The organism is Curtobacterium sp. NPDC087082, assembly GCF_044745045.1.
Taxonomy (GTDB): Bacteria; Actinomycetota; Actinomycetes; order Actinomycetales; family Microbacteriaceae; genus Curtobacterium.
In genome coordinates, this window is sequence record NZ_JBIUZN010000006.1 from 1 (window position 1) to 57,671 (window position 57,671).

At 71.2% G+C, this 57,671-nt stretch carries 50 protein-coding genes (1 of these 50 running past the window's edge); 10 read left to right on the forward strand and 40 right to left on the reverse strand.

Annotation, left to right across the window (positions count from 1 at the left end; all coding sequences use genetic code 11):
- Positions 1–157: 157 nt before the first annotated feature.
- The 6 genes from ACIPEP_RS15850 to ACIPEP_RS15875 all read right to left on the reverse strand — a co-directional run bounded on the left by ACIPEP_RS15850 (position 158) and on the right by ACIPEP_RS15875 (position 6,930).
- Positions 158–1,537: a glucose-6-phosphate dehydrogenase gene (locus ACIPEP_RS15850; RefSeq protein ID WP_070418667.1), complete on the reverse strand. Its 1,380-nt coding sequence runs from the start codon at positions 1,535–1,537 to the stop codon at positions 158–160.
- A gap of 199 nt (positions 1,538–1,736) precedes the next feature.
- Complete coding sequence (locus ACIPEP_RS15855; protein ID WP_070418666.1) at positions 1,737–2,153, reverse strand: cytochrome c oxidase subunit 4; 417 nt, start codon at positions 2,151–2,153, stop codon at positions 1,737–1,739.
- Between the two features lie 4 nt (positions 2,154–2,157).
- On the reverse strand, positions 2,158–3,897 hold the full coding sequence (ctaD, locus tag ACIPEP_RS15860) for a cytochrome c oxidase subunit I (RefSeq protein WP_070418665.1): 1,740 nt from the start codon (positions 3,895–3,897) through the stop codon (positions 2,158–2,160).
- Positions 3,898–3,909: 12 nt separating this feature from the next.
- Positions 3,910–4,812: a cytochrome c oxidase subunit II gene (coxB, locus tag ACIPEP_RS15865; protein ID WP_070418664.1), complete on the reverse strand. Its 903-nt coding sequence runs from the start codon at positions 4,810–4,812 to the stop codon at positions 3,910–3,912.
- A gap of 257 nt (positions 4,813–5,069) precedes the next feature.
- On the reverse strand, positions 5,070–5,444 hold the full coding sequence (locus ACIPEP_RS15870; protein ID WP_092387612.1) for an iron-sulfur cluster assembly accessory protein: 375 nt from the start codon (positions 5,442–5,444) through the stop codon (positions 5,070–5,072).
- 58 nt (positions 5,445–5,502) lie between these two features.
- The gene (locus ACIPEP_RS15875) at positions 5,503–6,930 is read right to left on the reverse strand and encodes a dipeptidase (protein ID WP_402717801.1); all 1,428 of its coding nucleotides are present in this window, start codon (positions 6,928–6,930) and stop codon (positions 5,503–5,505) included.
- A 53-nt stretch (positions 6,931–6,983) separates the two neighbouring features.
- Between ACIPEP_RS15875 and ACIPEP_RS15880 the strand changes: the two genes are divergently transcribed.
- A complete protein-coding gene (locus ACIPEP_RS15880) occupies positions 6,984–7,559 on the forward strand; it encodes a DUF3043 domain-containing protein (RefSeq protein ID WP_070418662.1) in 576 nt (191 codons plus the stop codon).
- Between the two features lie 665 nt (positions 7,560–8,224).
- Here the strand turns inward: ACIPEP_RS15880 and ACIPEP_RS15885 are convergent.
- From ACIPEP_RS15885 to ACIPEP_RS16010, 26 genes are all read right to left on the reverse strand, one after another.
- Positions 8,225–9,301: a quinone-dependent dihydroorotate dehydrogenase gene (locus ACIPEP_RS15885; protein WP_402717802.1), complete on the reverse strand. Its 1,077-nt coding sequence runs from the start codon at positions 9,299–9,301 to the stop codon at positions 8,225–8,227.
- Positions 9,298–9,795, reverse strand: coding sequence for a transcriptional regulator NrdR (gene nrdR, locus ACIPEP_RS15890; protein WP_070418661.1), 498 nt, complete (start codon positions 9,793–9,795; stop codon positions 9,298–9,300). The genes ACIPEP_RS15885 and nrdR overlap by 4 nt, the downstream gene beginning before the upstream one ends.
- A 12-nt stretch (positions 9,796–9,807) precedes the next feature.
- Positions 9,808–11,115 (reverse strand): histidinol dehydrogenase, encoded by a 1,308-nt coding sequence (gene hisD / locus ACIPEP_RS15895; RefSeq protein WP_402717803.1) that lies wholly within the window; start codon positions 11,113–11,115, stop codon positions 9,808–9,810.
- A 95-nt stretch (positions 11,116–11,210) separates the two neighbouring features.
- Complete coding sequence (locus ACIPEP_RS15900) at positions 11,211–12,038, reverse strand: hypothetical protein (RefSeq protein WP_402717804.1); 828 nt, start codon at positions 12,036–12,038, stop codon at positions 11,211–11,213.
- Positions 12,035–12,385 (reverse strand): DUF2200 domain-containing protein, encoded by a 351-nt coding sequence (locus ACIPEP_RS15905; protein WP_402717805.1) that lies wholly within the window; start codon positions 12,383–12,385, stop codon positions 12,035–12,037. The genes ACIPEP_RS15900 and ACIPEP_RS15905 overlap by 4 nt, the downstream gene beginning before the upstream one ends.
- A 2-nt stretch (positions 12,386–12,387) precedes the next feature.
- Complete coding sequence (gene dnaE, locus ACIPEP_RS15910; RefSeq protein WP_070419540.1) at positions 12,388–15,870, reverse strand: DNA polymerase III subunit alpha; 3,483 nt, start codon at positions 15,868–15,870, stop codon at positions 12,388–12,390.
- Positions 15,871–16,421: 551 nt separating this feature from the next.
- On the reverse strand, positions 16,422–17,345 hold the full coding sequence (locus ACIPEP_RS15915) for an RluA family pseudouridine synthase (RefSeq protein WP_070418659.1): 924 nt from the start codon (positions 17,343–17,345) through the stop codon (positions 16,422–16,424).
- Entirely contained in the window at positions 17,342–18,004 is a 663-nt protein-coding gene (gene lspA / locus ACIPEP_RS15920; RefSeq protein ID WP_254789629.1) for a signal peptidase II, read from the reverse strand. The genes ACIPEP_RS15915 and lspA overlap by 4 nt, the downstream gene beginning before the upstream one ends.
- Before the next feature lie 2 nt (positions 18,005–18,006).
- Positions 18,007–18,690, reverse strand: coding sequence for a DivIVA domain-containing protein (locus tag ACIPEP_RS15925; protein ID WP_070418658.1), 684 nt, complete (start codon positions 18,688–18,690; stop codon positions 18,007–18,009).
- A 178-nt stretch (positions 18,691–18,868) separates the two neighbouring features.
- Positions 18,869–19,171 carry a YggT family protein gene (locus tag ACIPEP_RS15930; protein WP_083295315.1) on the reverse strand — a complete coding sequence of 101 codons (303 nt, stop codon included), beginning with the start codon at positions 19,169–19,171 and terminating at the stop codon, positions 18,869–18,871.
- A gap of 71 nt (positions 19,172–19,242) precedes the next feature.
- The gene (locus ACIPEP_RS15935; protein WP_070418656.1) at positions 19,243–19,809 is read right to left on the reverse strand and encodes a cell division protein SepF; all 567 of its coding nucleotides are present in this window, start codon (positions 19,807–19,809) and stop codon (positions 19,243–19,245) included.
- 44 nt (positions 19,810–19,853) lie between these two features.
- Positions 19,854–20,576 (reverse strand): YggS family pyridoxal phosphate-dependent enzyme, encoded by a 723-nt coding sequence (locus ACIPEP_RS15940; protein WP_083403219.1) that lies wholly within the window; start codon positions 20,574–20,576, stop codon positions 19,854–19,856.
- Between the two features lie 6 nt (positions 20,577–20,582).
- Complete coding sequence (gene ftsZ / locus ACIPEP_RS15945) at positions 20,583–21,752, reverse strand: cell division protein FtsZ (protein WP_070418655.1); 1,170 nt, start codon at positions 21,750–21,752, stop codon at positions 20,583–20,585.
- A 150-nt stretch (positions 21,753–21,902) separates the two neighbouring features.
- Positions 21,903–23,150: an FtsQ-type POTRA domain-containing protein gene (locus ACIPEP_RS15950; protein WP_402717806.1), complete on the reverse strand. Its 1,248-nt coding sequence runs from the start codon at positions 23,148–23,150 to the stop codon at positions 21,903–21,905.
- Positions 23,147–24,568 (reverse strand): UDP-N-acetylmuramate--L-alanine ligase, encoded by a 1,422-nt coding sequence (gene murC / locus ACIPEP_RS15955; RefSeq protein WP_402717807.1) that lies wholly within the window; start codon positions 24,566–24,568, stop codon positions 23,147–23,149. The genes ACIPEP_RS15950 and murC overlap by 4 nt, the downstream gene beginning before the upstream one ends.
- Entirely contained in the window at positions 24,565–25,686 is a 1,122-nt protein-coding gene (murG, locus tag ACIPEP_RS15960; protein WP_402717808.1) for an undecaprenyldiphospho-muramoylpentapeptide beta-N-acetylglucosaminyltransferase, read from the reverse strand. The genes murC and murG overlap by 4 nt, the downstream gene beginning before the upstream one ends.
- Complete coding sequence (gene ftsW / locus ACIPEP_RS15965; protein WP_070418652.1) at positions 25,683–26,957, reverse strand: putative lipid II flippase FtsW; 1,275 nt, start codon at positions 26,955–26,957, stop codon at positions 25,683–25,685. Before ftsW ends, murG begins: the two co-directional genes overlap by 4 nt.
- Positions 26,926–28,452: a UDP-N-acetylmuramoyl-L-alanine--D-glutamate ligase gene (gene murD / locus ACIPEP_RS15970; RefSeq protein ID WP_402717809.1), complete on the reverse strand. Its 1,527-nt coding sequence runs from the start codon at positions 28,450–28,452 to the stop codon at positions 26,926–26,928. Before murD ends, ftsW begins: the two co-directional genes overlap by 32 nt.
- A 4-nt stretch (positions 28,453–28,456) precedes the next feature.
- Positions 28,457–29,560: a phospho-N-acetylmuramoyl-pentapeptide-transferase gene (mraY, locus tag ACIPEP_RS15975; protein WP_071294947.1), complete on the reverse strand. Its 1,104-nt coding sequence runs from the start codon at positions 29,558–29,560 to the stop codon at positions 28,457–28,459.
- Positions 29,557–31,062, reverse strand: a complete 1,506-nt coding sequence (gene murF / locus ACIPEP_RS15980) for a UDP-N-acetylmuramoyl-tripeptide--D-alanyl-D-alanine ligase (protein WP_092387638.1) — start codon at positions 31,060–31,062, stop codon at positions 29,557–29,559. Before murF ends, mraY begins: the two co-directional genes overlap by 4 nt.
- Positions 31,059–32,696: a Mur ligase family protein gene (locus ACIPEP_RS15985; protein WP_071294968.1), complete on the reverse strand. Its 1,638-nt coding sequence runs from the start codon at positions 32,694–32,696 to the stop codon at positions 31,059–31,061. The genes murF and ACIPEP_RS15985 overlap by 4 nt, the downstream gene beginning before the upstream one ends.
- A 14-nt stretch (positions 32,697–32,710) precedes the next feature.
- The gene (locus ACIPEP_RS15990) at positions 32,711–34,480 is read right to left on the reverse strand and encodes a penicillin-binding protein 2 (RefSeq protein ID WP_083295312.1); all 1,770 of its coding nucleotides are present in this window, start codon (positions 34,478–34,480) and stop codon (positions 32,711–32,713) included.
- Between the two features lie 57 nt (positions 34,481–34,537).
- Positions 34,538–35,191 (reverse strand): hypothetical protein, encoded by a 654-nt coding sequence (locus ACIPEP_RS15995; protein WP_070418648.1) that lies wholly within the window; start codon positions 35,189–35,191, stop codon positions 34,538–34,540.
- Between the two features lies 1 nt (position 35,192).
- On the reverse strand, positions 35,193–36,158 hold the full coding sequence (gene rsmH, locus ACIPEP_RS16000) for a 16S rRNA (cytosine(1402)-N(4))-methyltransferase RsmH (RefSeq protein ID WP_402717810.1): 966 nt from the start codon (positions 36,156–36,158) through the stop codon (positions 35,193–35,195).
- Between the two features lie 106 nt (positions 36,159–36,264).
- The gene (gene mraZ / locus ACIPEP_RS16005; protein WP_022906684.1) at positions 36,265–36,696 is read right to left on the reverse strand and encodes a division/cell wall cluster transcriptional repressor MraZ; all 432 of its coding nucleotides are present in this window, start codon (positions 36,694–36,696) and stop codon (positions 36,265–36,267) included.
- An 846-nt stretch (positions 36,697–37,542) separates the two neighbouring features.
- Positions 37,543–37,938, reverse strand: a complete 396-nt coding sequence (locus tag ACIPEP_RS16010; RefSeq protein ID WP_070418646.1) for a DUF3040 domain-containing protein — start codon at positions 37,936–37,938, stop codon at positions 37,543–37,545.
- 83 nt (positions 37,939–38,021) lie between these two features.
- Here ACIPEP_RS16010 and ACIPEP_RS16015 point away from each other — a divergent pair, with 83 nt between their 5' ends.
- A complete protein-coding gene (locus ACIPEP_RS16015) occupies positions 38,022–39,140 on the forward strand; it encodes a polyprenyl synthetase family protein (protein WP_402717811.1) in 1,119 nt (372 codons plus the stop codon).
- A 72-nt stretch (positions 39,141–39,212) separates the two neighbouring features.
- Here ACIPEP_RS16015 and ACIPEP_RS16020 read toward each other — a convergent pair whose 3' ends face one another.
- Positions 39,213–39,569, reverse strand: a complete 357-nt coding sequence (locus tag ACIPEP_RS16020) for an Rv2175c family DNA-binding protein (protein ID WP_254789630.1) — start codon at positions 39,567–39,569, stop codon at positions 39,213–39,215.
- Positions 39,570–39,741: 172 nt separating this feature from the next.
- Between ACIPEP_RS16020 and ACIPEP_RS16025 the strand changes: the two genes are divergently transcribed.
- Positions 39,742–40,974: a LysM peptidoglycan-binding domain-containing protein gene (locus ACIPEP_RS16025; RefSeq protein ID WP_402717812.1), complete on the forward strand. Its 1,233-nt coding sequence runs from the start codon at positions 39,742–39,744 to the stop codon at positions 40,972–40,974.
- Between the two features lie 169 nt (positions 40,975–41,143).
- A complete protein-coding gene (gene pknB, locus ACIPEP_RS16030) occupies positions 41,144–43,168 on the forward strand; it encodes a Stk1 family PASTA domain-containing Ser/Thr kinase (protein ID WP_402717813.1) in 2,025 nt (674 codons plus the stop codon).
- Between the two features lie 506 nt (positions 43,169–43,674).
- On the opposite strand, the gene ACIPEP_RS16035 is transcribed toward pknB, so the two are convergent.
- The 3 genes from ACIPEP_RS16035 to ACIPEP_RS16045 all read right to left on the reverse strand — a co-directional run bounded on the left by ACIPEP_RS16035 (position 43,675) and on the right by ACIPEP_RS16045 (position 46,842).
- Positions 43,675–45,018: a class II 3-deoxy-7-phosphoheptulonate synthase gene (locus ACIPEP_RS16035; RefSeq protein ID WP_092387865.1), complete on the reverse strand. Its 1,344-nt coding sequence runs from the start codon at positions 45,016–45,018 to the stop codon at positions 43,675–43,677.
- 97 nt (positions 45,019–45,115) lie between these two features.
- On the reverse strand, positions 45,116–45,856 hold the full coding sequence (locus ACIPEP_RS16040) for a 1-acyl-sn-glycerol-3-phosphate acyltransferase (protein ID WP_070418642.1): 741 nt from the start codon (positions 45,854–45,856) through the stop codon (positions 45,116–45,118).
- 32 nt (positions 45,857–45,888) lie between these two features.
- Complete coding sequence (locus tag ACIPEP_RS16045) at positions 45,889–46,842, reverse strand: ROK family glucokinase (RefSeq protein ID WP_070418641.1); 954 nt, start codon at positions 46,840–46,842, stop codon at positions 45,889–45,891.
- Between the two features lie 121 nt (positions 46,843–46,963).
- Between ACIPEP_RS16045 and ACIPEP_RS16050 the strand changes: the two genes are divergently transcribed.
- Positions 46,964–48,808 (forward strand): AMP-dependent synthetase/ligase, encoded by a 1,845-nt coding sequence (locus ACIPEP_RS16050; RefSeq protein ID WP_402717814.1) that lies wholly within the window; start codon positions 46,964–46,966, stop codon positions 48,806–48,808.
- A 280-nt stretch (positions 48,809–49,088) separates the two neighbouring features.
- Here the strand turns inward: ACIPEP_RS16050 and ACIPEP_RS16055 are convergent, their stop codons facing one another.
- Together ACIPEP_RS16055 and ACIPEP_RS16060 are read right to left on the reverse strand one after the other, a co-directional pair.
- Positions 49,089–49,655, reverse strand: coding sequence for a GNAT family N-acetyltransferase (locus ACIPEP_RS16055; RefSeq protein ID WP_071303490.1), 567 nt, complete (start codon positions 49,653–49,655; stop codon positions 49,089–49,091).
- 41 nt (positions 49,656–49,696) lie between these two features.
- Positions 49,697–50,566 (reverse strand): VOC family protein, encoded by an 870-nt coding sequence (locus ACIPEP_RS16060; protein ID WP_402717815.1) that lies wholly within the window; start codon positions 50,564–50,566, stop codon positions 49,697–49,699.
- A 154-nt stretch (positions 50,567–50,720) separates the two neighbouring features.
- Here ACIPEP_RS16060 and ACIPEP_RS16065 point away from each other — a divergent pair, with 154 nt between their 5' ends.
- The 3 genes from ACIPEP_RS16065 (at position 50,721) to ACIPEP_RS16075 (ending at position 52,835) form a co-directional block, all read left to right on the forward strand.
- Positions 50,721–51,284, forward strand: coding sequence for a hypothetical protein (locus ACIPEP_RS16065; protein WP_229085410.1), 564 nt, complete (start codon positions 50,721–50,723; stop codon positions 51,282–51,284).
- Positions 51,281–51,898: a signal peptidase I gene (lepB, locus tag ACIPEP_RS16070; RefSeq protein ID WP_402717816.1), complete on the forward strand. Its 618-nt coding sequence runs from the start codon at positions 51,281–51,283 to the stop codon at positions 51,896–51,898. The genes ACIPEP_RS16065 and lepB overlap by 4 nt, the downstream gene beginning before the upstream one ends.
- Positions 51,899–52,019: 121 nt before the next feature.
- Positions 52,020–52,835, forward strand: coding sequence for an AraC family transcriptional regulator (locus tag ACIPEP_RS16075; protein WP_070417011.1), 816 nt, complete (start codon positions 52,020–52,022; stop codon positions 52,833–52,835).
- 303 nt (positions 52,836–53,138) lie between these two features.
- On the opposite strand, the gene ACIPEP_RS16080 is transcribed toward ACIPEP_RS16075, so the two are convergent.
- The gene (locus tag ACIPEP_RS16080; RefSeq protein ID WP_402717817.1) at positions 53,139–55,028 is read right to left on the reverse strand and encodes a glycoside hydrolase family 15 protein; all 1,890 of its coding nucleotides are present in this window, start codon (positions 55,026–55,028) and stop codon (positions 53,139–53,141) included.
- A 55-nt stretch (positions 55,029–55,083) separates the two neighbouring features.
- Positions 55,084–56,148, reverse strand: a complete 1,065-nt coding sequence (locus ACIPEP_RS16085; RefSeq protein ID WP_071294809.1) for an App1 family protein — start codon at positions 56,146–56,148, stop codon at positions 55,084–55,086.
- Between the two features lie 145 nt (positions 56,149–56,293).
- Between ACIPEP_RS16085 and ACIPEP_RS16090 the strand changes: the two genes are divergently transcribed.
- Together ACIPEP_RS16090 and ACIPEP_RS16095 are read left to right on the forward strand one after the other, a co-directional pair.
- On the forward strand, positions 56,294–56,941 hold the full coding sequence (locus tag ACIPEP_RS16090) for a TetR/AcrR family transcriptional regulator (RefSeq protein ID WP_175496097.1): 648 nt from the start codon (positions 56,294–56,296) through the stop codon (positions 56,939–56,941).
- Between the two features lie 179 nt (positions 56,942–57,120).
- Positions 57,121–57,671 carry the 5' portion of an ABC transporter ATP-binding protein gene (locus ACIPEP_RS16095; protein WP_070418671.1) on the forward strand. Its footprint extends 319 nt past the window's final position, so 551 of the gene's 870 nt are visible here — the first part of the coding sequence; the start codon lies at positions 57,121–57,123; its stop codon lies off the right edge, out of view.

The following is a 57,671-nucleotide window of genomic DNA, read 5'->3' on the forward strand; positions in this document are numbered from 1 at the left end:
GGGCGCCCCCGGGGGGGGCCGGGGGGGGGGGGGGGGGGCGGCCCCCCCCGCGGGGGGGGGGGGGGGGCCCCCCCGCGGGGGGGGGGGGGGGGGCCCGGGGGCCCCCCCGCCTCCCGTCCGTCGTCACCGCCCGATCAGGGCGTCACCGTCGCGTCCGTCAGGACGAGGACTCCCAGTCCGCCGGGCCGCGCGACCCCGCGCGGTACTCCTCGAGCGGGACCTCGTCCGCCTTCCAGGCGTCGACGACCGGCTCGACGATCTCCCAGCAGCGCTCGGCCACGTCACCGCGGATCGAGAGCAGCGGGTCGTCGTGGAAGATCCCGTTGAGGACCTCGCCGTAGGGGGTGAGCTCGCCGTCCGCGAAGGACGACGACAGGGTGACCTGGCCCATCTCGAACGGGTTGCCACCGCCGTTGGCCGACACCGTCAGCTCGATCTCGTCGGGGTTGAGCACGATGCGGAGCGTGTCCGTCTTCGGCCGACCGGACAGGCCGGAGGGCAGGCGCGTCACGGGCTTGAAGGTGATCAGCACCTCCTTGCGGCTGTTGCCGAGTGCCTTGCCGGAACGGAGCGTGAACGGCACGCCCTTCCAGCGGGCGGTGTCCACCTCGACCGAGATCTCGGCGAGCGTCTCGGTGCCGCGCGACTTGTCGACGCCGTCCTCGTCCTGGTACGACGGCAGTTCCTTGCCGTCGATGGTGCCGGCCGTGTAGACCGCACGACGCGACGCGATCTTCGGGTCGCCGCCCTTGAGCTCGGTCGAACGGAGCACCCGGGCCAGGGACGAGCGGAACTCGACGGCGTCGATGTCCGCGGGGGCGTCCATCGTCACGATGCCGAGGATCTGCAGCAGGTGCGACTGGATCATGTCGACCATCGCGCCGGCCTCGTCGTAGTACTGGGCGCGGTTCTCGAGACCGAGGGTCTCGTCGTAGAAGATGTCGACCTTCTCGATGTTGTCGGCGTTCCAGATCGGCTCGAACAGACGGTTCGCGAAGCGCAGACCGATGATGTTGAGGACCGTGGTGCGACCGAGGAAGTGGTCGGTGCGGTGCACGCGCTCCTCGGGGACGAGCTTGAGGACCGTCTCGTTGAGGGCCTTCGCGCTGGCGACGTCCGTGCCGAAGGGCTTCTCGAACGCGAGGGTCGTGCCCTCGGGCAGCTCGACCTGCTGGAGCGCCTCGCAGATGTCGGAGGCGATCTGCGGCGGGAGCGCGAAGTAGAGGATCGGCTCGGCGTCAGCGTCGGCCGCGGCGAAGAGTGCCTTGAGGTGCTCGGGGTCGGTCGGGTCACCCTGGATGAACTGCGTCGACGCGAGGGTGGCGTCGACCTCCGGGCCCTTCACGTCCTGCGACGCGAAGGACTTCGTGACGACGTCCTTCCACTGCTCCTCGCTGCGGGCGCTGCGGCCCGTGCCGATGAGCTGGACGGGCACCGCTCGACCGCTCTGCAGGAACGTGCCGAGGCCCGGCAGCAGCAGGCGGGAGGCGAGGTCGCCCGTCGCGCCGAAGATGATGAGAGTGCGCTTGTCGGTCACCGGAGGTGACTCCTTTCGCTGTGGTGGGGGTGGTCCGCTTGAGGCCAAGCCGTGGGCGGACCGGTTGATTCCCGGACGAGCAGGTTCGTTCGTGTGTCTGCGTTCCGGAGGTCGTGCTGCGGTTCCGGTGTGGTGCTGGACGCACTTCGGGCGGCACCGGTGTGGTGCCGCCCGAAGTCAGGTGCGCTGGAGGTCCAGGTCAGTGACCGAAGTTGCCGCGGTAGTACTCGTAGACCCAGCCGACGAGGGTGATCGCCACGCAGGCGAGCCCGATCGGGACGATCCACAGCCCGGCTGCGACACCGAGGAAGCAGAGCGCCGTGGCACCCGCGAGCAGGATGGGCCACCACGACCACGGGCTGAAGTGCCCGAGCTCGGCGTCGCCGTCCTCGATGTTGGCGTCGGGGCGGTCCTCGGGGAGGACGCCGCCCTGGGAGGACATGACCTTGCCGAGGTAGAACGCGATGAACGCGGACATGATCCCGGTGAGGCCGATGGCCACCGTGCCGACCCACTCCGGATGACCGTAGTAGAGCAGCGACCAGATGGTGTACGCGGCGTCCGCGAGGATGAAGAACCCGAAGAGGATCCAGAACAGGTTGGTGTTGGCGCGCATCGCCTTACTTCACCTCGCCCTTCGCGGCGTCGTAGGTCGGAGCGTCGGGGGCGTCCTTGGCCGGACCCACACCGATCGGCACACCCGCTTCGGGGTGGTTGAGGTCGAACGCCGGCGACTCCGAACGGATGCGCGGGATCGACGTGAAGTTGTGCCGCGGCGGCGGGCAGCTGGTCGCCCACTCGAGCGAGCGGCCGTAGCCCCACGGGTCGTTCACGGCGACCTTCGGCGCGTTCCGGGCAGTCACGTAGACGTTGAAGATGAACGGCAGGAACGAGATCGCGAGGATCATCGAGCCGATCGTCGACAGCTGGTTCATCCAGGTGAACCCGTCGTTCGGCAGGTAGGTCGCGTAGCGACGCGGCATGCCGATGACGCCCAGCCAGTGCTGGATGAGGAACGTCGTGTGGAAGCCGATGAACAGGAGCCAGAAGTGGATCTTGCCGAGACGCTCGTTGAGCATCTTGCCCGTCCACTTCGGCCACCAGAAGTAGAAGCCGGAGAACATCGCGAACACGACGGTTCCGAAGACCACGTAGTGGAAGTGCGCGACGACGAAGTACGAGTCGGACACGTGGAAGTCGAGCGGCGGCGACGCCAGGATCACACCGGTGAGACCACCGAACGTGAAGGTGATGAGGAAGCCGACGGCCCAGAGCAGTGGCGTCTCGAACGTGACCGAACCGCGCCACATCGTGCCGACCCAGTTGAAGATCTTCACGCCGGTCGGGACCGCGATGAGCATCGTCATGAGCGAGAACCACGGGAGCAGGACGCCACCGGTGACGTACATGTGGTGCGCCCACACCGTGACCGAGAGGGCCGCGATGGCGATGGTCGCGTAGACGAGGGTCTTGTACCCGAAGATCGGCTTGCGGCTGAACACCGGGAAGACCTCGGAGACGATGCCGAAGAACGGCAGCGCGATGATGTACACCTCGGGGTGGCCGAAGAACCAGAAGAGGTGCTGCCAGAGCAGGGCTCCGCCGTTCGCCGGGTTGAAGATCTGCGCGTCGAACACGCGGTCGAGACCGAGGCCGAACAGCGCGGCGGCGAGGACCGGGAAGGCCATCAGCACGAGCAGCGCGGTCACGAGGGTGTTCCACGTGAAGATCGACATGCGGAACATGGTCAGACCCGGGGCACGCATCGTGATGATCGTGGTGATGAAGTTCACCGCACCGAGGATCGTCGAGAAGCCGGTCATGCCGAGGCCGAAGACCCAGAGGGTGCCACCGAGCCCTGGTGTGAACGTCGTGTCACTCAGTGGCGCGTAGGCGAACCACCCGAACGACGCGGCGCCCTGCGGGGTGAGGAAGCCGCCGACGGCGATGAGCGAGCCGAACAGGTAGAGCCAGAAGGCGAACCCGTTCAGACGCGGGAAGGCGACGTCCGGCGCACCGATCTGCAGCGGCATGATCGCGTTCGCGAAGCCCGAGAAGAGCGGGGTCGCGAACATCAGCAGCATGATCGTGCCGTGCATCGTGAAGAGCTGGTTGTACTGCTCCTTCGTCGCGACCACGTGCAGGCCGGGCTCGAAGAGCTGGGCACGGATGACGAGCGCCATCACACCCGCGAGCAGGAAGAAGATGAACGAGGCGATCAGGTACATGTACCCGATGGTCTTGTGGTCCGTGGAGGTGATCCACCGGACGATGATGTTGCCCTTCCGGCCGACCTTCGACGCCTGGAAGTCCAGTGTCGTGGTCCCTGCAGCCGGCTGGCCGACGAGTGACGTGGTCATCTGACGGAGCCCCTACTTGTTGTCGCTCGACGCCGTGACGGGCGTCTTGTCGTTGGGTTCGTTCGTGTTGGTGTTGTACTCGTTGCCGAGCAGACCGACCTTGCCCTGCTCCTCGAGCGAGTCGAGGTACTTCTGGTACTCGGCCGGGGTGACGACCTTCACCTGGAAGAGCATGAGCGAGTGGTACTCACCGCACAGCTCCGCGCACTTGCCCTGGTAGGTACCGAGCTTCTGCGGGATGAAGTACTCGTCGTTCGTCTTGCCCGGGAGCATGTCCTTCTTGTAGAGGAAGTCGATGATCCAGAACGAGTGGTCGACGTCGCGGGACGAGAGCTCGATGTGGACCTTCTTGCCCTTGGGCAGGTAGAGGGTCGGGAGCTGCGACTCGTCGATCGCGCCGTTGGCGTTCTCTTCTTCCTGGGCCTGGATGCCCTGGTAGTAGACGCTCTTGGACTTGTCGTCCTCGTTGATGTAGTTGAAGTCCCACGCCCAGCGCTTGCCGTAGACGTGGATCGTCGCGTCGGCGTTCTTGAACGGCTGCTCGATCGCGGCCTGGTCCTTGGCGGTGAAGGCGAAGAAGCCGAGCACGAGTATCAGCGGCACGATCGTGTAGAAGATCTCGAGCGGCATGTTGTAGCGCATCTGCACCGGCAGGCCGGTCTGGCCCTTGCGGCGGCGGTAGACGATCGCTGCCCAGATGATGAGGCCCCACACGATCAGACCGACCGCGAGCAGCACGACCCAGCTGGTGGTCCACAGGCCGACGATACGGCTCGTGTGGTTGGTGACGTCCTTCGTCTCCTCCGTGCCGGGGAGCCATCCGTTCAGCTGCTGCTGCGTGCAACCAGCCAGTGCGATGACCAGACCGACGGCCACCGGGACGGCCGCCCAACGTATACGGCGATTCGAACGCACTGTTACCTCTCGGAAGAACGTGAAACCGGAGCAGGCCGCGACGTGAAGGTCGCGCATGGCTCGCTCCCAGCTTGGTTGGAACACTCCTAGCTTACTCGCAGCTCGGGACCGCTCGCGCACACGCGACACACCTCGGGCCGCGATCCGCACTCCGTCCGGGCGGGTTTTCCCTGGTCGTGCGGGATGCCACGCCCGGGAACGAACGAGCGGGGAGCGACCGTGTCGGTCACTCCCCGCTCGTGTCGGGTCGACGGAGATCAGTGGAAGCTGTCACCGCACGCGCAGCTGCCCTGCGCGTTGGGGTTGTCGATCGTGAAGCCCTGCTTCTGGATGGTGTCCTCGAAGTCGATCGAGGCGCCGTCGAGGTACGGGACGCTCATCTTGTCGACGACGACCTCGACGCCGTCGCCGAACTCGGCCGTGGCGTCGCCGTCGAGCAGGCGCTCGTCGAAGTAGAGCTGGTAGATCAGGCCGGAGCACCCGCCGGGCTGGACGGCGAGACGCAGGCGGAGGTCGTCGCGGCCTTCCTGTTCGAGGAGGCTCGCCACCTTCGCCGCGGCCGCGTCGCTGAGCAGGACGCCGTGCGACGGCGCCTCGGTCGTCGGTGCGTGGTCGGTGATGGTGTCGCTCATCCGCGCGTCTCCCTCCGTGCGGTGTCGTTCACCGCGCTTGGACCGATTGTAAGCACCGTCAGCCGCGAGTCGCGAGACGCGCGAGCAGGATCGTCTCCGATGCGATGGCGCGGTGCAGGACGCCGAGGTGCTGCGACTCGTTCGGGCTGTGCGCGCGGGTGTCCGGGTCCTCGACGCCGGTCACGAGGATCTGCGCCTCCGGGAACTGGGCGGCGAGGTCCGAGACGAACGGGATCGAGCCGCCGATGCCCTGCTCGACGGGCGACTCGCCCCAGCCCTCGGACATCGCGGTCCGCGCTTCCTGGACGGCCCAGCCGGCGGTGTCCACGAGGAACCCGTCGCCGGCGTCCGGCTCGCTGATCTCCATCCGGGCGCCGAACGGCACGTGCGCCCGCAGGTGCCGCTCGACCGCGGCGTACGCGTCCGTCGCGGCCTGCCCCGGCGCGACCCGCACCGAGACCCGCGCGGAGACCGTCGGCAGCAGGGTGTTCGACGCGTTCGCGACGCTCGGGACGTCCATGCCCGTCACGGTGATCGACGGCTGGAACCACATCCGCGACAGCACGTCGCCACGGCCGACGGGACGCACCCCCGGGAGCAGTGCCGCGTCGGCGGCGAGCTGCTCCTCGGTGCGCTCGGGCACGTCGGCCTCGTACGACGAGAGGCCCTCGACCGCGACGGCGCCGTCGTCGTCGTGCAGCGAGGCGAGCAAGCGGACCATCGGGATCATGGCGTCCGGCGCCGCTCCCCCGAACATGCCGCTGTGGCTCGCGTGCTCGAGGGTCGTCAGGGTCAGCTTGAAGGTGACGTTGCCGCGCAGGGAGACGGTGATCGACGGGACCTCGGTCGACCAGTTGTCGCTGTCCGCGACGACGATGACGTCGGCCGCGAGGTGCTCCTGCTGCTCGCGGAGGAACGTCCGGAACGACCGGGAGCCGAACTCCTCCTCGCCCTCGATGAACAGGACGACGCCGAGCTCCAGGTCGTCGCCGAACTGCGCGTGCAGCGCCCGGAGCGACGCGATGTGGGTCATCACGCCGGCCTTGTCGTCCGAGGCACCGCGGCCGTACAAGCGGTCGCCACGCAGGGTCGGCTCGAACGGCGGGGTCTCCCAGAGCGCGTCGTCGCCCTGCGGCTGGACGTCGTGGTGGGCGTAGAGCATCACGGTCGGCTTGCCGTTGCGGGCCGGGCGGACCGCCAGGACCGCGGGCTGACCGAGCTCGAGCGGGTCGGCGTCACTGATCGCCGACCGGATGATCTCGACCTGGTCGTCCGTGAAGACGCCGGTGCTCCGGGCCAGGTCCGCCACGGCACGGGCGCTCGCGAGCACGTTCGACTCGTCGAACGCCGACCACGACACCGACGGGATCCGCACCAGGTCGGACAGGTCGGCGATCGTCGAGGGCAGCGAACCCTGCACGTGTTCGCGGAGGGCGTCGAGGAGTGCGGGGTCGGTGGCGGCGGCGTGCTGGTCGGTGTCGGTCATGTCCCGTAATCTAGAGGACGATCCAGCACGCAGACCGCAGTCAGGAACGCATCGTGGCGAAGGCAGCCCCCAAGACCAACACGACCGTCAACCCGTCCGAGGCCGAGCTCCTCGAACAGGGGAAGGGCCGTCCGACGCCGACCCGTCGCGAGCGCGAGGCGGCGAACCGCCGTCCCATCGTCGGCGGCTCCGCCGAGGACAAGAAGGCGGCTCGTGCACGGCTCACGAACGAGCGTGAGAAGGCCCGCGTCGGCATGGCCAACGGCGAGGAACGCTACCTCCCCGCGAAGGACAAGGGCGAGCAGCGCAAGTTCGTGCGCGACTGGATCGACGCCCGCTGGAACGTCGGCGAGATCATGATGCCGGTGCTCGTGCTGTTCCTCATCGTCGGGTTCGCCGCGTCGCAGACCGTGATCGCGTCGTACTCGCTGCTGCTCGTGTGGGCGTTCGTGGCGCTCTTCGTGCTCGACTGCATCGTGCTGTGGCTGTCGTTCCGCAAGAAGCTGACGGCCAAGTTCGGCTCGATGCAGCGCGGGACGTTCCTCTACATCCTCACGCGGGCGTGGCAGCTGCGCTTCCTGCGCCTGCCGAAGCCGCAGGTCAAGCGCGGGCAGTACCCCACCGTCTGATCGCTCCCCACCGCAGCGCCGTCCGGTCCGCCGGGCGGCGCTGCGTCGTTCCCGGCGCGCGGCCCGGCCCCCGTCCCCCGCCGGCCCCGCCGCCCCCGCCGAGCGGGCAGTATCCGTCACGCTCGCGGGCTCCGCACGGCACATTCCGCCCGCTCGTCGAACGCGAGCGGCGAGTCCCGCCCGCTCGCCGGCCCGCCCGCCGACCACCCACCGGACGGGAGGCGCGGTGCGGGCCCGACCCGCGCCTCCCGTCCGTCAGGTGCGCGACGCGGGCATACGACCCGCCCGGTACGCGTCGGCGAGGTCGCGGGAAGTGCCGCTCCGCGGCGCTCGCGACGGCGCATTGCGCGACCTGGCCACAGCACACGCGGCGTGTCGTGCGACCTCGACGACGGACACCCGGACCCGACGACGGACACCTGGACCCGGCGGCGGACCCGCAGACCCGGACGCGCGACCCCGACCGGTCACGACTCGCCGCGTACGACTCGCCGAGCGGGCAGAACGCACCGCCACGACGCGTCGAGCGTGACGTATTTCGCCCGCTGGACGACGCGCACGCGACGTCAGTGCGCCCGCTCGACGACGCGCACGCGACGTCAGCGCGCCCGCTCGGCGACGCGCACGCGACGCCAGCGCGCACGCCCGGCGACGCGCACGCGACGTCAGCGCGCCGCGCGCCCCAACCGCCGCCGCCGGAGCCGGTTGATCCGCGTCGCCCAGGTCGGCCCCTCGTAGAGGAACGCCGTGTAGCCCTGCACCAGGGTCGCCCCGGCGTCGATGCGGTCCTGCACGTCCTGCTCGGTCGTGACGCCGCCGACCGCGATGACGCAGAAGTCCGACGGCACCGCGGCGCGGACCCGCCGCAGGACCTCGAGCGACCGAGCCGCGACCGGTGCGCCGGACAGTCCCCCGGCACCCATCGCCTCGACGTCCGCCGCCGGCGTGCGGAGTCCCGAGCGGGAGATCGTGGTGTTGTTCGCGATGACACCGGCCAGCCCGAGGGAGACGGCGAGCCCGGCGATCGCGTCGATCTGCTCGTCCGTGAGGTCCGGCGCGATCTTCACCAGCACCGGCACCCTGCCGGCGGCGTCGCGCACGGCGGTGAGCAGCGGTCGGAGCTGGTCGAGCTCCTGCAGACCGCGCAGCCCGGGCGTGTTCGGCGAGCTGACGTTGACCGCGAGGTAGTCCGCGAACGGCGCGAGCCTGCGCGTCGACTCGAGGTAGTCGTCGACGGCGTCCTCGACGGCGACGACCCGGCTCTTGCCGATGTTCACGCCGATGACGGGCCGCCCGGGGTTGCGGCGGGCACGCTCCAACCGACGTGCTGCTGCGGCGGCACCGTGGTTGTTGAAGCCCATGCGGTTGATGAGGGCGCGGTCGGGGATGAGCCGGAAGAGCCGCGGGCGCTCGTTGCCGGGCTGCGGCTTGGCGGTGATGGTGCCGACCTCGACGTGCCCGAACCCGAGGACACCGAGTCCGGCGATCCCCCGGGCGTCCTTGTCGAACCCGGCGGCCAGGCCGAAGCGCGACGGGAAGTGGATCCCCATGGTCGTCACGCCGTCGGCGGCGGAGGGCCGCGAGTAGCGCTCGACGAGCCGTCCGACGACGGGCACGTGCGGCAGCCACTTGATCACCGCGAACGCGATGTGGTGCGCGCGCTCGGGGTCCATGTTGGCGAACACCGAGCGGAACACGACGGAGTACCCGCCGCGGACGATCCGTTCTGCGATGCCGCTCACGCGCCGGCCCCGGCCGGGGACGAGCCGGCGACCGGGTCGGCCGCGCCGTGGTGGTCGCGGCGGAGCTGGCCGATGGCGTCCTCGAAGTCCTCGAGCGAGTCGAAGGCCTGGTAGACGCTCGCGAACCGGAGGTAGGCGACCTCGTCGAGCTCGCGGAGCGGCGCGAGGATCGCGAGCCCGATGTCGTTCGCGTCGATCTGGCTCGACCCCGAGGACCGCACGGTCTCCTCGACGCGCTGCGCGAGGATCGCCAGGTCGCCGTCGGTCACCGGGCGTCCTTGGCAGGCCTTGCGCACGCCGGACACGATCTTGTCGCGGCTGAACGGCTCGGTCACCCCGTTGCGCTTCACCACGTTGAGCGAAGCGGTCTCGGTGGTCGAGAAACGGCGGCCGCAGTTCGGGCACTGACGACGGCGACGGATGGAGGTTCCGTCGTCGCTCGTCCGGGAGTCGACGACGCGGGAGTCCGGGTGGCGGCAGAAGGGGCAGAACATGTCGACCCCAGGCTACCGGTTCGTGCGCTCCGTCACGGCGGCGCCGTGCGCGGGGAGCTGCTCCTCGGTCGCGAGGGCGACGATGTGCGGCGCGACCTCGGCCAGGGCCTCGGGCGAGTAGCGGATGACCTGCTGCGCGCGGAGGAACGTCGACGCGGACAGCCCGGAGCCGAAGCGCGCCTGCCCGCCGGTCGGCAGGACGTGGTTCGACCCGGCCAGGTAGTCGCCGAGGCTGACCGGCGTGCTCGGCCCGACGAACACCGCGCCCGCGGCGTCGATGTCAGCGAGGACCGCGTCGTCGTCGGTGGTCTGGATCTCGAGGTGCTCCGGCCCGTAGGCGTTGCTCACGGTCGCCGCGTCGGCGAGCGAGTCCACGAGCACGATCGCGGACTGCGGTCCGTCCAGGGCGACCTGGAGGCGCGACGCGGTCCCGACACGCGCAGCACGTTCCGGGATGGCCGCCTCCACCGCGTCGGCGAACGCCGCCGACGTCGTCACCAGCACGCTGCCGGCCTGCTCGTCGTGCTCGGCCTGGCTGATGAGGTCGGCGGCCACGTACCCGGGGTCCGCGGTGTCGTCGGCGATCACGAGGATCTCCGTCGCGCCGGCCTCGGCGTCGATGCCGACGACACCGCGCACGAGGCGCTTGGCCGCCGCGACGTAGTTGTTGCCGGGACCCGTGACGAGGTCGACGGGCTCGAGGCCGATCGACGGGACGCCGTACGCCAGCGCACCGACGGCTCCGGCGCCGCCCATGGCGTAGACCTCGTCGATGCCGAGCAGGCCGGCCGCCGCCAGGATCGTCGGGTGCACCGCTCCCCCGTGGTCACGCTGCGGGGGCGACACGAGCGCGATCGACCGCACGCCGGCGACCTGGGCGGGGACGACGTTCATGACGACGCTCGACGGGTACACCGCCTTGCCACCGGGCACGTAGAGGCCCACGCGGCGCATCGGCTGCCACCGCTGGTGCACCTCGGCGCCGTCGGCCAGGGTGGTCACGGACGCGGCGGGCACCTGCGCCGCACTCGCTGCCCGGACCCGGCGGATGGCCTCGTCGAGCGCTTCCCGGAGCTCCGGCGTGAGGCCGGCGACGGCCGCGGCGATCTCGGCAGCGGGGACCCGCACGTGCTCGGGCGCTCCCCCGTCGAACCGTTCGGCCTGATCGTGCAGCGCCGACGCCCCGTGCTCGCGGACGGCGTCGACGAGCTCGCGGGCGGCGTCCACCGCGTGCGAGACGTCACCGGCGGCGCGCGGCATGAGTCGGAGGAGTTCGGCACGGGCGGGGAGGCCGCCACGGAGGTCGATTCGCTGCATCATCAGGTGGTCAAGCCTACCGAGCGCGGGCGGGAGGTCGGTGGCGGACCGGCACCGCGCCTCCTGGCCCGCGCTGACGGGGCCCGGGGCCCGCGTCGTCAGGCGAGCGCGTCGACGACGGGGCGGTGTCGAGCGGCGGCTGCCGCGTCCCAGGCGCCGAGCAGGTGGAGCGTCGCGATGCGGAACGCGAGCGCGCGGACGAGCAGTTGGTCCCACTCCGCGACGTCGGCACCGAGCGCGCCGAGCTGCGCGACCGGGACGCCGTGCCAGCACACCGCGTCGACTGCGGCGACGGCGGCACCGAACCCGGCAGGTCGCCAGGACGGCGGCCAGTCGATGACGGCAGGGACGGCAGGGACGGCGGGGACGGCGGCATCGGCGGCATCGGCGAAGAGGACGTTGCCGAGCAGGTCGCCGTGGACGAGCTGCGACCGTGCTCGGACGGGCCGGAAGGCCGCGGCGAGGCGGTCGAGCGTGGGGTCGTCCGGCAGGCGCGCTGCTCCCCAGGCCATCCGGTCGGCGCGGCTCCACGGGTCCTCGGGGCGCGGCGTGGACGGGGCGAGGAACGCGGGGCGGTCGAGGTGTGCGATCGCTCGGTGGAAGGCGTTCCCGACGCGGATGACGTCGGCGACCCGGGTCTCGTCGGCGCGGCCGGGCAGCCACTCCCAGGCCTCCCATGCGCCGGCGCGCCAGGGTCCGTCGACCGTCCGGACGGGTCGAGGTGTGCGGAACGTCGAGGTGTGCGCCAGCTCGGCGAGGACGCCCGCCCGCCAGTCCGTCACCGTCGCGCCGTCGTGCGGTCGGAGGACGACGTCGCCGGCGCGCCAGGTCAGCCCGCGCCCGCCCGCGAGCCGTTCGAGCCGCTGGTCGCCCACGCCGAAGGCACCCAGGGTGCCGGCGTCCGGACCGCCCGCCACGGTGTTCACGCGGTCCGGAGCACCTTCGACATCGGACGGCCCTTCGCGACCTCGTCGACGAGCTTGTCCAGGTACCGGATCTGCCGCATGAGCGGGTCGTCGAGTTCCTCGATCCGGACGCCGCAGATCACGCCGGTGATGAGCGGTGCCTTCGGATGGAGGTGCGCGGCCGCGAAGAAGTCCTCGAACGTGGTCTCATCGGCGAGGTGCTTCTCGAGCGCGGCGTCGTCGAACCCCGTGAGCCACTCGATCACCGCGTCGAGCTCGGCCTTGGTGTGCCCCTTGCGCTCCACCTTCGCGAGGTAGTGCGGGTACACCGCCGCGAACGGCGTGCCGAAGATGCGGTGCCCGGCCATCGTCAGACCAGGCAGCGCGGCCCGAGCAGGCTCTTCAGCTCGCCGAAGAGGTCGGGCGTCAGGTTCACCGGGAACGGCAGCTCGAACGTGCGGGCGACGTCGTCCTTGATGAGCTTCAACCGGACCTCGGTCTCGCCGCTGTGCCGACCGAGGACGGCGGCGAGTTCGGTCACCGTCGTGGTCGTCGCCTGCCGCTCGGGCAGGCTCAGCGTGAGCGGGCCGGACCCCATGGCGTCACCGACGTTCGGCTGGAACATGCTCACCGCGTGCAGGGCCTTGCCGTCGTCGCGCACGTTGACACGACCGCGCAGGACCACGATCGAGTCGGCGACGAGCGACGGCCCGAACTCCTGGTAGGTCTTGCCCAGGAACATCACGCCGATCTGGCCGCCGAAGTCCTCGATGTCGACGATGCCGTACGGGTTGCCGCTGGACTTCGCCACCCGGTGCTGCACGCTCGTCAGGAGCCCCGCGACGGTGACCGTCTCACCCTCGACCGAGTCGTCGGCCGCGATGAGGTCGGCGATGGTGATCGACTGGTGCTTCGCCAGCTCGATCTCGAGCCCGGCGAGCGGGTGGTCGGAGACGTACAGGCCGAGCATGTCCCGTTCGAACGCGAGCTTGTCGCGCTTGGACCACTCCGGACGGTCGGGCACCTGGGACACGACGGCTGCCGACGGCTGTTCCTCGGCGACCTCGGCGAAGAGCGAGTCGAAGTCGAACCCGACGTTGCCGTGGGCCTCGTCGCGCTTGACCTTCACCGCACCCTCGACGGCGCCCTCGTGGATCTCGACGAGTGCACGGCGGGAATCGCCGAACTCGTCGAACGCACCGGCCTTGATGAGCGACTCGACCGTGCGCTTGTTCGCCGACGAGATCGGGATCTTGCGGAGGAAGTCGTGGAAGGACTCGAACGCGCCCTTCTCGGTGCGGGCCTGGACGATGTCGTCGACGACGTTGAAGCCGACGTTGCGGATCGCGCCCATGCCGAAGCGGATGTCCTCGCCGACGGCGGCGAAGAAGCCGATCGACTCGTTGACGTCCGGCGGCATGACCTTGATGCCCATCCGGCGGCACTCGTTGAGGTACAGCGCGAGCTTGTCGCGGGCGTCGCCGACGCTCGTCAGCAGCGCCGCCATGTACTCGGCCGGGTAGTGCGCCTTGAGGTACGCGGTCCAGAACGACACCACGCCGTACGCCGCCGAGTGCGCCTTGTTGAACGCGTAGTCGGAGAACGGCAGCAGGATGTCCCAGAGGGTCTTGATGGCAGCGGCCGAGTAGCCGTTGTCCTGCATGCCCTTCTCGAAGCCGGCGTACTGCTTGTCCAGCTCGGACTTCTTCTTCTTGCCCATCGCGCGGCGGAGGATGTCCGCTTGGCCGAGCGAGAACCCGGCCACCTTCTGCGCGATGGCCATGACCTGCTCCTGGTAGATGATCAGGCCGTAGGTCGTGCCGATGATGTCCTGCAGGGGCTCCTCGAGCTCCGGGTGGATCGGCGTGATCGGCTGCTCGCCGTTCTTGCGGAGCGCGTAGTTCGTGTGCGAGTTCGCACCCATGGGGCCCGGACGGTACAGGGCGATGAGCGCGGAGATGTCCTCGAAGTTGTCGGGCTTCATCAGGCGCAGCAGCCCGCGCATCGGCCCGCCGTCGAGCTGGAACACGCCGAGGGTGTCACCACGCTGCAGGAGCGCGTACGCCTCGGGGTCCTCGAGCCCCATGTTCTCGAGGTCGAGCTCGATCCCACGGTTCGTCTTGATGTTGTCGAGGGCGTCACTGATGATCGTGAGGTTGCGGAGCCCCAGGAAGTCCATCTTGATCAGGCCGAGCGACTCCGCTGCCGGGTAGTCGAACTGCGTGACGATCTGGCCGTCCTGCTCGCGCTTCATCACGGGGATGATGTCGATCAGCGGATCGCTCGACATGATGACGCCGGCGGCGTGCACGCCCCACTGGCGCTTCAGCCCCTCGAGCCCGAGGGCGGTGTCGAACACCGTCTTCGCCTCGGGGTCGGTCTCGACGACCGTGCGGACGTCGACTGCCTCCTTGTAGCGCGGGTGGTCCTTGTCGAAGATCCCGGTGAGCGGGATGTCCTTGCCCATCACGGGCGGCGGCATCGCCTTGGTGAGCTTCTCGCCCATGCCGAACGGGAAGCCCAGGACACGCGAGGAGTCCTTGAGCGCCTGCTTCGCCTTGATCGTGCCGTACGTGACGATCTGCGCGACACGCGCCGACCCGTACTTCTCGGTGACGTACTTGATCGCCTCACCGCGGCGCCGGTCGTCGAAGTCGACGTCGAAGTCGGGCATCGAGACGCGGTCCGGGTTGAGGAAGCGCTCGAAGATCAGGCCGTGCCGGATCGGGTCGAGGTCGGTGATGCGCATCGCGTACGCCACCATCGAGCCGGCACCGGAACCACGGCCGGGACCGACGCGGATGCCGTTGTTCTTCGACCAGTTGATGAAGTCGGCGACCACGAGGAAGTACCCCGGGAAGCCCATCTGGTTGATGATGCCGACCTCGTAGTCGGCGCGTTCCTGGACCTCGCGCGTGATGCCGTCGGGGTACCGGTACTCGAGGCCCTTCGCCACCTCTTTCTCGAACCACGAGTGCTCGGTCTCCCCCTCGGGCACGGGGAACTTCGGCATGTAGTTGGCCGCGGTGTCGAACTCGACGTTGCACCGCTCGGCGATGAGCAGCGTGTTGTCGCAGGCCTCGGGGTTGTCGCGGAAGAGGTGCCGCATCTGCTGCGGGGTCTTCAGGTAGAACTCGTCGGCGTCGAACTTGAAGCGGTTCGGGTCGTTCAGGGTCGAGCCGGACTGCACGCACAGCAGGGCCGCGTGCGACTTGGCGTCGTGCGAATGCGTGTAGTGCAGGTCGTTCGTGCCGACCAGCGGGATGTCGAGGTCCTTCGCCAGCCGGATCAGGTCGCTCATGATCCGACGTTCGATCTCGAGCCCGTGGTCCATGACCTCGGCGAAGTAGTTCTCCTTGCCGAAGATGTCGCGGTAGTCCGCCGCGGCCTTGACGGCTTCGTCGTACTGGCCGAGCCGCAGCCGGGTCTGGATCTCCCCCGAGGGGCAGCCCGTCGTGGCGATGATGCCCTCGTGGTACTCCTCGAGCAGCTCGATGTCCATGCGGGGCTTGAAGTAGTACCCCTCGATCGACGCCTTGCTCGAGAGCCGGAACAGGTTGTGCATGCCCGTCGTGTTCTCGGCGAACATCGTCATGTGCGTGTACGCGCCGGAGCCGGACACGTCGTCGCCGCCGCCGTCGCCCCAGCGCACACGGGTCTTGTCCGTCCGGTGGGTGCGCGGCGTGATGTACGCCTCGGTCCCGATGATCGGCTTGACACCGCCGGCCTTGGCGGCCTTCCAGAACTCGAACGCGCCGAACATGTTGCCGTGGTCGGTCACGGCAACGGCGGGCATGCCCTGCGCGGCGGTCTCGGCCACGAGGTCGCCGAGCCTGGCGGCGCCGTCGAGCATCGAGTACTCACTGTGCACGTGCAGGTGGACGAAGGAGTCGGAATCCGACACGGAACCTCCGGTTCGCGGGAGCTGCTGCGGTCTGGGAACAGCCTAACCGCGACCGGGGACAAACCCGGGCGCGTCGAACCGGACGGGAGCGCCACGCGCGGGGCGCGCCGCCGAGGGCGCGCGACACGCCGCGCGCGTCCCGCCGAGAGCGCACGAAGTGCCGCTCCGCAGGGCCGAGAGCGACCGATTTCGCGATCTCGGCGGGCTTGGCCGGGCGCGTCGAGGCGGACGGGAGGCGCGGTGCGGGCCCGACCCGCGCCTCCCGTCCGTCAGGGCGTCGCGGCGCCGAGGGCGCGCAACACACCGCGCGCGTGCCGCCGGAAGCGCACGAAGTGTCGCTCCGCAGCGCCGAGTGCGGCACTTCGTGCGACCTCGGCCGGCCGCGCCCGCCGCGCGCGCGGCGCCGAGCGGGCGGGATCGGCCGCCTGGGCGCGCCGAGCGGGACGGAACGTGCCCGCTCGCGGGCCAGGCGCGGGCCCGGCGCGCGCCCGGCGCGCGGCCTACGCGGCGCGGATGCGGTCCAGCGCCCGCTGCAGGTCGTCGGGGTACTCCGCCGAGTACGACACCCACGACCCCGTACGGGGGTGCTCGAACCCGAGCCGGACGGCGTCGAGCCACTGCCGCGTGAGCCCGAGCTCCTCGGCGAGCACCGGGTCGGCCCCGTACATCGTGTCGCCCACGAGCGGGTGCCGGGTCGCCGCCATGTGCACCCGGATCTGGTGCGTCCGACCGGTCTCGAGGTGCACCTCGAGCAGGGTCGCGGAGCGGAACGCCTCGAGGGTCTCGTAGTGCGTCACGCTCGGCTTGCCGTCGGCCGTGACCGCGAACTTCCAGTCGCTCGAGGGGTGCCGGCCGATGGGCGCGTCGATCGTGCCGGAGGTCGGGTCCGGGTGGCCCTGCGCGAGCGCGTGGTAGACCTTCTCGACCGTGCGCTCCTTGAACGCGCGCTTGAGGTGCGTGTACGCCAGCTCGGTCTTGGCCACGACCATCAGCCCCGAGGTGCCGACATCCAGCCGGTGCACGATGCCCGCGCGTTCGGCGGCGCCGGAGGTGGCGATCGTGAAGCCGGCGGCGGCGAGGCCACCGGGGACCGTGGGGCCGTCCCAGCCGGGCGAGGGGTGTGCGGCGACGCCGATCGGCTTGTCCACCACGACGATGTCGTCGTCGTCGTGCACGACCGTCATGCCGGGGACCTCGACCGGGATGATCCGGGGGGCTTCCTTCGGCGTCCACTCGACCTGCAGCCAGGAGTCGGCGTGCAACCGGTCGGACTTGTCCACCGTGACCCCGTCGACGGTCACGCCGCCGGCCGAGACGACCTCGGCAGCGAAGGAACGGCTGAACCCGAGGAGCTTCGCGATGGCGGCGTCGACGCGCTCACCGGCGAGCCCGTCCGGGACCGGCAGGGAACGGCTCTCGGTCACGTCGCGTCGTGCCCGAGGGTGTCCCGCCCGTCACGCGGCGCGCGCGGGTCCTCGACCAGGGGCCGGGAGGCGCGGTGCTCGTCCGCCTCGGAGGCGTCCGACTGCGCACGCGCCGCGTCCACCGCGCGCTGCTGCTTCGCGGAGAGCGCGCGGGTGCCGTCGAGGTTCACCCCGAGGATCACCAGCAGGACGAAGACCACCATGCTGATGCAGATGAACGAGTCGGCGATGTTGTAGATGGCGGGCATCATCCACGGGGTCGAGATGAAGTCCACCACGTGGCCGCGACCGAAGCCGGGCTCGCGGAAGAGCCGGTCGAGCAGGTTGCCGAGCGCCCCGCCGAGCAGCATGCCGAGCACGAGTGCCCACCACATCGAACGGATCCGCCGGGCGAACACGATGATCGCGACCACGACGGCGGTCGAGACGATCGAGAACACCCACGTCATGTTCACCGCGAACGAGAACGCGGCGCCGGGGTTCCGGACGTAGAGCAGCTGCAGGGCGTTCCCGAGGACCGGGACGACGGTGCCGTACGGCAGGTTGGCGACGACGAGCGCCTTCACGCCCTGGTCGAGCGCCACCACGACGACAGCGGCGAAGGCCAGTGCCGCGATCGCGCGGACACTGACCTTCGCTCGTGATGCTGGTCGCGACAACGTCAGTTGCCGAAGCCCTGCGCCGATGCCGGCGCCGGGGTGAGCCCGGACTGCTCGGTGCCCGAGCCGTCCAGCTCGTTGAGCTGACCCTGGATGTAGCTCTTGAGCTGTGCACGGTAGTCACGCTCGAACGTGCGGAGCTCGTCGATCTTGCCCTCGAGCTGGCGCTGCTCCTGCTCGAGCACCGCGACACGCTGACGGTTCGTGTTCTCGGTGTCGGCGATGATCTGGCGCTGCTTGGCCTCGGCCTCGGAGACGAGGCGGGCGGCCTGCGCGGTGCCCTCGGCGATGAGCGCGTCGCGCTTCTCGACGCCTTCGCGGACGTGCTCCTCGTGGAGACGACGTGCGAGCGTCAGGAGGTTCGTGGTGCCCTCGGTGTCCTCGTCGGCCGGGACCGTGGTGGCCGGCGCGGCGGCGGCGACCGGAGCGGGCTCCGGCGCGGCTGCCACGGGGGCGGGCTCCGGCTCGGGCTCGGGGGTCGGAGCGGACTGCTCGGCCTCGGCCGGCTTCGGCGCGGACTCGGCCGTCTGCAGGCGCTGGCGGAGCTCGTCGTTCTCGGCCGTCAGGCGACGGAGCTCGACGACGACCTCGTCGAGGAAGTCGTCGACCTCGTCCTGGTCGTAGCCCTCGCGGAACTTCGTCGGCTGGAACCGCTTGTTGACTACGTCTTCCGGCGTCAAAGCCATTGCCGTCACCTCAATAGAACTGCTGAACGTGTGGAACCGTCTCGGTGCGACCGAATCTACCAGTCGCGCCGAACGGTGCGGATGCCACGCCGGGGCGAGCATCGGATCCCGACCACCGTACACCGATGGTGGCCGTGAACCGTGACCACGCACTGGGCGTGGCGCGTGTCGTGTCCTCTTAGTTGGCGAACACGGGGATGAGCAGGGCGATCACGAACCGGATGATGATCGCCAGGAGGAGCACGATCGTCCAGCCGAAGTCGAGCGCCACGGGGCCCATGCGCATCGGCGGGAGGACCCGGCGGACCGCCCGGATCGGCGGGTCCGTCACGGTGTACACCACGTCGGCGACGACGAGGAGTGCTCCGCGCGGCCGCCAGGACCGGTTGAACTGCTGGACGATGTCGAGGACGAACCGCCCCCACAGCACGAGGATGTACAGCAGGAGGAGGTAGTACAGGATCGTGAGGATCGCGGTCACGATGGGGCTCGCTCAGCTCGGGTGCGGACCGTCATGCGACGAGCCGCACGGGGCGGGTGGGCCTGAGGGACTCAGGACTGGGCGAAGAAGGACGCCTCGATGTCGGACTCTACCTCAGGCGCCTCACCGCTCACCGCGACGTGCGCCGGCGACAGCAGGAACACCTTGTTGGTGACGCGCTCGATCTTGCCGTAGAGGCCGAGCGACAGCCCGGAGGCGAAGTCGATCATGCGGCGGGCGTCGGCCTCGGTCATCTGCGAGAGGTTGATGATGACGGGGATGCCGTCGCGGAAGCTCTCGGCGATGGACTGGGCGTCCTTGTACTCGCGGGGGTGGACGGTGAGGATCTCGTTCATTTCCTGGACCGGTGCTGCCTTCTGTGCGGACGTGTGCGAGCGGCGGAGCGGGGTGACCTGGGCGCCGCGCTGGTGGGTGTGCGCCTTGGGCTCGGCGGCGACGGGCGCCACCGGTGCCGCGGCGGGCGCGGGGGTCTCGTCGGCGACCGGAGCGGGCGCGGGGGCAGGGGCCGGAGCGGACTGCTGCCGCGCGGGCTGCTGCTGCGGCTGCTCGTCCTCGTACTCGAGTTCCTCGTCGGCGAGGCCCAGGTAGACCATCGTCTTCTTCAGCGGGTTGGCCATGGTTCCTCCGGAGGTCGGTGCTCGTGGATGCCCTTGCAACGAGGCTAGGGCGCGACCGGCCGATTTCCCGTGATTGCGGTCCCGATCCGCAGGTGTGTCGCGCCCTCGAGCACGGCGTCGGCGTAGTCACCGCTCATCCCGGCCGAGATGTCCGTCGCGGCGGGGGCGAGGGACACCACGCGCTCGGAGACCCCACGGAGCCGGGCGAAGGCCGCGCGCGGCTCCTCGTCGAGCGGTGCGACGGCCATCACCCCACGGAGCCGGATCGTGCCCGTCGCGAGCACCCGCGACACCATGGCCTCGACGGCGTCGGGTCGGACGCCACCGCGGTCCGGGTCGTCGGTCAGGTTGACCTGCACGAACCCGTCGATCACCGGCGGCTCGGGCTCTGCCTCGGTCGGCGCGAACGCGTCCACCACGGACTCGCGGTCGAGCGACTGCACGACGTGCGCGTAGCGGCGGACCTGCCGGGCCTTCTTCGACTGCAGCTGTCCGACGAAGTGCCAGGTCAGCGGGAGGTCGGCGAGCTCGGCGGCCTTCGCCTGCGCCTCCTGGTGCCGGTTCTCCCCCACGTCGGTGACGCCGAGCGCGGCGAGGTCGCGGACGAGCGACGCCGGGTGGAACTTCGTGACGACGACGAGCGTGAGTTCGTCGGCCGAGCGCCCTGCGGCGCGCGCCGCGTCGGAGATGCCGCTCCTGACGGACGCGAGACGCGCCTCCAGTCCGTCGTCTGCTGACGGGGACGGGAGGCGCGGGTCGTCGGACAACGCTCGTTACTTCAGGAAGTCGGGGACGTCGAGCTCGTCGTCATCGTCGTCGAACGCCGGGTCGGCGGCACGCTGCGCGGGCGCCTCGTGCTCCTGCGACGCCCACGACGGGGCGGACGAGGACGAGTCCTCGATCGCGCCGGTCGCACCGGCGGACGCCACGGGGACGGTCGCGCCGGCCTCGGGGTCGACCCAGCTGGAGCGGCGCTCCTTCTGCTGCGAGGTGGGCTCGCCGCCGTCGAAGCCCGCGGCGATGACGGTCACGCGGACCTCGTCGCCGAGCGTGTCGTCGATGACGGCACCGAAGATGATGTTCGCCTCGGGGTGGACTGCCTCTTGTACGAGACGGGCCGCGTCGTTGATCTCGAAGATGCCGAGGTTCGAACCGCCCTGGATCGAGAGCAGCACGCCGTGCGCACCGTCGATCGAGGCCTCGAGCAGCGGGCTCGCGACGGCCAGTTCGGCGGCCTTGATCGCCCGGTCGGCACCGCGCGAGGAACCGATGCCCATGAGCGCGGAACCCGCACCCTGCATGACGGACTTCACGTCGGCGAAGTCGAGGTTGATCAGGCCGGGCGTGGTGATGAGGTCAGTGATGCCCTGGACGCCGGCGAGGAGCACCTGGTCGGCCGTGGCGAACGCCTCGACCATCGAGATGCCGCGGTCGCTGATCTCGAGCAGGCGGTCGTTCGGCACGACGATGAGCGTGTCGACCTCGTCCTTGAGGCCGGCGACACCGTTCTCGGCCTGCGACTGACGACGCTTGCCCTCGAAGCTGAACGGCTTCGTGACGACGCCGATGGTGAGCGCGCCGATCGACTTCGCGATGCGGGCGACCACGGGCGCACCACCCGTGCCGGTCCCACCACCCTCACCGGCGGTGACGAAGACCATGTCGGCACCGGCGAGGGCCTCTTCGATCTCCTCCGCGTGGTCCTCGGCGGCACGACGGCCGACCTCGGGGTCCGCTCCGGCGCCGAGGCCGCGGGTGATCTCGCGGCCCACGTCGAGCTTGACGTCGGCGTCGCTCAGGAGCAGCGCCTGCGCGTCGGTGTTGATCGCGATGAACTCCACCCCGCGGAGGCCGAGCTCGATCATCCGGTTGACGGCGTTCACGCCGCCGCCGCCGACCCCGACGACCTTGATGACGGCGAGGTAGTTGTGGTTCGTGGTCACGTCAGTCAGGCCTCCGGTCGAACCCTCAACCTCTACTTGAAGTTCAGGGGCATTGCTGGTAGATGTGGTGCTGGCTTCGACGCTACGGGTGCGCTCCGGGCACTGTCGCCCCGCCACGCCGCGTGTCGCGCGATTCCGCGACGACTTCCGCTACTTCTTCGCGCGGATGATGCCGTTGTCCGGAGCGCTGACGTCGTACTCGACGACGACGCCGGGGTTCCGCGCCGCGTGGTCCTTCACGAGGGCCGCGAGCAGGGCCGCCTTCGCGTCCGACTGCTCCGGGTTCCCCCAGACGACGCTCGAGCCGTCCTTGAGGGTGAGCGTGACATCGTCGGCGGTCGAGCCCTTCACGCTCGTCACCTGCTGACGCACGGTCGACGGGAGCGCGAGCACCACCTCGGTCATCGTGCGGAACTCCGACGAGCCGAGCTTGGCGTTGCCGATGTCGGCGACGGGCATGTTCGCGGGCTGCTTCGGTGACGACTGCACGACGATGCCGGCCGGGTCGACCAGGTCGAAGGACTTCCCCGACCGCACCGCGACGACCGGGGTGCGCTCGGTCACGGTGACCACGAGGGTGTGCGGCGGGGCTTCCTCCGTCACGTAGCTCTCGATGAGCGGGAAGCCGGCGATGTCCTTCTTGATGGCGTCGAAGTCGAGCCGGGCGAGCGGGGTGCCGATCTGGTCGGAGAGCGCCTGGCGGAGCTGGGTCTCGTCGACGCGGTTCGTCCCCTTGACCTCGATGGTCTGGAGCGCCATCAACGGCGAGAACACCGCGACGAGGATCGAGATCCCGAAGACGAGGACGATGCTCGCGGCGGTGATCCAGGCGGCGCGGCGGTGCCGGCTGCGACGGGTGAAGCGGCGGACCTCGGCGCGCTCGAGGAGGCGACGACGGCGCTTGGCCACCCGGGCCTCCCGGGCGGTCTCGGCAGCGCGGACGCCGGCGCCGATCGGGCGCTCGTGGCCGTCCTCGTCCGGGCCGTGCAGGTCGGTCAGGTGGGCGAGCCGCTCGGCGTCGCGGCGCTCGGTCTCCTGCCGCTCCCGGGCGAGGCGCTCGGCCTCGGGGTCGTGGTGGTCCTCGTCGGGCGTGTACTCGCGCAGTCGGCCGGCGACGGACGACAGTCCTGCGCCGAGGCGGCGGCCGGCGGCGCCGGCGAGGGCACCGGCGCGGTCGCGCGCCGACCCGTTCGACGGGTCGGCGGCGGTGGGGTCTGCCGTCTCGACGACCGGTTCCTCGGTGGCGGGCTCGAGCCGCGCCTCCTGGACCTCCGGCTCGGGCTCGCGGGACGGACGCCGCGGGATCAGCGGGGCACGACGCTGCCGGGGCGCGCCCGCGCCGTCGGCAGGTGCGTCCGGACGGGCCGGCCGCTCGTCGAACCCCTCGGGACGCTTCACCGGGACAGCGCCCCGTCGTCGTGGAGGGCGCTGAGCACCTGCGGGATGATCCGGTACACATCGCCGCAGCTCAGGGTCATGATGATGTCGCCGTCGCGCGCGACCGCGGCCGCACGCGCCGAGGCCTCGTCCCAGTCGGGCAGGAACTCGACGCGGGACTGGTCGGCGAAGCGCTCCTGCACGAGGGCGCCGGTGACGCCGGGCTCCGGGTCCTCGCGGGCGCCGTAGACGTCGAGGACGACGGTGTGGTCGGCGAGCTCCTCGTAGACCTTGGCGAAGTCACCGGCCATCAGGCGCGTTCGCGAGTACAGGTGCGGCTGGTGGATCGCGATGATCCGGCCGTCGCCCACGACGTTCCGTGCGGCCTTGAGCGCCGCCGCCACCTCGGTCGGGTGGTGCGCGTAGTCGTCGTAGACCGAGACGCCGCGCTCGACGCCGTGCAGCTCGAAGCGTCGCTGAGTTCCGCCGAAGGCCTCGATGCCACGGATCGCGTCCTCGGCGGCGACGCCGAGTCCGGTCAGGACGGCGAAGGCGCCGACGGCGTTGATCGCGTTGTGGCGGCCGGGGACCCGGAGCGTCAGGTGGTGCGCCTCGCCCGCGGCGCGGAAGTCGACCTCGACCCCGGCGGACTCGGTGATCCCCTCGATCCGGACGTCGGCGTCGACGGCCTCGCCGAAGGTGACGATCTCGGGCGCGTCCTCGCGGGCGCGGATCCCGGCCGTGACCGCCTTCGCGCCGGCGTCGTCGCTCGAGATCACGACGCGCTCGCTCGCCTTCGCGGCGAACTCGACGAAGGCCTCGGTGAAGGCCTCCTCGCTGCCGTAGTGGTCGAGGTGGTCGGCGTCGACGTTCGTGATGAGCGCGACCGCGACGTCGTAGAGCAGGAACGAGCCGTCGGACTCGTCGGCCTCGACGACGAACAGGTCGCTCGAGCCGGGCGCCGAGCTCGTGCCGAGGGACTGGATGACCCCACCGTTGACGAAGCTCGGGTCCAGCCCGAGCTCGACGAGCGCGGTGACGATCATGCCGGTCGAGGTGGTCTTGCCGTGCGCGCCGGCGACCGCGACGAGGCGGTGCTCGGCGATGAGGGCGGCGAGGGCCTGAGACCGGTGCAGGACCGGCAGGCCGCGGCGCTGGGCCTCGAGGAGTTCCGGGTTGTCCGGCCAGAGCGCGCTCGTGACGACGATGGTGTCCGCGTCGCCGACGTTCGCGGCGTCGTGGCCGATGTGCACCTCGGCGCCGAGGTCGCGCATGGTGCCCGTGGTGGCGGTCTCGCGGGAGTCGCTGCCGGTCACGCGGTGGCCGGCGGTGAGGAAGAGTCGGGCGATGCCGCTCATGCCGGAGCCGCCGATGCCGACGAAGTGGACCGTGCCGAGGTCGTCGGGGATCGGCTGCGTCAGGTCCGGCTTGATGGTCATCGTTCCTCCGTGGTGCTGTCGTTCGCGTCGCGCGTCGCATCGGTCGCGCGCTTCGCGGCGTCGAGGACGAGGTCCGTCATGCGGTCGGCGCCGTCGCGGTGTCCGACGCTGCCGGCACGGACGGTCATGTCGGCGATGCGGGCCCGGTCCTGCAGGGTGTTCAGCAGCTGGAACGTCACCCAGTCCTCGTCGAATTCCGCGTCGGCCACGAGGACCGCTCCCCCGGCGTCGACGACGTCCTTCGCGTTGTGCCGCTGCTCGCCGTTGCCGACAGGGTACGGCACGAGGACGCTCGGCAGCCCGACGGCGGTCAGCTCGCAGACCATGCCGGCGCCGGCGCGCGAGACCACGAAGTCGCTCGCGGCGTACGCCAGGTCCATCCGGTCGCAGTAGGGCAGCACGTGGTAGCCGTCGAGGTCGCTCGGGCCGATGTCGGACTTCCCGCCGACGACGTGCAGGACCTGCCAGCCGGCACCGACGATCGTCGCGGCGCTCCGGTTGACGGTGCGGTTGATGCTCCGCGCGCCGGAGGATCCGCCCGTGACGAGCAGGACCGGTCGGGCGGGGTCGAGGCCGAACTCGGCGAGCCCCTCGGCGCGGCTCGCGCGACGGTCGAGCGACTCGATCTCGCGCCGGAGCGGCATGCCGACGACCCGGCCGTGACGGAGACGGGTGTTCGAGAAGGTCACGCCCACGTGTTCGGTGAGGAACGCTGCCAGGCGGTTCGCCAGGCCGGGCTTGGCGTTCTGCTCGTGCACGACGATCGGGGTGCCGGTACGGCGTGCGGCGATGTACGCCGGTGCGGCCGCGTAGCCCCCGACACCGAGGACGACGTCGACCTCGCGCTCGCGGATGATCTGCTCGACCCGACGGACGGCGCCGAGGAACCCGCCGGGGAAGCGGAGGGCGGCGGCGTTCGGCTTGCGCGGGAACGGCAGGCGCGGGATCGTCAGCAGCTCGTAGCCGCGCATCGGGACGAGCCGGGACTCGAGGCCCTCGGCGGTGCCGAGGACGAGGACCTCGGCGTCGGGCTCGCGCTCGGTCAGCCGGTCGGCGACCGCGAGCAGCGGGTTCACGTGGCCGGCGGTGCCGCCGCCCGCGAAGAGGTACGTGTTCACCGGAGGGTTCCGTTCGTGGTGGTGCGGCCGACGCTGTTCCTGCCCGGGAGGTCGCTCTTGCCCGGGAGGTCGCGCGCGAAGGACAGGACGACGCCGATGGCGACGAGGGTCATGATCAGCGCGGAGCCACCGGCCGAGATGAGTGGGAGGGGGACGCCGAGGACCGGCAGGAGGCCGAGGACCACGGCGATGTTGACGAGCGCCTGGCCGATGATCCACGCGAGCACGCCACCGGTGACGGTCTTCACGAAGGGGTCGTTCGACTGGCGGATGATCTTGATCATGCCGACCGCGAGGACCACGAACAGGGCGAGCACGACGACGGCCCCGACGAGCCCGAGCTCCTCGCCGATGATCGCGAAGATGTAGTCGTTGTCAGCCTCGGGGAGCCACGACCACTTCGCCTTGGAGTTGCCGAGACCCACCCCGAAGACGCCGCCGGAGGCCAGCGCCCACATGCCGTGGGTCGGCTGCCAGCAGAGGTCCTGGTACTGGCTCGTGTCGGTGCAGCCGGAGAGCCAGGCGCTGATGCGGTGCGACCGGGAACTCGACGCCATCGTGACGAACGGCAGCAGCACGGCGAGGCCGAGCACCCCGACGAGCAGGTGCTTCGCCCGGGCGCCGCCGACGTACAGCGCGCCGAACACCAGGATGAGCATGATCATCGCGGTGCCCTGGTCGCCGCCGACGAGGACGAGGCCGATCGACCCGAGCGACGCGATGCCGATCGGGATGAAGACCTCTTTCCAGTCGTCGAGCTTCTCCCGCTTGACGTACATGATCGCGCCGATGCCCAGCACGAGCGCGAGCTTGAGGATCTCGGACGGCTGCGCGGTGAACGACCCGAGGCGGATCCAGTTCCGGTTGCCCTGGATCGAGTAGCCGAGCGGGGTCAGGACGACGAGCGCCTGCACGACGAGACCGACGCCGACGATCCACATCGCCCACTTCCGCCAGAACCGTGCGGGCAGGCGGGAGGCGATGAGCATGAGCGGGACGCCGAGCACGGCGTAGAGGCCCTGGCGGGAGGCCGCGCCGAAGAAGTCGTGCGTCGCGGCGTACTGCTCCACGCTCGACGAGGACAGCACCATGACGACGCCGAAGACGACGAGGAAGAGCGTGACGCCCAGGATCGTGTAGAAGGTGCTCGACTCGGCGACGAAGACGTTCTTGACGGCGACGACCGCCCCGTTGTGGCGGCGTGCGGGCGCGTGCGGTCGGCCGGGGGCCGCTCCGCCGCTACGGCCGCTCGGGAGATCCGTCGTCGCCATCGGCGTTTCCTCCCAGGTGCTCGTGGACCGCCGCCGCGAATCGACGCCCCCGGTCCGCGTAGGAGCCGAACTGGTCGAACGACGCCGCAGCCGGGGCGAGGAGGACCGTGTCGCCCGGCCTCGCGACCGATGCGGCATGCCGGACCGCCTCGGGCATGACCTGATCAGTGTCCGCTGCCTCGACCTGCAGCACCGGCACCCCGGGCGCGTGTCGCGCGAATGCCTCGAGTACAGGGCCGCGATCGGTCCCGATCACCACGACGCCGCGCACGTCCGGCCCGAAGCGCTCGACGAGTCCGTCGATGTCGACGCCCTTGAACAGGCCACCGACGATCCAGACCACCTTGTCGAACGCCGCGAGCGACGCCGTGGCTGCGTGCGGGTTCGTCGCCTTGGAGTCGTCCACCCAGGTGACGCCCTCGGCGGAGGCCACCAGCTCGGTGCGGTGGTGGTCGGCGCGGAAGCCCTGCACGGCGGTGCGGATCGCGCTCGGCTGCACGGAGGCCGCACGGGCGAGTGCAGCCGCGGCGAGGACGTTCATCGTCATGTGCGGGCTGGCGAGCCCGGCGGCCTCGAGGTCGGCGACGGTCGCGAGCTCGAGCGCGCTGTTCCGTCGGTCGTCGGTGAAGGCCCGGTCGCAGAGGACGTCCTCGACCACCCCGACGTCACCGGGCGCGGGGATCCCCGGGCCGAAGCCCACGGCACGGCACCCCTCGACGACGTCGGCGTCCTCGACCATGTGCCGCGTGACGTCGTCCGTGGTGTTGTACACGCAGGCGAGGACCGTGCGCTCGTAGACCTTGGCCTTCGCGGCCCGGTAGGCCTCGGCGGAGCCGTGCCACTCGAGGTGGTCGTCCGCGATGTTCAGGCAGGCGCTGGCGAGGGGCACCACGGCACCGTCGCCGGTCGTCGGCATGTAGTGCAGCTGGTGGCTGGAGAGTTCGACGACGAGGACGTCGTAGCCGTCCGGGTCGCGCACGACGTCGAGGACGGGCACGCCGATGTTGCCGCACGCCACCGCGCGGAGCCCACCGGCCTCGAACATCGCGGTCGCGAGCTGCGTCGTGGTGGTCTTGCCGTTCGTGCCCGTGATGGTCACCCAGGGCGCCGCGATGGGGCCGCGCACGACCTTGTCACGGACACGCCAGGCGAGCTCGATGTCTCCCCACACGACGCTGTTCGCCACGGCCCACTGCACGGTCGCGTTGTGCGGCGGCAGGCCCGGCGACACGATCACGACGTCCGGCGCCTGGGTCTCGAGGGCGGCGGGCACCGAGTCGAGGGGCACCTGCACGAACTGCGCACCGATCACGTCGAGCAGCTCCACACTGTCCGACGGGGCGTCGGTCGAGTAGACCGTCACCGCGCTGCAGAGCTCGACGAGGGTGTCGGCGACCGAGAACCCGGTGGCGCCGAGACCGAGCACGGCGACGCTCAGCCCCTTCCAGCCCTCGGCGTACCAGCTGTCCAGGGACTCCAGGCGGGACGAGGACACGGCGTCAACCAACTCGTGCGATCCATTCGAGGTAGAAGAGTCCGACACCCGCGGCGACGCAGAGTCCCGCGATGATCCAGAACCGGACGACGACGGTCACCTCGGCCCACCCCTTCAACTCGAAGTGGTGGTGCAGCGGACTCATCCGGAAGATGCGCTTGCCGTGCGTGATCTTGAAGTACGCCCGCTGCAGGATGACCGAACCGGTGACGATGAAGAACAGGCCACCGATGAGGATGAGCAGGAGCTCCGTGCGGCTGAGGATCGCGAGGCCGGCCAGTGCGCCGCCGAGCCCGAGCGACCCGGTGTCGCCGAGGAAGATCTGCGCCGGCGACGTGTTGTACCAGAGGAAGCCGATCAGGCCGCCGCAGACCGCTGCCGCCACGACCGCGAGGTCCAGCGGGTTGGTCACGGTGTAGCAGGCGTGCTCGGTGCTGGCGTCGAGCCGGGCACCGCCGCAGATCTGGTTCGACTGCCAGAAGCCGATGATCACGTACGAGCCGATGGCCAGGATGCTCGAGCCGGTCGCGAGACCGTCGAGCCCGTCCGCCACGTTCACGCCGTTCGACGTCGAGACCGTCAGCAGGACGATCCACGCCAGGAACAGCACGGTGCCGATCACGGTGCCGAGCGCCATGAAGTCGAGCCACGGGATGTCCCGGATGGCCGACACCATCGTCGACGCCGGCGGCTTGCCGTTGCCGGACGGGACGACGAGCGCCACGGTCGCGAAGATGACGCCGACGATGACCTGCCCGAGGACCTTCGCCCAGCCGCCGAGCCCGAGACTGCGCTGACGACGGACCTTGAGGAAGTCGTCGATGAACCCGACGAACCCGAGGCCGACCATGAGGAACAGCACGAGCAGGCCGGACAGCGTGACCGAGTCTCGGCCGACCAGGTGTCCGACGAAGTAGCCGAGCACCGCGCCGATGATGAGGACGATGCCGCCCATCGTCGCCGTGCCGCGCTTCGTGTGGTGCGACTGCGGGCCGTCGTCGCGGATGAACTGTCCCCAGCCGAGGCGGTGGAACAGTTTGATGAACAGCGGCGTGAGCAGCAGTGTGAACACCAGCGACACGGCGCCGGCGATCAGGAGGGCGATCATTCGGTGACACCTCCGAGGCGGTCGCCGAGGAATCGCAGTTCGGCGGACTTCGAGGACTTGACGAGGACGACGTCGCCGGGGCGGAGCATGTCCTGCAGTGAGTGGACGGCGTCGTCGACGTCCTCGATGAACACGGACTCGCCGTCCCACGATCCCTCGAGGGTGGCGGCCTGGTGGATGGGCATCGCGCCGCGGCCGACGACCACGAGCTGTCCGATGCCGAGACGGACGACGAGCCGACCGATGCGGTCGTGCTCCTCCGTCGAGAACTCGCCGAGCTCGGCCATCTCGCCGAGCACGGCGACGGTCCGCTCCCCCGGGCGCACGATCTGCGCCAGGGTCCGCAGCGCCGCTGCGGTCGAGTCGGGCGACGCGTTGTAGGCGTCGTTGATCACGGTGACGCCGTCGGGGCCGCCGGGGAGGAGCTCCATGCGCCAGCGCTCGGCGCGCGTCATCGACGCGAGCGCGGCTGCGCCGGCGGCGAGCGGGACGCCCCACAGGTGGGCGACCGTGAGCGCGGCGGACGCGTTCATGGCGTGGTGCTCACCCAGGATCGCGAGCTGCACGTCGACGTGATCCGTGCCTCCTGGCCGTCCGTCCGCAGACGGGTCGCCTTCCTGGCGGACGGGAGGCGCGGTGAGCGTGAAACGGGTGCCGTTGCGGTCCGTCTCGATGCCGGTGATGCGGTAGTCGGCGTCGTCGGACGTGCCGAAGCCGACGACGTGGGCGGCCGTCAGGTCGCGCATCGACGCGACACGGTCGTCGTCGACGTTGAGGAGCGCGGTCGCGCTCCCGGGCAGGTCGGTGACCATCTCGGACTTGGCGCGCTGGGTCGCCTCGATCCCGCCGAACTCGCCGGCGTGCGCGAGGCCGACCTTGAGGACGACGCCGACGTCCGGCTCGGCGATCGCGACGAGCTTGGCGATGTGGCCGATGCCGCTCGCGCCCATCTCGACGACCAGGTACCGGGTGTCCTCGGTGATGCGGAGCATCGAGATCGGCGCACCGACGTGGTTGTTGAACGACCCCTGGGGCGCGACGGTCTCGCCGTGCTGCTCGAGGATCGTGCGGAGCATGTTCTTCGTGCTCGTCTTGCCGTTCGAGCCGGTGATCCCGACGACCTTGAGCGGCGCCGGGCGTCCGTCGGCGTCGACGCGGTCGGCGGTCGCCATCCGGACGCGCGTGACGACCTCGTGCGCGAGCGCGGCGAGGGCGTCGTAGCCGTCCGCCACGACGATCTGCGGTGCCGTGGTCTCGACGCGCTCGGGCGTGATGACGAGCGCGGCGCCGGCCTCGGTCGCCGCGGGGACGAAGCGTCGCCCGTCGGTGACCTCGCCCGGGAGTGCGAAGAACACGCTGCCCGGCGTCACGAGGCGGGAGTCGGTCTCGACGGTGCCGTCGACGACCAGGTCGCCCTGGTCGGCGACGTCGGTCGCCTGGGCACCCGGGATCAGCTCGCCGTCGACCGCTGTCGCGATCTCGGCGAGGGTCATGGCGATCATCGGAGTTCCTCGGTGGGGCCGGAGTTCGGTTCCCAACCGGCCTCGCGGAGGGCCTGGCGGGCTTCGTCGCGTGCCGAGTACGGCGTGCGGACGCCCTGGATGTCGCGGTAGTCCTGGTGGCCGGGGCCGGCCCAGAGGATCGAGTCCCCCTCGCCGACGAGGCCCACCGCGGTGCGGATCGCGGCCTCGGGCGGGCTGACCTCGTGGAGCTCGTGCTCGGGGAACGCCTCGCGCGCGGCGTCGACGAGGGTCTTCCGGATCGATGCGGCGTCCTCGAAGCGCGGGTGGTGGTCGGTGACGACGAGGATGTCGCTCCCCGCAGCCGCCACGCGCGCCATGTCGCCGCGCTTGGTCTTGTCGCGGTCGCCGTCGGCGCCGAAGAGCATGAGGACCTTGCCGGGGGTGAACTGCCGGACGGCCGCGAGGGTGTTCTCGAAGGCGTCGGCGCTGTGGCCGAAGTCGACGTAGACGCTCGGGCCGCGGTCGCCCGACACGCGCTCGGTCCGGCCGGGCAGGTAGCACTCGATGGCGCTCGTCCGCTCGCCGCGCTGCTCGCGCTCGTCCTCGTCCGGGTAGCGGCGGTGGTTCGTCTCGAGCGCGTGCGCGATGGCACCGAGCTCGAACCCACCCTCGACCAGCATCACGATCGCGAGCGCGGCGTTCGCGGCCATGTGCCAGCCGATCAGGGGCACACGGGTGGTGAGCGCACGGCCCTCGGGACCGGTCAGGCGGAACTCCGTGTAGGCGGCGTGCGCCTCGACGATGTCGACGTGCCACTCGGCCTCGACGTCGGGGTGGACCGTGATGGTCGTGACCGGGATCCGGGAGTCCTGCACCACGCGGTGGCCCCAGTCCGTGTCCAGCGAGACGACACCGCGACGGGCGTGTTCGGGCTGGAACAGCGGGAGCTTCGCCTGGTAGTACTCCTCCATGTCGGCGTAGTCGTCGAGGTGGTCGTGCGACAGGTTCGTGAACGCCGCGACGTCGAAGACGATGCCGTCGACGCGGTGGCGGCTGAGGGCCTGGGCGCTCACCTCGACGGCGACCGCGCGCACCTCGCTCTCGCGCATCCGGGCGAGCAGGGCGTGCATCTCGCTCGCCTCGGGCGTGGTGAGGCGGCTCGTGACACTGAGCGCGCCGATGTGCCGCTCGGCGGTGGAGCTGAGGCCCGTGACGAGGCCGAGCTGCTTGAGGATCCCCTCGAGGATGTAGGACGTGCTCGTCTTGCCGTTCGTGCCGGTGACGGCGAACAGCTGCGGCAGGTCGGTGGCCTCGTCCGGGTGGGTGCGGTACACCCACGCCGACACGTCGCCGAGGGCCGCACGGGGGTCGTCGACGACGAGCACCGGCAGACCGGCCGCCTGGGCGTGCTCCACGCCGGCGTCGTCGGTCAGGACCGCGACCGCGCCGCGCTCGGCGGCCTCGGCGGAGAACTCCGCGCCGTGCCGGTTCGCACCGTGCACGCCGACGAAGAGGTCACCCGGCTGCACCTCGGCGGCGCTCAAGGTGACGCCGGTCGTCTCGACGGCGTCGACCGAGCCGACGACTCGCAGACCGAACGCGTTCGCGAGTTCGGCCACGGCCCTCGGGGTCGGGTGTTCGGGTCGGAGGACCGGGGGGATCCGTGCGGACAAGTGCTCCTTCTTCCTCACCACGTGGTCGGGTAGGTCTTCGCCGGCGTCGTGGAGGGGGCTACTCGGTACTTCTCGAGCACCTGGGACATGAGAGTTCGGAACGCCGGAGCCGCTCCGCTGGACCACTTGTTGGCCTGCGGCTTCGTGAACGTCACCGTGACAACATACTGGGGGTCCTCGGCGGGTGCCATTCCGGCCACCGAGGTGATGCGCTGGCCGCCGTAGCCCTTCGACCCCTCGGCGACCTCGGCGGTACCGGTCTTCGCGGCGATGTTGTAGCCGGAGATCGGCTTCATCCCCACGAGGGTGCCGCCGGTGACCACGCTCTGCAGCATGTCCGTGACCTGCGTCGCGGCGTTCGCGGACACGACGCGCGTCGGCTGCACGTCGGGCGCGTCGATCGTCTTGCCGTCGGCGGTCTCGCAGCCCTTGACGAGGTGCAGCGGGATCCGGACGCCGTCGTTCGCGAGGGTCTGGAAGATGCTCGCGACCTGGATCGCGGTCGTCGAGATGCCCTGGCCGAACATCGAGTTGATGTTCGTCTGCTGGTCCCAGTTCGGGCTCGTGCCGTAGTCCATCGACGGCTGGCCCGGGTAGTCGATCGCCGACTCCGGCTCGAACAGCCCGAACTTCTGCATGTAGTCGTACCGCTGCTGGGCGGTCAGTCGCTCGCCGAGCTCGGTGATGCCGACGTTCGAGGAGTTCTGCAGGATGCCCGTGAGCGTGAGGTTCTCGGTGTCGTGGAACTCGGAGTCGTGGATCGACCCGCCCCACGGGAACGAGCGCGTGTACGGCACGACGGCCTGGTCGGTCGGACTCGACTTGCCCTGGTCGATGAGGGCCGCGGCGATGGCGGCCTTGATCGTTGACCCGGGCTCGTACGTGGCCGTGAGGGCCCGGGAGCCGAACGCACCCTTGTCGGTCGTGCCGTCGACGTTGTTCGGGTCGACCGTCGGGTAGTCCGCGACGGCCAGGAGTTCGCCGGTCTTCACGCTCGTGACGGTCGCCGTCGCCGACTCGGCCTGCAGGGACTTCGCGGCGGACGCGATCGTCTGCTCGGCCATGTACTGCAGGTCGCTGTCGATCGTGGTCTCGACGGTCCCGCCGTCCTTGGCTTCCTTCGTGGTCACGGTGCTGCCCGGGAGCTGGACACCGTCGGACCCGCGCTCGTACGTCTCGGAGCCGTTCGACCCGGCCAGGCACTTGTCGTAGGCGTACTCGAGGCCGGCCTGAGCGCCGTCGGTGCCCATGAAGCCGGTGATGTTGCCGGCCGTCGCACCCGTCGGGTACACCCGTGACGCCTGCTGCTCCTTGTAGATCCAGGGGATGTCGAGCGCGGTCACCGCCTCGTAGTGCTTCACGTCGAGGCCCTTGACGAGGTAGGCGAAGTCGGACCGCGGGTTGGCCGCGATGTTCTTCTGCATGGTGGCGACGTCACCGCCGGACGCCTTCGCCAGTGCCGTCAGTGCCTGGTCAACCGAGACGTCCTTCACCCGCGTGCCGCCGAGCTTGCCCTCGAACTTCTTGACCAGGCGTGGCGCGGTCGTGATGTTGTACCGGGTGACGCTGTCGGCGAGCTCGGTCCCGTTGCGGTCCACGATCGATCCTCGGGTGCCGTAGATCGTGACGGGGATGCTCCGCTTCTCCTTCGACAGCTCGTTGAGCGCGGCGGCCTGGACCACCTGGATGTCGACGAGGCGGATCACGAAGACCGCCACGAGGGCGATCACGGCGATCATCACGACGCTGTAGCGGAGTCGTCGGCTGCGGATCGTCTTCGTCACGCGGTGCGGTCCTTCCCGGGGTGGAGCGGTCGTGCGGCAGGGCCCCCGGCCCGCAGGTCACCGGGTGGACGGGGCCTGGAGCTGGTTCGGGTCGGACTCTACGTCGGCCGTCGAGGAAGCCCCGGCCGACGCGCTGGCGCCTGCGGTCTTCCCAGCGTCCGCCGCGGCGGCGTCGCTGCCCGCCGTGGGCCCGCTCTCCTTGCTGGTGGAGGTGTCGCCCTGCTTCGCGGCGAGCGGCACCTCGTCCAGCAGCGAGTTCGGGACCTGGTTCGAGGTCGCCGCCGTGGCCTGGTCCGCGACCGCCGGGGTCGGCGTGCCGTACACCCGGCCGGTCTTCGGGTCGAGGTACACCGGCGTCGAGTTCGCGATCATGCCGAGTGCCTGCGCGTTGCGGGCCAGGTTCTGCGGCGAGTCGAGGACCCGCAGCTCCTCGGACAGCGACTGCTGCGTGCGGGAGAGGTTCGTCTGCTCCGCGCTGAGGGAGTTCAGCGTGTACGCGCCCTGGCTGAGCACCATGCTGATGCCGAGCTGCGCGAGGAGCAGGATGCCGAGGGCGGCCACCGCCACCACGGCGTACGCGATGCGCGGGCGGGCACGGCGCTGGGCCTTCGTCGGGGTGACCTCGACGAGCTCCGGCCGGTTCTGCCGCGTCGGACGCGGGGCGCGGGACGGGACGACGGCGGGGTCGACGAGTGCGAGGTTCGTGCTCATGTCACTTCCGGATCCGCTCGGCCGCGCGCAGGCGCACGGGGGTTGCTCGTGGGTTGGCGGCGCGTTCGGCTTCGTCGGCCAGCTCGGCGCCCTTGACGACCAGTTCGTACGTCGGCCGGTGCTCGGGCAGTTCGACCGGCAGGCCAGCGGGTGCGCTCGACTTCGTCCGTGCGGTCAGCGCCCGCTTGACGATGCGGTCCTCGAGCGACTGGTATGACTCGACGACGATGCGGCCACCGACCGCGATGGCGTCGAGCGCTGCCGGGATCGCCCGTTCGAGCACGCTCAGTTCGGCGTTCACCTCGATGCGCAGCGCCTGGAACACGCGCTTCGCGGGGTGGCCCTGGCGCTGGATGGCCACCGGGGTCGCGTCGTGCAGGACCTGCACGAGGTCACCGGACATCTCGAACGGGGCGGTCGCCCGTCGCTCGACGATCGCCCGGGCGTAGCGTCCGGCGAGCTTCTCCTCGCCGTAGCGCTGGAAGATCCGGCGCAGCTCGCCCTCGTCGTAGGTGGCGAGGACGTCGGCGGCGGTCTGCCCCTCGGTCCGGTCCATCCGCATGTCGAGCGGCGCGTCCTGGCTGTACGCGAAGCCGCGCTCGGCCCGGTCGAGCTGCAGGGAGCTGACGCCGAGGTCGAACAGGACGCCGTCGACCTCGTCGAAGCCCTCGCCCTCGATCGCGTCGACGATGCCGTCGTAGACCGTGTGCACCAGGCGGACGCGGTCACCGAAGCGGGCGAGCCGCTCCTCCGCGATGCCGAGCGCGTCGGTGTCGCGGTCGAGGCCGATGAGCGTCAGCTCAGGGAAGCGCTCGAGCAGCCCCTCGGAGTGGCCGCCCATGCCGAGCGTCGCGTCGACCACGACCTTGCCCGGCCCCTCGAGGGTGGGCGTGAAGAGGTCGACGATGCGCTCGAGCATCACCGGGGTGTGGGGGAAGCGCTGTGCGCCCGTCTCGTTCTCGGCCATGTGCAGCCCCTCGTCCTCCGGGCCGCGGGTCCGGATCCCCATCCATGCGACCTGACACCGGGGAAGGGGTGTCAGGGATGCACGGCTGGGAGTCCCGATCCACGGATCAGAAGATCCCCGGGATCACCTCCTCGTCGTTGTCGGCGAAGCCCTCTTCGACTTCTGCGTAGTAGGCCTCCCACGCGGGGGTCGACCAGATCTCGGCACGGTCACCGGAGCCGATGACCGTCAGGTCCCGCTCGAGCCCCGCGTACTCGCGGAGGTTCTGCGGGATGGTGACGCGGTTCTGCTTGTCGGGCTGTTCCGCGCTCGCTCCGGAGAGGAACAGGCGCATGTAGTCCCGGGTGCGCTTCGAGGTCATCGGTGCGGTGCGGATGCGCTCGTGCAGTTGCTCGAACGTGTCCGCGCTGAAGACGACGACGCAGCGCTCCTGGCCGCGGGTCATCACGAGGCCCCCGGACAGTTCGTCCCGGAACTTGGCGGGGAGGATCACGCGACCCTTCTCGTCGAGCTTCGGGGCATGGGTACCGAGCAGCACGTCGGGCCTCCCCTCCGCTCCACCGGACCGTTGTATCCCCCACTTTACTCCACTCCCCTCCCCATGGCGCGGAAATCATTCCCGAAATCGCCGTCGTGCCCTGTTTTGGGGTCGATGGAGGCTCAGTTCTGGTGCGCTCGAGCGCAGAGAGGCCCGAATCCGCGGGGATCGAGGACCCGGTGGAGGGATGTGGAGCGCGTGGAGGGAAGTGGAGGACTTCCACAGCTCCGGGGCGCGCTCGCGCGGCGCGGCGGCGGCTCCCGCGGCCCGTGCCGCTCGTGCCGCTCGCCCTCGCGGCTCGTGCCGGTCGCCGAGCGGGCGGAATCGGTCGCTCGGCGGCGCCGAGCGGGACGTTTCGCGCCCGCTCGGCGACTGGCCGGCGGCGTGTTGCGCCCGTTCAGCGGGCACCTGCGGGACGGGAGGCGCGGTGCGGCGCCGACCCGCGCCTCCCGTCCGATGGCACGCGCGGTCTCCCGCGAGCGGGCACGATCTGCCGCGCGCGGACCACCGAGCGGGCACGATCGGCCGCCGCGCGGGCTCGAGCGGGACGTATTTCGCCCGGTCGCCGAGCGGTCACGACCCGCCGCGCGCGGACCCCCGAGCGGGCGGGATCGGCCGCCGCGCAGCCTCGAGCGGGACCCATTTCGCCCATTCGCCGAGCGGGCACAGTCGGCCGCCGCGCCGGCTCGAGCGGGACCGATTTCGCCCGGTCGCCGAACGGGTCGCGGCGTGTTCCGCACAGTCGGCGCGGCGCCTGCCCGCCCCGGCGCACCCCCACCCGCCGCCGGACGCACGAAACGGGGCCGGCCCCGAAGGACCGACCCCGTGGAGGAGTGTGGAGGGCCGCTAGCCCTGGTTGTCGTTCCGCTTGTCCCAGCGGTCGTTCATCCGGTCCATGAAGGACCCGCCGCCGCCCTGACTCGGCCGCGAGGCTCCGCCCGTCGACGGCTTGCCGGCCCGAGGCGCCTTCGCCTTGGGGGCTCGCATGCCGGGACGCAGCGCGAAGAGGACTCCGGCCAGCATCACGACGAAGCCGAGGATCCCGATGAGCGGCTGGCGCATGACCAACCCGACGATGACGATGGCGACGCCGGCGAGTGCTCCAAGCACCCCGAGCGTGATCGACGTGTACGTCGGACGACCCTGGCGACGCGTGACACGCGCGACGAAGTCGGAGTCATTCTGGTAGAGGCTGCGCTCCATCTCTTCGAGGAGGCGCTGCTCTTGCTCCGAGAGTGGCATCTTTGTTCCCTCTGTTCCTGGGATCGACGCGTGGTTGAGGTGGACCGAGTCTACGACTCGACCGCTCCACTAGGGTAGGGAGTGTGGCTGAGAGTACGCGATTAGTGGACCTCGTGTCGGCGCGGATCGATCGGGCGCTGGACGACCAACGGGAACGGCTCGCCGCGATCAGTCCGGACCTGGCTCCGTTCGACCAGTACGCGCGGGATCTGCTCGCCGGGGGCAAGCGGTTCCGGGCACTGTTCTGCTACTGGGGCTGGCAGTCCGTCGCGGGGCGGTCGGGCTCGTTCGACCCGCTCGGCGAGGGGTCCCGGCAGACCACGGCCGAGGCGATCGTCACGGTCGCGGCCGCGCTCGAGATCTTCCACGCCGCGGCGCTCGTCCACGACGACATCATGGACCGCTCGGACACCCGTCGCGGGCGTCCGGCAGCGCACCGCCGGTTCGAGTCCCTGCACGAGGAGTCGGGCTGGGTCGGCGACCGGGCGCTCTACGGCACGAACTCGGCCCTGCTGCTCGGCGACCTCCTGCTCTCCCTGAGCGACTCGGTCTTCGACGAGGGGCTCGCCCTGCTCGACCCCGCGCGGGGCCGCATCGTCCGCCAGGAGTTCCACACCATGCGCCTCGACGTCACGGCGGGGCAGTACCTCGACGTGCACGAGGAGACCGCCTGGCCGACCATCGACGAGGACGAGCACCTCGTCCGTGCCCAGCGCGTCATCGTCTTCAAGTCCGCGAAGTACTCGATCGAGGCCCCGCTCGTGATCGGTGCCCTCGTGGCCGGGGCATCGGACGCGCAGCTCGAGGGGCTCCGGGCGTTCGGCCTCCCCCTCGGCGTCGCCTACCAGCTCCGCGATGACATGCTCGGCGTCTTCGGCGACCCCGAGGTCACCGGCAAGCCCGCCGGCGACGACCTGCGCGAGGGCAAGCGCACCGTCCTCATCGCCTCGGCCCGCAAGGCGTTGCCGAGTGGTCCGCGGCAGTTGCTCGACGAGCTCCTGGGCGACCCGGACCTCGACGAGGCGCAGGTCCAGATGCTCCGCGCGACGCTCACCGAGTCCGGTGCGGTCGCCGCCGTCGAGCGGTCCATCGAGCGGCACGTGCAGCGCGCGAAGGCCGCCATCGAGGCGGCACCGCTGACGCCGTCGGCGCGCGAACAGCTCGTCGCGCTTGCCGACACGGTCAGCCGCCGCTCCGCGTAGACGCCCCCACCTGCATGCCAGGAGGCACGGTGCCGGCTGGCACCGCGCCTCCTGGACCCGACGTGGGAACCGCTAGAGCAGCGACTGGGCGACGCGACGCACCTCGGCCTTGCGGCCGGCGCGCAGCGCGGCGATCGGCGAGGTGCCCATCGCGTCGTCGACGGAGAGCATCCAGCGGACGGCCTCGTCGTCGGTGAAGCCGTTGTCGGACAGGACGATGAGCGTCCCGCGGAGTTCCGGCAGGGGCTCGGTGTCGTCGAGGAACTCGCTCGGCACACGCAGGACACCGTCGATGCGCGCGGCCAGCAGCGTCTTCTGCTCGAAGAGCCGGTGGACGCGTCCGGGGCTCACCCCGAGCAGGTCCACCAGGTCGGGGACGGTCAGCCATCGCTCGGAAAGGGTCGTGTCGTCGATGGGTGCAGCACTCACAGGCCCCATGTTGCCAGAGTGCGACGGGGCGTCACACCGACTCGTTCGTCACATTCGTCACACACGCAACATCCGACTCTCTGGTTGACTTGGGAATCACGCCATGCCAGCGTGGGAACACCTGTGAGTGCGCACGCACGTGCAACGGCTCACCGCTCGAACAGGAGACACCGTGGACAACGCTGCAGACGAAGACGCCCGGCGCGCACGATCCGCCCGGTTCGCGACCATGCCCATCGTCCTCGCGGGGACGATCGCGGTGACCGCCGGACTCACCGGCCCGGTCGCCCACGCCGAACCGCGCCACGACGACGACAACCGCAACAAGCGGCACGTCGACGAGGACCGCACGGTGACCGATCGACCGGTCTTCGAGACCGCGGTCGCCCGTCCGTCGCAGGCCACCGTGACCACGGTCGCCGCCGTCTCGACGAAGGCGCCCGCCACGGCTGTGCCCACGAACTACACCGTCCGTCAGGGCGACACCGTGTCGGGCATCGCCGCCCGCTACGGCCTGTCCGCGCAGGAGGTCCTCGTGCGCAACGGCCTCGGCTGGAACACGATCATCCACCCCGGGCAGACGCTGCACCTCTCCTCGACACCGGCGGTCAGCACGGCGTCGGCGACGACCTCGGCCACGGGCAGCTACCACGTCAAGCAGGGCGACACGGTGTCCGGCATCGCCTCGCGCGTCGGTGTGTCGACCACGGCGCTCCTCAGCGCGAACAAGCTCTCCCAGCGCTCGGTGATCTACCCCGGGCAGACGCTGCGGGTGCCGACCGCGGGTGCGACGGCAGCGCCGGTGGCGGCGGTCACGTCCGCTCCGGCCTCCACCTCCGGCAGTGTGTCGTCGGCCCGGGCCGGCAGCGTGAAGATCGGGACGGGTGACACCATCGCCTCGATCGCGGCCTCGCACGGCGTGACGGTCTCGGCGCTCCTCTCGGCGAACGGACTCACCTACACGAGCACGATCTACGCCGGCAAGACGCTCGTCCTGCCGTCGTCGGGCCCGTCGCTCTCCGCCGAGCAGCGGGGCAACGCGGCGACGATCGTGGCGGTCGGCCGTTCCCTCGGGGTGTCCGACCACGGGATCGTCATCGCCCTCGCCGCGGCGATGCAGGAGTCGAGCCTGCGCAACCTCTCCCACGGGGACCGCGACTCGGTCGGGCTGTTCCAGCAGCGGCCGAGCCAGGGTTGGGGGTCCGCTGCGGCCCTCCAGGACCCGGCGACGGCGGCGAAGCGGTTCTTCACGGGCAACCCCGGGCACACCCGCGGGCTGCTCGACATCGCCGGGTGGTCGTCGATGAACGTCACGACCGCGGCGCAGGCCGTGCAGGTGTCGGCGTACCCGAAGGCGTACGCGCAGTGGGAGAAGACCGCGCAGAGCCTGCTGGCGTCGCTCTGAGCCTGGCCGCCGGGCCGTCGCGCGCGCTCGCACGCCCGTCCGCCGGGCCGTCGCGCGCGCTCGCACGCCTGGCCGCTCGGCGGAACCGAGTCATCCGCAAGATCGAGATTCGGTCACGACCGGAGCGTCAGTGCGGGTCCGTGCAGTCCCGATTCGTAGAATGCCGCCGATGACCACCAACGCCGCCACGGATCCGATGATCGGTCGCATGATCGATCACCGGTACCGCGTACGCTCCCGCATCGCGCGCGGCGGCATGGCGACCGTGTACCTGGCGACCGACGTGCGGCTCGAGCGGCGCGTCGCGATCAAGATCATGCACGGCCACCTGGCGGACGACCAGGCCTTCCGGGAGCGCTTCATCCAAGAGGCCCGGTCCGCCGCCCGGCTCTCCCACCCGAACCTCGTCGGCGTGTACGACCAGGGCGCCGAGGACGACACGGCGTACATCGTCATGGAGTACATCCCGGGCATCACGCTCCGCGACCTCCTGCAGGAACACCACGCGCTGACGCCCGAGCAGGCGACCGACATCCTCCGGGCCGTCCTCGCCGGGCTCGCCTCGGCCCACCGCGCCGGCATCGTCCACCGCGACCTCAAGCCCGAGAACGTCCTGCTCGCCGACGACGGCCGCATCAAGCTCGGCGACTTCGGTCTCGCCCGTGCGACCACGGCGAACACCGCGACCGGGGCGGCCCTGCTCGGGACGATCGCGTACCTCTCCCCCGAGCTCGTGACGCGCGGCGCCGCCGACTCCCGCAGCGACATCTACGCGCTCGGCATCATGCTCTACGAGATGCTCACCGGCGAGCAGCCCTACAAGGGCGAGCAGCCGATGCAGATCGCCTACCAGCACGCCAACGACTCGGTCCCCGCGCCGAGCGCCGCCGTCGCCGGGGTCCCGCCGGAGCTCGACGACCTCGTCGCATGGTCCACCGCCCGCAACCCGGACGACCGGCCGCGCGACGCCCGCGAGATGCTCGACCACATGTCGGGCGACCAGCAGCGTGCCACCGGTCAGTACCGCACCGCCGTGCTGCGGCCCGAGAACGCGACCGCGATAATCCCCGCCGGGTCCGCGACGCCGACCTCGGCGGACTCGGGCGACGCCACCACCATCCTCGAACCGGCCCAGCGTTCGTCGGCCCAGCAAGCCGGCGGCCGCGGTGGCCGGAACGCGCCGGGTCCCCGCCGGACCGGGTCGCAGCCAGGAGCCCTCTCCCCCGCCGGACAGCGGCTCGCCGACAAGTCGACCAAGCGTCGCAAGCGCGGGTGGATCATCCTCGTCGTCGTCCTCGTGCTCATGGCGATCGGCGGCTCGATCGGCTGGGCGCTCGGACCCGGACCGTGGGGCAACGTCCGCATCCCCGAGGTCACCGGCAAGTCCGTCTCGCAGGCACGACAGCTCCTCGAGGCGCAGGGCCTCCACACGGCGTCGTCGACCGCGACCCGCTTCGATGCCGTCGTCGCGAAGGGCCAGGTCTCCACGACCAAGCCCGCCGCCGAGCGCGAGGTCCGCAAGGGCACCTCGGTGCAGATCGTCGTGTCGAACGGGCCGAAGATGATCTCCCTGCCGGCCATCGTCGGGCAGCCGCTCTCCACCGTCACCGCGGCGCTCGACGATGACTTCCAACTGCAGGACGACCAGTACCAGTTCTCCGCCGACGCCCCGAAGGACACCGTCATCGCCGCGACGGGTCTCGGCACCGACGGCCAGACGATCGACCTCTCGACGGTCGAGACCTACGGTGAACGCGGCCCGGTGACGCTCACGGTCTCCCTCGGCGCGGTCCCGGACGTGGTCGGCAAGTCCGTGAGCGACGCCACGGCGACGCTCGACACGGTGGGGCTCACGCTCGGCTCGCAGGACGGCCAGTTCAGCGACGACGTGCCCGAGGGGCAGATCATGTCTGCGAAGGCCCAGGACGACCCCGTCGTGCGCGGCTCCGCGATCGACGTCGTCGTGTCCAAGGGTCGGGCGCCCATCACGCTGCCCGATGTGCACGGGAAGACGATCAACGACGCCACCTCGACGCTCGACGCGCTCGGGCTCAAGGTCTCGGTGCCGGACTGCACGAACATCCTGTGCGGCTTCTACGACTGGAAGGCCTCGCTCCCCGTCGAGTCCACGGACCCGGCGGCCGGCACGACGGTGCACCGCGGCGACACGATCACGCTCGCCTACAAGCAGTAGGCGAACCGCGCGGCGGCGAGTCTCGGCCCCGCGGACAGTTCCGCGCCCTCGCGCGGCCCGAACTGTCCGCCGGGCCGAGTCTCGGCCCCGGCCGCAAGCGCGTGACGGACGGGAGGCGCGGTGCGGGCTGGCACCGCGCCTCCCGTCCGCCGCTTGTGGCGACCACGGCGCGAAAGCGACAGACGCGCGCATCGCGACGCGGCCCGTGCCGCCGAGGCGACAGGGTCCCGCGGAGACCCCGCAGGACCCTGTCGCTTTCGCACGCCGCGGCCGTCGGCGGCGCTGCGAGACTCGGCCCGCACGACGGTGTCACGAGCGCGCGCGGACGGGAGGCGCGGTGCGGGCTGGCACCACGCCTCCCGTCCCACGGTCATGGCGACCACGGCGCGAAAGCGACAGACGTGCGCATCGCGACGCAGCCCGTGCCGCCGAAGCGACAGGGTCCCGCGGAGACTCCGCAGGACCCTGTCGCTCTCGCGAATCGCTGGCGCCCTACGCGCTACGCGCTACGCGCGCACGTGCGGGTGGGCGCCGAGCTCCTCGGCGACCAGGAACGCCAGCTCGAGCGACTGCATGTGGTTCAGCCGCGGGTCGCACAGGGACTCGTAGCGGGTCGCGAGGGTGGCCTCGTCGATCTGCTCCGAGCCACCCAGGCACTCCGTGACGTCGTCACCGGTGAGCTCGACGTGCATGCCGCCCGGGTACGTGCCGACCTCGCGGTGGGCCTCGAAGAAGCCGAGGACCTCGTCCACGACGTCGTCGAACCGGCGGGTCTTGTACCCGGTCGGCGTCGTCAGGCCGTTGCCGTGCATCGGGTCCGTCACCCACAGCGGGTTGGCGTCCATGCCCTTGATCGCCTCGAGCAGCTTCGGCAGCTCGTCGCGGATCTTGCCGGCGCCCATGCGGGTGATGAACGTCAGGCGCCCCGGCTCGCGGTTCGGGTCGAGCTTGTCGACCAGGGCCTTCATGTCGTCGACCGAGGTCGTCGGGCCGAGCTTGACGCCGATCGGGTTCCGCACGCGGGACAGGAAGTCCACGTGGGCGCCGTCCAGGTCGCGGGTGCGCTCACCGATCCAGATGAAGTGTCCGGAGGTGTCGTAGGCGAGCCCGGACCGCGAGTCGATCCGGGTCATCGGGCGCTCGTAGTCCATGAGCAGCCCCTCGTGCGAGGCGTAGAACTCGACGTGCTTCAGCTCGTCGAAGTCGGCCCCGCAGGCGTCCATGAAGCGGATCGCGCGGTCGATCTCCTTCGCGAGGTGCTCGTACCGGGCGTTCGCCGGGTTCGACGCGAAGCCCTTGTTCCACGAGTGCACCTGGCGCAGGTCGGCGAACCCGCCCTGCGTGAAGGCACGGACGAGGTTCAGGGTCGACGCAGCGGTGTGGTAGCCCTGCACGAGGCGTCGGGGGTCGGCCTGGCGGCTCTCCGGGGTGAAGTCGTAGCCGTTCACGATGTCGCCGCGGTAGGCGGGCAGCGTGACGTCGCCGCGGGTCTCGAAGTCGCTCGAGCGCGGCTTGGCGAACTGCCCGGCCATGCGGCCCATCTTGATGACGGGCATCGACGCACCGTAGGTGAGCACGACGGCCATCTGGAGGATGGTCTTCACACGGTCGCGGATCGAGTCCGCCGTGGCACCGGCGAAGGTCTCGGCGCAGTCGCCGCCCTGCAGCAGGAACGCCTTGCCCTGGGCCGCCGACGCGAGCCGTTCACGCAGCTTGTCGACCTCGCCCGCGAAGACGAGCGGGGGCAGCGTGGCGATCTCGGCCGAGGCGGCCTCGGCCGCGCTGGCGTCCGGCCACGTGGGCTGCTGCTTGATCGGGAGCGTCCGCCAATAGTCGAGGCCCTCGATCACGTCCGGATCCTGCAGGGCGACGAAGTCGGTCGACTCGAACAAGGGTGGTACCTCTCGAAGGGATGGCCGTCCGGGCGGATGCCGGAACCATCGAATCCTAACGTGCCGAGGTGCCCCGCCCATTCCGCGTGACCTTGCCGCGGAGGACCTGCTCGCGCGCCGTGCTCGCACGCTCCTTGACACTCGTCGCGTACACGTCGACGTACTCCTGGCGGCTCAGCCCGGCGAGCTCGTGCATGACCTCGTCGGTGACGCTGCGGAGGATGAAGCGGTCGGTCTCGAAGCCCTCGAAGCGGGAGAAGTCGAGGGGCTTGCCGAAGACGACGCCCACGCGCTTGAACTTCGGGAAGCGCTGCCCGATCTGCTGCACCTCGCGCGTGCCGACCATGGCGACGGGGACGACGGTGACGCGCCCCTCGAGGATCATGCGGGCGATGCCGGTGCGGCCCCGGTAGAGCTTGCCGTCCGGGCTGCGGGTGCCCTCGGGGTAGATGCCGAGCTGCTCACCCCGGGCGAGGACCTGCAGGCCGGTCCGGAGCGACGCCTCGGACGCCTTGCCGCCGGAGCGGTCGATGGGCAGCTGGCCGATGGCGTTGAAGAACGTCTTCGTCGCCCAGCCCTTGAGCCCGCGACCCGTGAAGTAGTCGCTCTTCGCCAGGAACGACAGCCGGCGGTCGAGCACGGCCGGCAGGATCACCGAGTCGATGAACGAGATGTGGTTGGACGCGAAGATCACCGGTCCCTTCGCGGGGACGTGCTCACGGCCGACGACCCAGGGCCGGAAGAGCGTGAGGATGAGCGGCCCGAGCAGGAAGTTCTTCAGCAGCCAGTAGGTCATCGTCGACTCCGAGACGGTGGGGTGGTGCGACCCTACGCCGTGCGGGCGTGGATCCGAGCGAGGTCGGCCGCGCCGACGACACCGGCGTCGTTGACGAGCTCGGCGATCACGAAGTCCGGCTCCGGGTGGTAGCCCCGGGCCGGCAGGTTGTTGAGGTAGGCCTGCTTGATCGGGTCGAGCAGCCGGTCCCCCGCGCTCGCAACGCCGCCGCCGAAGACGAAGAGCTGCGGGTCGAGCACGGCGGACAGCGAGGCGCAGGCCTCGCCGAGGTGCCGACCGAGTCGCCGCAGGGCCGCGAGGGCACCCGGGTCGTCGGCCAGGATCAGGTCGCCGACGATGTGCCCGTCGAGCTCCCCGCCGTTGGCCGCACGGGCGTCGGCGAGGGCGGAACCGATGCCGCCGGCGTCCGCGACGTCGTTCGCCATGCGCTGCAGGGCACGACCGGAGCCGTACTGCTCGATGCAGCCGCGGGCGCCGCAGCCGCACGGGAGGCCGTTCGGCACGATCCGGAGGTGGCCGATCTCGCCACCGGTGCCGAAGCCCCCGCGGAAGAGGCGGTCCTCGGTGACGATCGCACCGCCGACGCCGGTTCCGATCGTGAGCATGGTCATGTCGGACACGAGCCGTCCGGCACCGAAGCGGAACTCCGCCCAGCCCGCCGCGTTGGCGTCGTTGTCGACGGTGATGTGCAGGTCACCGATGCGCTGCTGCAGCTTCTGGCGCAGCGGCTCGTTCCGCCACCGGATGTTCGGCGTGTAGTAGACGATCGACTGCGAGGCGTCGATGAAGCCCGGCGCGGCGACGCCCACCGCGCTGACCTCGTTCGCGGCGCGCAGTCGCGAGACCATCGCGACCACGTCGTCGAGCATGGCGTCCGGGTCCGCAGCGTTGGTGGCCACCCGGTCCTCGGCGACGATCTCGCCCAGCTCCGTGACGACCGCTCCCGCGATCTTGGTGCCCCCGATGTCGATTCCGATGGCGTGCACGAGGAACGAGCCTACCGGTTCCCTGCGTCCACACGGAACGCTCGACACCGCGCCCTATGCTGGCGGTGTCGCCTCGACGATGAGGCGCACTCGAATCGAACCGGCCGACAAGGGAGTCACCGTGAACGATCAGCGGCACCCAACACCGATCACCGCACCCGACCACGGCTCGGCTGCCCGACTGCTCTCCGAGCGGGCGCGGGCGACACCGGACCGTCCGATCCTCGCCGAGCGCCGCGGCGACACCTGGACCCCGATCAGCGCGGCCGACGTCGAACGTCGGGTCCGCGGGATCGCGAAGGGCTTCGTCGCCGCAGGCCTCGAGCCCGGCGCGCACGTGGCGATCCTGTCGCGCACCCGCCTCGAGTGGACGCTCGTCGACTTCGCCGTGTGGACCGCCGGCCTCGTCTCGATCCCGGTCTACGAGACCAGCTCCCCCGACCAGGTGCGCTGGATCCTCTCCGACTCCGAGGCCGTCGCGATCGTCGTCGAGCAGGAGGAGCACGCCCGCCGTGTCGCGTCGATCGCACCGGACCTGCCGCACCTCGGCCAGCACTGGACGATCGACGGCGGCGGGCTCGACGACCTCGTCCGCCTCGGCGAGGACGTCACCGACGCCGAGCTCGACGCCCGCACCGTCGACGTGCACGGCCACGACGACGCCACGATCATCTACACCTCGGGGACGACGGGCCGGCCGAAGGGCTGCGTGCTCCGGCACGACAACTTCACCGCGACCGTGGAGGGCGCGTCGGAGGCGATGCCCGAGGTCGTCGCCGACGACGCCTCGACGCTGCTGTTCATCCCGATGGCCCACGTCTTCGCCCGGTTCATCGCGGTGATGTCCGTCTCCGCGGGCGTCCTCGTCGGCCACGAGCCGGACACGAAGGACCTCATGCACGCGGTGTCGACGTTCAAGCCGTCGTTCCTGCTCGCCGTCCCGCGCGTGTTCGAGAAGATCTACAACTCCGCCGAGCAGAAGGCCGACCTCGGCGGCAAGGGGCGGATCTTCCGCGCCGCAGCGAAGACCGCGGTCGCGCACTCCGAGGCCCTCGCGAGCGGGAAGGTCCCGCTCGGACTCGCCCTCCGGTTCAAGCTCTTCGACCGGCTCGTCTACACCAAGCTCCGCGACGCGATGGGCGGCCGCGTCCGCTACGCCGTGAGCGGCTCGGCACCGCTCTCCCCGCGGCTGTCGCACTTCTTCCGGTCGATCGGGGTGCTCATCCTCGAGGGGTACGGCCTCACCGAGACGACCGCTCCCGCGACCGTGAACCGAGCCGGGGAGCTCCGGATCGGCAGTGTCGGCCGCGCGCTCCCGGGCGTCGAGATCCGGATCGCCGAGGACGACGAGATCCTCATCCGCGGCGTCGACGTCTTCGACCGCTACTGGCGGAACGACGAGGCCACCGCGAAGGCCCTCGTCGACGGCTGGTTCCGGACCGGCGACCTCGGCCGGCTCGACACCGACGGCGTCCTCACCGTGACCGGCCGCGCCAAGGAGCTCATCGTCACCGCCAGCGGCAAGAACGTCGCACCGGCACCGCTCGAGGACGGCATCCGCGAGCACCCGCTCATCGGACAGGTCGTCGTCGTCGGCGAGGGCAAGCCCTTCGTCGCCGCCCTCGTCACGCTCGACCGGGACATGCTCGCCGGCTGGTGCGAGACGCGCGGGATCACCCCGGCGCTCACCGCGCACGAGGCCGCCTACGACGAGCGGGTCCACCAGGCCGTGCAGGAGGCGATCGACGCCGCCAACCAGCGCGTGTCACGTGCCGAGTCGGTCCGGTCGTTCACGGTGCTCGACACCGACCTCACCGAGGCGTCGGGGCACCTCACGCCGAAGCTGACGATCAAGCGTGCGGTCGTCCTGAAGGACTTCGCCGCCGACGTCGAGCACATCTACTCGGGGTCGAAGGTGCAGACCACCGCGACGCCCGTCGTCGAGGGTCGCCGCCGCCGGGGCTAGGTCCGCGACGCGTGCCAGGAGGCGGGGGGGGGGGGGGGGGGGGGGGGGCCGCCCCCCCCCCCGGGGGCGCCCCCCCGCCGGGCCGGCGCCCCCGGGGCGGGGGCCCCCCCCCCCCCCCCCCCCCCCCCGCGGGGGGGGGGGGGGGGGGGGGCGGGCGCGCGCGCGGGCCCCCCCCCCCCCCCGGTGCGGGGGGGGGGGGGGGGGCCCCCCCCCCCCCCCCCCCGGGGGGGGGGGGGGGGGGGCCCCCCCCCCCCCCCCCCCTCCCGTCTGTCGTCCCGTCCTAGACCTGCTGGCCGTTCAGCCAGATCGGGCCGGCCGGCCAGTCCTCGAGCCGCTCGGCGACGGGGAGCACCATCCAGCCGCCTTGGTCGGTCATCGGCAGCCCGGCGCCCTCGGCCGTGAACGCCGTGTAGTCCGCGACGACGTCGTCGAACACGTGCCAGCCGAGGTTCGCGTAGAACGGCACCCGGTTCTCACCGGCGCCGAGGAACCCGTACGGCACCGCCAGCCCCTCGAGCACGGCGTGCGCACGCTCCATCAGGTCGCGGCCCTTGCCGGTGCCCTGCAGTCGTGGCGACACCGCGACGAGGCCGGTGTCGCCGACGAGCACGTCCCGGCCGCCGACGGTGATGAACATCCGGCGGATCCCGACGTGGGCGAGGACGACGTCGTCGGCGTCACGGGCGAGCACGCGCCGCTCGGGCTGCATGCCCGCCCAGCTGCGGCCGCCCACGTACCAGTGCGACCAGTCGGGGAACGCCTGCCCCAGGAGCGCTGCGATCGCCTCGTGGTCGGGGAGCGACAGCGTGCTCTCCTCGACCACCTCCCACCGGATGTCCTCAGTCACGGGTCCATCCTGCCGGAGACCGCCCGTAACGGTGCGGGTGGTCAGCCGCGACCCGGTGCCGTGACCTCGATCCGGTTCGCCCACGGGTCCTCGAAGGCGACCGTCCGACCGTCGTCCGCCGACCGCACCCCGGAGTCGTGCATCCGCTCGACCAGGGCGCCGAGGTCGTCCGCGCCGGGGACCTCGATCCGGACGAGACCGAGTCCGAGCGCGAGCTGGCGGCGTCCGGCACCGCGCGAGTTCCACGTGTTCATCGCCATGTGGTGGTGGTAGCCGCCAGCGCTGACGAACAGTGCCTCACCCCAACCGGCCGTGGTCGCGAAGCCGAGCCGGTCGACGTAGAACTCCTTGGCGGTGGCGACGTCCCCGACCGACAGGTGCACGTGGCCGACACGTCCGGGGCGTGCTGCTGCGCCGTCGAGGGCGTCCTGCGTGAGGTGCTCCTGCAGGAAGGCGTTCGGGTCGACGGAGATGGTGGCCATGTCGACCATGCCGTGCGTCCACGACCACTCGGTGCGGTCGCGGTCCCAGTAGAGCTCGACGCCGTTGCCCTCGGGGTCGGTGAAGTAGAAGGCGTTGCTGACGAGGTGGTCGGCGCTGCCCGTGAAGGTCTGCGGGTACCGGGTCGCGACGGAGTAGAGCGCGGCGGCCAGGTCGGCCTTCGTGTCGAACAGGATCGCGGTGTGGAACAGGCCGGCGTCGTGCGGCCCGGCGTGCTGCATCGACGGCGCGTGCTCGAGGATGACGATCGGGGTCGTGCCCCGCCCGAGCACCGCCACACCGCCCTCGTTCGACAGGAGGGACAGCCGCACGCCGTCGCGGTAGTAGGCGATCATGCGGTCGAGGTCGGCGACCCGGAGCGTCACGGCGCCCATCGAGGTGTCGGCGGCGAGGAGGTCCTGCGTGGTCATGCGACCAGTGTGCGCCCATTTGGTTGACGCGTCAACCAAATTGGCGTGACGTCTGCCATCGCACACGTGGCGTGTGCCATCGCGAGCACGGCGCGTGCCATCGCACTCGGTGTCCTGTCGGCTGCGCGGCCCCGGGCCGGGCCAAGATGGAGGGATGCCACGCACACGACGACTGCCGGACCGAGCGGACGGCCGCGGTGGTGGCCGTCCGGACCGCCGCGACCTGCCGATCGAGCAGATGCGCGACCGGATGTCGTCGTACGTCTACGGCAACATCACCGTGCTCGCCGCCGCGATCGCCGTGGACCCCGCCGCGATCCACCACGGCTCGGCGGTGTGGGCGGTCCTCGGCACCGCGGTGCTCACGTACCTCGCGCACGTGCTGTCGCACCTGGTCGCGCACGGGCTCGGGGACGACGACGCGTCCGACGACGTCCGTCGCGAGTCCGTGGTCACCATCGTCCGCAACGCGAACCCGATCGCCACGTCCGGCCTCATCCCCGCGGTGCTGTACGCCGTCGCGTGGATCGGCTGGCTGCCCGCGTCGTGGGCGCAGACGGCCGCGCTCGTGATCCTCGTGGTCCGCATCGGCATGGTCGGTGTGTTCATGCAGCGGTTCAGCGGCAAGCGGCCGACGTTCCTCGGGCTCTGGGGTGGCATCGTGCTCGCCGCCGTCGCGTTCGTCATCGGTGTCGTCAAGGTGGTGCTGACGCATTGAGCGACGAAGCCGTCCCCGAGCCCCGCAGGCGTGCCCGCTGGAAGTTCCTCCGTGACCTCGCGATCATCGTGGTCGTCGCGCTCCTGGCGTCCTTCCTGGTGAAGTCGTACCTCGTCCGGTCGTTCTTCATCCCCTCGCTGTCGATGGCGAACACGCTCCTGGTCGGCGACCGGGTGCTCGTCAACGAACTCGTCCCCGGAGTGGTGCCGCTCCGACGCGGCGACGTCGTCGTCTTCGAGGACCCGGGCGGCTGGCTCGGGCCCGGGCAGGGGAACGACCTCATCAAGCGGGTGATCGGCCTGCCCGGCGACACCGTGTCGTGCTGCGACGCGCAGGGGCGCCTGTCGGTGAACGGTCACGCGGTCGACGAGTCGTACGTCGTGCTGCAGCCCGGCTCCGACCGGGTCGCGCTGACCGACTTCTCGGTGACCGTGCCGAAGGGCCGGCTGTGGGTGATGGGCGACAACCGGTACGACTCCGCCGACTCCCGTGCGCACGGGACCGTCCCGGTGTCGGACGTCGTCGGTCGGGCGTTCGTCACGACGTGGCCGGTGTCGCGGTGGGCGGTGCTGTCGCGGCACGGCGACGTCTGGGACGCGGTCCCGGACCCGTGATCGACGGCGAACGGCCGACCCGTTGCGCGACGCGGACGGGGGTCTCGCGTGCGCCGGACGGTCACGGTAGCGTTCGGTGGCCCGCCGGACCCGGCGCGCGGATCGTCGAACGGAGGCTCTCGTGACGTCCTCCGACCAGCCGTTCGACTACCGCTCCGGCGGCGACGAGCACGTCTCCCTCCGGAAGATCCGCACCGGTGGGCCGCAGGCAGGCACGATCGGCCCCCGCCCCGACCACGTCGTCTTCGTGCTCGCCAACGGCCGGGCGACGCTGACCGCCGACGACGGCAGCGAGTGGGACGTCGGGCCCGGACGACCGATGATGCTGTCGGCACCCGTCGCGTACGCGTTCGACACCGACGCGACCGCGATGACGCTCCTGCACGTCGCGCCCGCGATGCTCGGCGACGCCGAGGAGCCGTCCGAGTTCGTGCAACCGGACGCCGCCGACCCCGGCGTCGAACCCCTGCTGACCCTGCTGCGCGAGGTGACCGACCGCATCCTCGACCCCGACCTCGACGCCACCGAGCGGGCGGCGCTGAACCGGCGGGTGGCCACGGTCGTGCTGTCAACGTTCACCCGGTCCCGCTCCGACGTCGAGCACCGGCTGCGTCGCGCCATCCGCTTCGTGCACGACCACGCGGACGAGGACCTCGAGGTCGCGGACATCGCCGCCGGCGCGGAGCTCAGCGAACGGGGTCTGCAGGACCTGTTCCGCCGCCGCCTCGCCGTGACACCGATGCGCTACCTCCGCGAGGTCCGTCTCGACCGCGTGCACCTCGAACTCACGTCCCGCCGGGGCGGGGTCGTGACGGTCCGCGACATCGCGCGGCGCTGGCGCTTCGCGCACCTCGGCCGGTTCGCGGCCTCGTACCGGCAGCGGTTCGGCGAGAGTCCGCACCAGACGCTCCGGCGGTCGGGCCGTTCCGAGGGCTGACCAGCCGGACCCCGTCCAGGAGGCGGGGGGGGGGGGGGGGCCCCCCCCCCCCCCCCCGGGGGGCGGGCGGGGCCCCCCGGGGCCCCCCCCCCACCCCCCCCCCCCCCCCCCCCCCCCCCCCCCCCCGGTGGGGGGGGGGGGGGGCGGGGGGGGGTGGGGGGGGGGGTGGCGTGGGGTGTCCGCTGGCCGGGCCGGGGGCCCCGGGGTGCGCGCCCCCCCCCCCCCCGGGGGGGCCCGCGGGCGGGGGGGGGGGGGCCCCGGGGCCCCCGCGCCTCCCGTCCGTCTGCGGTCACGACCACCGCGTCAGGCGGGTGTGCCGGCCCGCTCGCCCTCTCCGGTCCACGACCGGGTGCCGCCGTCGTGCACGGCGAGTCGCGTCCGGTGGCCGGCCGCCGTGCCGCGCGCCCGCGCGATCGCGTCCGCGGCGGACACGAGCGTGAGGTGCGACAGCGCCTGCGGGGTGTTCCCGATGTGGTGGCCGGTCGCGACGTCGATCTCCTCGGAGAGCATGCCGACGTCGTTCGCGTAGCCGACGAGCACGTCCATCAGCCGCTCGGCGTCCTCGACGCGCCCGGACGCGGCGTACTGCTCGACGAGCCAGAAGGAGCACGCGAGGAACGGGTGCTCGCTGCCGGAGAGCCCGTCGAAGCCGGACGAGGTGCGGTACCGGAGCACGAGGCCGTCGTCGCCGGTCCGGAGGTCCTGCTCGATCGCGGCGACGGTCCCGGTCATCCGCGGGTCACCGGGCTTCACGTAGCCGATCTGCGGCAGGACGAGCAGGCTGGCGTCGACCTCGTCGGTGTCGTAGTGCTGGCGGTAGCTGCCGCGCTCGGCGTTCCACCCGTGCTCCTCGATCTCGGCGCGCACCTCGGCGCGGAGGGTCCGCCAGCGGTCGACGGGGCCCTCGAGGCCGAACTCCTCGACGGCTGCGACGCCGCGGTCGAACGCCGCCCAGATCATCGCGCGCGAGTGCGTGAAGTGTCGACGGGGCCCGCGCATCTCCCAGATGCCGTTGTCGGGCTCCTGCCAGTGCTCCTCGACGTACCCGAGCAGGGCGCGCTGGAGTGCCCACGAGTCGGCGTTCTCCTCGACGCCGAGCTCGCGGGCGTCGTGGAGCGCGGCGAGGACCTCGCCGAAGACGTCCCCCTGGTACTGCGTGTAGGCGCCGTTGCCGATCCGGACCGGCGTGGAGCCCGCGTACCCGGGCAGGTTCGGCAGTTCGCGTTCGGGGAGTTCGCGCTCCCCGGCGATGCCGTACATGATCTGCACGTCGGCGGGGTCGCCGGCGATCGCGCGGAGGAGCCAGCCGCGCCAGTGCATCGCCTCGTCGCGGTACCCGTGCGCGATGAGGGACGCGAGGGCGAGCGAGGCGTCGCGGAGCCAGACGTAGCGGTAGTCCCAGTTGCGTTCGCCGCCGGGGTCCTCGGGCAGGCTGGTCGTCGCGGCCGCCACGACACCGCCGGTCTCGGCGTGGGTCATCGCACGGAGCAGGAGGAGCGACCGGCGGGCCGCCTCGGCGTACCGGCCCTCGGTCCGGGCGGTGGCCATCCAGTCCCGCCACCAGCGCACGGTGCGGTGCAGGGCCTCGTCGACGTCGAGGGGCTCCGGCGGCTCGCGGTGCGACGGGTACCAGGTGAGGACGGTGTCGAGCACGTCGCCGTCGTGCACGGCGGTGGTGGCGGTGTGCCGGTGGTCGTCGGCGCGGAAGCGGACGCCGCGGACGATCACGGACCCGGGTCCCGCCGTGGCCAGCAGTGCGGGGTCCTCGTCGCCGCCGATCTGCCGGACCCAGGGCAGTGCGAGGGCGTAGTCGAACCGGATGCGCAGCGTCTGTCGGAGCTCCACGCTGCCGCGGAGCCCCCGCACCCGCCGGACGATCGTCGCCCGGTGCGCACCGATCGGCATGAACTCGGTGACCTCGACCACGCCGGTGCTCGTCGTCCACACGGTCGCGAGCACGAGCGTGTCGTGGTCGTACCGGCGGGTCGCGGTCGCGTCCGGGTCCGTGGGGCGCAGGGTCCAGTGCCCGTGGTCCTCGGTGCCGAGGATCGAGGCGAAGGTCGACGGGCTGTCGAAGCGGGGCAGGCACGCCCAGTCGACGGTGCCGTCGCGCCCGACGAGCGCGGCGGTGTAGGTGTCGCCGATCAGCGCGTGGTCCTCGATGCGGTTGGTCGGTGTGTCAGCCGGGCTCATGGGCCGATCCAACCACCGCCGCCTCGGGAGGCCGGGGTGGTTGCTGAGGGATGGCTCAGGCCGGGTCGTCCGGGTCGGCACGGGTGATGCCGACCCGTGCCAGCTCGGACCACATGCCGGCGCCGTCCGGGGCGTAGACCCAGGGCGCCGAGGACTCGCGCGAGCGTTCCTGGGCGCGGGACCGCCCGCCGGCGAGGACGGCCTCGCTCGTGGAGAGCTGGCGGATGGCGACGCCCGCGACGTTCTCGGGGTGCGCCCGGGCGAACTCGCCGTAGAGGGACTCGTCGTGCTGCCCGTCGTCGCCGACGAGGAGCCACTGCACGTGCGGGAAGTCCTGGGCGAGTCGTTCGAGGTTCTGCTGCTTGTGGAGCTGGCCGCTGCGGAAGAACCGGTCGTGCGTGGGACCCCAGTCGGTGAGCAGCAGGGTGCCGGAGGGGTAGAGGTTCCGGCTGAGGAAGCGCTGCAGCGTCGGCGCGACGTTCCAGGCGCCGGTGGAGAGGTAGACCGTCGGGGCACCGGGGTGCTGCGCGAGGACGCGTTCGTACAGCACCGACATCCCCGGGACGGGCCGGCGCCCGTGCTCCGTGAGCACGAAGGAGTTCCAGGCCGCGAGCATCGGGCGGGGGAGCGAGGTCACCATGACGGTGTCGTCGATGTCCGACAGCAGCCCGAACCGTGTGTCCGGATGCACGATGAAGACGTCGGCCTCGACGTCGCGCATGCCCCCGGCGGACAGCTTGATGGTGCGCCAGCCCGGCTCGAGGTCGATCGGCACGATGGTGTCGACCACGCCGCCGCGGTCGGACTGCACCACGTGCGAGGTCCCGCCGGCGGTGATCGTGACCTCGGCGTCGTCGACCGCGACGCTCGTGAAGCTCCGCCAGCCGCGCACGCCGTAGAAGGAGGCGTCGGATGCGAGGCCCCGACGCGTGAGGAGGACCCGGCAGAGGACGCGGACCCACCCGGGTGCGCCGTAGCCGGTGTACGGGATGACGGTCGGCACCAGCCCCCGGCGGCGCGCCCGGTGCTCGCGGAACTCCTGGACGGCGTCCTCGATGCGGGCCGCCCGGTGGAGGATCGGCTCGGCCAACGACGGCTCGTGGGGCGTCGGGTCGGGCATCGCCCCATCATTCCACGTCCGACCTGGCACACGTACGACCTCACACGTGTACTGGGAGAGTCGCAGCGATATTCCAGCCGGTCTCTGCGACAGTTGTGACCGTCACACCCACATGAGTCGCGCTGTCGGCGCAAGAGGAGAACACGTGCTCGTCACCGAGGTATCGAACGCACTGCCGGGGGGATCATCACTGCTCAGGAACGAGCCGGTCCAAGCCCGCAGTTCGGCGCGCCTCGCCGGCCTCCTCGACGCCGCGGCCGCGGTGATCGACGAGATCGGGTTCGAGCGCCTGACCACCGCGATGGTGGCCGAGCGGGCGGGGGCGTCCATCGGTACCGTCTACCGCTACTTCCCGGACCGCATCGCCGTGGTCGAGGCACTCGCGATCCGGAGCACCCAGCGCCTGGCCGAGCGGTTCATCACCGCCCTCGACACCAGCGAGGCGACGACCTGGCAGGCCGCCTGCGACGCGCTCATCGACGTCACCGCCGAGATGTACCGCACCGAGCCGGGCTTCCGGGCGATCCGCTTCGGCGACGCGGCGGACACCGGCACGGGCGACGCCGAGGACCGGATGGCGGCACTGGGGAGCGCCGTCGCCCACATCATGCACGAGCGGTTCGGCGTGCCGACGGGGGAGCGCATCGAGCGGACCTGGGTGGTCCTCGCCGAGTCGTCGCACGCCGTCCTCGCGCGGGCGCACCGAGACCCGGCGAACCCCGAGACCGCACTGATCGAGGAGTACCGGGCGATGAGCCGCGGGCACCTCGAAGCGGTGATCGCCGCCTCCTGACACGCCGAGCGGCAATCCGACGACGCCTGTCCTCCGAACAGGAGAGACGGGCGTCGTCGCGTCCGGACGCTGCGCACGCGCTGTCCGGGACACGACACACGCCGTCACGGCTGAACGGGTGTCACACCCGACGGGTACTCTCACCCGGAGTCGGGCTACCTCCGAACAGAAGGGCACCCATGATCGAGTTCCGCTCGGTGCGCAAGACCTACCCGGACGGCACCAACGCGGTCGACGACTTCAGCCTCGTCATCCCCTCGAGGACCACGACGGTCTTCGTCGGGTCGAGTGGCTGCGGCAAGACCACGCTCCTCCGGATGATCAACCGCATGGTCGACCCCAGCGCAGGTGCCGTCGAGATCGACGGGGAGGACGTCGCGGGCGTCGACCCGGTCAAGCTCCGCCGCAGCATCGGCTACGTGATGCAGAACGCCGGGCTGCTGCCGCACCGCAAGGTCGTCGACAACATCGCCACGGTGCCGCTGCTGACGGGGGTCCCGAAGGCCGACGCGCGCCAGCGTGCCCTCGAGCTCATGGACACGGTCGGGCTCGACCGTGCCTTCGCGAACCGGTACCCCTCGCAGCTCTCCGGCGGACAGCAGCAGCGCGTCGGCGTCGCCCGCGGACTCGCGGTCGACCCGAACATCCTGCTCATGGACGAGCCCTTCGGTGCCGTCGACCCGCTCGTGCGGAACGACCTGCAGGACGAGCTCATCCGGCTCCAGCGCGA

Bases quoted from the DNA above. Each gene is read 5' to 3' on its own strand.
- rsmH (WP_402717810.1), bottom strand. From the start codon at position 36,158: ATGGCCGAGAACGAGACGGGCGCACAGCGCTTCCCCCACACCCCGGTG.
- dnaE (WP_070419540.1), bottom strand. From the start codon at position 15,870: ATGCTCGACGGCGCCGCCAGGCTCGGCGACCTCGTGGCCGAGACCGCC.
- ACIPEP_RS16010 (WP_070418646.1), bottom strand. From the start codon at position 37,938: ATGCCACTCTCGGAGCAAGAGCAGCGCCTCCTCGAAGAGATGGAGCGC.
- ACIPEP_RS16060 (WP_402717815.1), bottom strand. From the start codon at position 50,566: ATGACCACGCAGGACCTCCTCGCCGCCGACACCTCGATGGGCGCCGTG.
- mraY (WP_071294947.1), bottom strand. From the start codon at position 29,560: ATGATCGCCCTCCTGATCGCCGGCGCCGTGTCGCTGGTGTTCACACTG.
- ACIPEP_RS16040 (WP_070418642.1), bottom strand. From the start codon at position 45,856: ATGACCTACTGGCTGCTGAAGAACTTCCTGCTCGGGCCGCTCATCCTC.
- ctaD (WP_070418665.1), bottom strand. From the start codon at position 3,897: ATGACCACGTCACTCGTCGGCCAGCCGGCTGCAGGGACCACGACACTG.
- ACIPEP_RS15995 (WP_070418648.1), bottom strand. From the start codon at position 35,191: ATGAGCACGAACCTCGCACTCGTCGACCCCGCCGTCGTCCCGTCCCGC.
- ACIPEP_RS16085 (WP_071294809.1), bottom strand. From the start codon at position 56,148: ATGCCCGACCCGACGCCCCACGAGCCGTCGTTGGCCGAGCCGATCCTC.
- nrdR (WP_070418661.1), bottom strand. From the start codon at position 9,795: ATGTTCTGCCCCTTCTGCCGCCACCCGGACTCCCGCGTCGTCGACTCC.
- ACIPEP_RS15935 (WP_070418656.1), bottom strand. From the start codon at position 19,809: ATGGCCAACCCGCTGAAGAAGACGATGGTCTACCTGGGCCTCGCCGAC.
- hisD (WP_402717803.1), bottom strand. From the start codon at position 11,115: ATGATGCAGCGAATCGACCTCCGTGGCGGCCTCCCCGCCCGTGCCGAA.
- murF (WP_092387638.1), bottom strand. From the start codon at position 31,062: ATGATCGCCATGACCCTCGCCGAGATCGCGACAGCGGTCGACGGCGAG.
- murC (WP_402717807.1), bottom strand. From the start codon at position 24,568: ATGACCATCAAGCCGGACCTGACGCAGCCGATCCCCGACGACCTCGGC.
- ACIPEP_RS15855 (WP_070418666.1), bottom strand. From the start codon at position 2,153: ATGCGCGCCAACACCAACCTGTTCTGGATCCTCTTCGGGTTCTTCATC.
- ACIPEP_RS15905 (WP_402717805.1), bottom strand. From the start codon at position 12,385: ATGGCCGGGCACCGCATCTTCGGCACGCCGTTCGCGGCGGTGTACCCG.
- ACIPEP_RS15875 (WP_402717801.1), bottom strand. From the start codon at position 6,930: ATGACCGACACCGACCAGCACGCCGCCGCCACCGACCCCGCACTCCTC.
- ACIPEP_RS15870 (WP_092387612.1), bottom strand. From the start codon at position 5,444: ATGAGCGACACCATCACCGACCACGCACCGACGACCGAGGCGCCGTCG.
- ftsW (WP_070418652.1), bottom strand. From the start codon at position 26,957: ATGGCGACGACGGATCTCCCGAGCGGCCGTAGCGGCGGAGCGGCCCCC.
- ACIPEP_RS16065 (WP_229085410.1), top strand. From the start codon at position 50,721: ATGCCACGCACACGACGACTGCCGGACCGAGCGGACGGCCGCGGTGGT.
- ACIPEP_RS15925 (WP_070418658.1), bottom strand. From the start codon at position 18,690: ATGGCTTTGACGCCGGAAGACGTAGTCAACAAGCGGTTCCAGCCGACG.
- ACIPEP_RS16080 (WP_402717817.1), bottom strand. From the start codon at position 55,028: ATGAGCCCGGCTGACACACCGACCAACCGCATCGAGGACCACGCGCTG.
- pknB (WP_402717813.1), top strand. From the start codon at position 41,144: ATGACCACCAACGCCGCCACGGATCCGATGATCGGTCGCATGATCGAT.